Raw genomic sequence first — 54,068 nt, 5'->3', positions numbered from 1 at the left:
GAACTTCGCCTCGTCAACCCGCGCGACGGCTGGCCGAACGAGAAGGCGCGGGCGGCGGCCAGCCGCGCCGACCATGTCATCGACGCCGTCAAGGTTTTCGACGATCTCGCCACGGCGATGGCCGACCTGAATTTCGTTTTCGCGACCACCGCAAGGCAACGCGACGGCTTCAAGCCCGTGCGCGGGCCGGTCGAGGCGGGCAGGGTGCTCCGGGCTCGCCATGGCATGGGTCAGCGAACCGGCATCCTGTTCGGCCGCGAGCGTTTCGGCCTCTATAATGACGAGGTTGGCCTCGCCGACGAGATCGTCACTTTTCCGGTCGATCCCGATTTTTCCTCGCTCAACATCGCCCAGGCCGCGCTTCTCATGTCCTACGAGTGGATGAAATCCGGCCTCGAGGACGAGACCAAGACCAACTTTACGGGTCCGGACATGAAGCCGGCCAGCAAGGAAGAACTGCACGGCCTGTTCGCCTATCTCGAAGGCGCACTCGAAGCGCGCGGCTATTTCCGGCCGGCGCCGAAGAAGCCGAAGATGGTTGACAATCTGCGCGCCGTATTGACCCGGGCGGGATTTGCCGAGCCGGAGCTCAAGGTGCTGCGCGGCATCATCTCGTCGCTGGACAGGTTCTCGCCGGCGATGCCGCGCGGCGACGGCTCTCCGGGAGATGATCCAAGGCGGCTTCCGGCAGCGGCGCGCGCCGGCGGTCCCGGCCGCAAGACCAATGCGGATCGTCAGGTGGCCGATGACGACGACAACGCCGCGCCGCCGCTCGGCGGCAAGGGAACCGACAATGACTGATCAGCCGATCCTGATGTTCGATTCCGGCATTGGCGGGCTGACTGTGCTGCGCGAGGCGCGCGTGCTGATGCCCGACCGCCGCTTCGTCTACATCGCCGACGATGCCGCCTTCCCCTTTGGCGCCTGGGAGGAACCGGCGCTGCGGGTCCATATTCTCGACCTGTTCGGCAAATTGCTCGACCGGTTCGCCCCGGCCATCTCGGTCATCGCCTGCAACACCGCCTCGACGCTGGTGATCGATGCGTTGCGCGAGAGATTTCCCGGCCATCCCTTTGTCGGCACCGTGCCTGCGATCAAGCCGGCGGCGGAGCGTACCCGCTCCGGCCTCGTCTCCGTGCTGGCGACGCCGGGCACGGTGAAACGGCAATACACGCGCGACCTGATCAGCAAATGGGCGCAGAAGTGCCATGTCCGGCTGGTCGGTAGCGACCGCCTGGCGGGGCTGGCCGAAGCCTATATGCGCGAAGGGTTCGTCGACGAGGAAGCCGTGCGCGCCGAGATCTCCCCGTGTTTCATCGAGCGCGATGGCATGCGCACCGACATCGCCGTGCTCGCCTGTACGCACTATCCTTTTCTGGTCAACCGCATGCGCAAGACCGCACCCTGGCCGGTCGACTGGATCGATCCTGCCGAAGCGATCGCCCGGCGGGCGATGTCGCTGCTGTCGCCGGTCAATGGGCCGTTGCCGCATGGTGAGCCGGACATCGCGGTCTTCACGTCCGGCAAGGCGGATTTTGCCACCAGCCGTTTGATGCAGGGCTTTGGACTGGCGGTCGCCTGATTTCCGGAACATTGGCGAGGCCGTTTCGTTTTCTCCCAGGCAATGAAGGGAGAAAAACCATGCCTGCCACCTCGAAAGCCCAGCAGAAGGCCGCCGGCGCCGCATTGTCGGCCAAGCGCGGCGAGACCAAGAAGAGCGAGCTCAAAGGCGCTTCCAAAGGGATGTACGAATCCATGAGCGAAAAGCAGCTCGAGGAATTCGCCGAAACCAAGCGCAAGGATCTGCCGGAGAAAAAGAAGCACTGAGGGAAGCGCTATTTGGCAACGACCTTCTTGAAGGGTTCGTCCAATGGCAAGAAATAGGCCGGCGACGGGGTCGCAGGCCTTGATGTTATTGTCGGGTCAATGGCCGACGTAATCAGCGCCAGTGGCGGCTGTTAGCGCCAGTGGCAGCTGTTAGCGCCAGTGGCAACGTCGCACTTTTTGGCGAATGACATGGCGGTGACCATGGCTCCAGACGACGCGCTTCCTGACCACAATCCGGCATACCTGATGAGGCCGGTGGCCTTGCCAATGCCTTGCCATCGCCGGCTCAGGCGTGATGACGGCCATCGATCCGGCCAACACCGTCGCACCAGTCAGGCTTAGAAAGAACTTCTTCATCCGAATTCAGGCTCCTCTGCTCAAGTCCCTTCCTGGAGCGGTTCAGCTTCGGGGAATCGCCGCCCCGCTCCGGTTTTTTACACAATCCCGGGTAGAAACCGCTAGCGCTTTCCGGGAATTGTTCTAATACCGCGGGCGCGACAACCTCCCGCCGGATGCGACACCGCATTGAACAACAACACTGAAAATCGTAGATGGTCGCGGGGCGGCGCCAGTTGGAACCTTGACAGCGGTTAAATCTCTGTTTAACAGCGCTCCCAACACCGGGCCGCAACGCCCGGTGGTTTGTTTTGCATGCGCAAGACCTCGACGGAAACCAGTCTGTTTTCCAAGGTCTTGTTTGAACTGACGTGTCCCGTGGGTTTTTCGCCGCGTTGCGTGGAAAAACCCTGTCAGGTCTCGAAAACGGAGGCCAGAGGAGGGCGCGTTTCCTTCACCCGGACCATGAGGCTCCGGGTTATGTTGTTTTGAAAGGGAATGCGATGAGCAAGCGCGAATCCGCGAAGTACAAGATCGACCGCCGTCTCGGCGAAAACATCTGGGGCCGCCCGAAGTCCCCGGTCAACAAGCGTGAATACGGCCCCGGCCAGCACGGCCAGCGCCGCAAGGGCAAGCTTTCCGATTTCGGCCTGCAGCTGCGCGCCAAGCAGAAGCTGAAAGGCCACTATGGCGACGTTTCGGAAAAGCAGTTCCGCAAGGTCTATGAAGAGGCCGATCGCCGCAAGGGCGACACCTCGGAGAACCTGATCGGCCTGCTCGAGTCGCGTCTGGACGCGGTCGTCTATCGCGCCAAGTTCGTTCCGACCATTTTCGCCGCCCGCCAGTTCGTCAACCACGGCCATGTCAACGTCAACGGCAAGCGCGTCAACATCGGCTCGTACCGCTGCAAGCCGGGCGACGTCGTCGAAGTGCGTGAAAAGTCGAAGCAGCTGGTGATCGTCCTGGAATCGGTCGGCCTCGCCGAGCGCGACGTGCCGGACTACATCGAAGCCGATCACAACAAGATGACCGCGACCTTCTCGCGCATCCCGGGCCTGGCGGACGTTCCGTTCGCCGTCCAGATGGAACCGAACCTCGTCGTCGAATTCTATTCGCGTTAAGCGAAGGCTTTTTGCCAGACCGGAAGGGGCCGCCCATCGAGGCGGCCTTTTCTTTGTCGGCCATGTCCGCTAATCCGGGCGGCAACGAAGCTCCGAACGTTCGTTGCTCCAGGATTTGGAACCGACGCCATGAACATGCTGCCAGACGCTCAATCGCTTGAGCAGGCCGCCGACATCGAAGGCGGTTTTCACCCGCTGTTCGCCGATGTGCCGTCTTCGGTCGAGTTCAACAAATTGCGCAAGCGGCTGCTGCGGCTGACCCGCCAGGCGATCGAGGATTTTTCGATGGTCAGGCCAGGCGAGCGCTGGCTGGTGGCCCTGTCGGGCGGCAAGGATTCCTACGGCCTGCTTGCCATGCTGCTGGACCTCAAATGGCGCGGCCTGCTGCCGGTGGAGCTGCTGGCCTGCAATCTCGACCAGGGCCAGCCGAACTTTCCCAAGCACATCCTGCCCGATTACCTCAATGCCCACGGCATTGCACACCGCATCGAATACCAGGACACCTACTCCGTCGTCACCGACAAGCTGCCGCAGGGCAGCACCTATTGCTCGCTCTGTTCACGCCTGCGGCGTGGTCATCTCTATCGCGTAGCCCGAGAGGAGGGGTGCTCGGCGCTGGTGCTCGGCCATCATCGCGAGGACATTCTCGAAACCTTCTTCATGAACCTGTTCCACGGCGGCCGTCTCGCCGCCATGCCGCCCAAGCTGCTCAACGACGAGGGCGACGTCATGGTGCTGCGGCCGCTTGCCTACTGCGCCGAAACCGATCTGGAAAAGTTCGCCGCGGCGATGCGGTTCCCGATCATCCCTTGCGATCTCTGCGGCAGCCAGGAAGGTCTCCAGCGCAACGCGATGAAGGCCATGCTTGACGATATCGAAAAGCGCATGCCCGGCCGCAAGGACACGATGCTGCGTGCGTTGTCCAACACCAGGCCGTCGCATCTGCTCGACAGGAAACTATTCGATTTCGCCGCCCTCGATGAAACGCTCTCCAGCAGGCAAGACATTTCCGATGACATTTGACGATACCGCGATCGACTGGCTGGCCAGCACCCTGGCCGAAGCAGCCGAAGCCGAAATCATGCCGCGCTTTCGCCGGTTGGGCGGCGGCGACGTCCGCCAGAAGACGTCGGCCGCCGACTTGGTGACGGAAGCCGACGTCAGTGCCGAGCGGCTGATCACCGCCAAGCTGCGTGAGCGCTACCCAACGGCCATGATCGTCGGCGAGGAAGCCTGTTCCGACAATCCGGCGCTGCTCGACGGTCTTGGCGATGCCGATCTGGCTTTCACCATCGACCCGGTGGACGGCACTTTCAATTTCGCTTCCGGCGTGCCGTTGTTCGGCGTCATGCTGGGTGTCGTGGTCCGGGGTGAGACCGTCGCAGGCATCATCCACGATCCGGTCGGCAAGGACTGGCTGATCGGCGCCAGGGGCGCCGGCAGTCATATCAGGCACGCGCATGGCAACCTGGAAAAAGTGCGTGTCGCGGCGCCCGTGCCGATCTCGGGAATGACCGGCTCCGTCTCCTGGCAGTACATGGCCGAACCAGAGCGGTCGCGGCTGGCGCGCAACCAGACGAAAATCCTGTCGCAATTCGCCTATCGCTGCGCCGCGCATGAATATCGCCTGCTGGCCAGCGGCCATGCCCATTTCGTCGTCTACAACAAGCTGATGCCGTGGGACCATCTGCCCGGTGTCCTGATCCATACCGAGGCCGGCGGCCACGCCGCGCGTTTCGACGCCAGTGCCTACCTACCGTCGCATGTTGGCGGCGGCCTGCTTGTCGCACCCGACCGGGAAAGCTGGCGCGAGTTGCGCAGCGAACTCTGGACGCAATAGCCGGCTGCCAATTCGATTACCAGCCGAGCGCCGCAAAGGCGACAATTCAATGCAGATCGGCAATGTGCCCCGAGACGGGTTGATTCTGCGGCTGGAACATCTTGCCGCGTTCGGCGATGAAGATCATCAGCAGGGCTGCGACCGAGACGCTGCAGAAGCCGGCGGCCAACGGCGTCACCGTGCCGTTGAAAGCCTGGCCGATCAGCGTGCCGAGAATGCCGCCGAGAAACGTCTGCATGAAGCCCAGGATGGACGAGGCCGTGCCGGCCAGTTGGCCGAGCGGCTCCATAGCCAAGGCATTGAAATTCGCGCCGAGCGCACCGAAAGGGAGCATGGCGCAGGCAAAGAAGGTGACGAACAGCCAGAGCGGCATCTTCATTTCCAGCGAAACGACCAGCCAGGCCAGGCTGATGACCAGAAACAACAGCAGCGCGCTCTGCGACAGGCGGCGCATGCCGATGCGGCCGACAAGACGCGAGTTCAGATAGTTGGAGAAGGCGAGCACGCCGGCAACGCCGGCGAAGATGACCGGAAACAATTCGCCGACATTGAATATGTCGACATAAATCTGCTGCGCCGAGGCGATGAAGCCGAACATGGCGCCGAAGATGAACGTACTGGCGAAGGCGTAGCAGATCGCGACGCGGTTGGTCAGCACGATGCGGAACCCGCCGACAATGGCATTGACGGTCAATGGCCGGCGATATTCCGGATGTAGCGTCTCGGGCAGGCGCAGCAGCGACCAGGCCGAGACGACAAGCGCGCCGACGGCCATGGTGACGAAGATCAAATGCCAGGTCGCGAACAGCATGATGAACTGGCCGATGCCGGGAGCAATCACCGGGATCGCCATGAACACCATGAAGATCAGCGACATCACCTCGGCCATGCGCCGGCCATCGAACGTGTCGCGCACGATCGAGACGGCGATGACGCGGGTCGCGGCCGCACCGATGCCTTGCACGGCCCGGCAAAGTAGAAGCGTTTCAAAGCTTGGCGATATGGCGGCCGCGGCGGCCGCCGCCACATAAATGATCAGGCCGGCGACAAGCGGCGCACGGCGCCCGAATCGGTCCGAGAGCGGTCCGAAAAACAGCTGTCCGCCGCCAAAACCCAGAATATAGGCGGTGATGACATATTGCCGGTGGTTTTCGTTCTCGACGCCAAGCGAGGCGCCGATCTGCTGCAGCGCCGGCAGCATGATGTCGATGGCCAACGAATTGAGCGCCATCAGCGCTGCGCACAGCGCGATGAACTCCCAGCGCGGAATGGGCAATTTGCTTGCCGATTGCGGTGCTGACGTCTGCTGGTCCACGGCAAGTCCGATCTCTCAAACGAAAACGCGCCGGTGGCCCGGCGCATTGGCTCGTCCTGGTCCGGGTCCCGGACGCAAAATTGCCGAGGCGGGGCTGCCCCGGTGCTCAGGGCATGTCGACGGCGACATGCTCAACCGAAATCAGGCGGCGCCTTTGACGCTCACGCCCTTCTCGACAAGGAATGTCTGCAACTCGCCCGCCTGGAACATTTCGCGCACGATGTCGCAGCCACCGACGAATTCGCCCTTGACGTAGAGCTGAGGGATCGTCGGCCAGTTGGAGTATTCCTTGATGCCCTGGCGCAGCTCGGCCGAATCCAGCACGTTCACGCCTTTGTAGTCGGCGCCGATATAGTCGAGGATCTGGACAACCTGGCCGGAAAATCCGCATTGCGGGAAACCGGGCGTGCCCTTCATGAAAAGCACGACGTCGTTGCCCTTCACCTCGTTGTCAATGTAGTCGTTGATGCCGCTCATGGAATATCCTTTCCCGCCTATGGGAGTCAGGCTCGAAGCTTTTCCTTCAGATAAACCCATAGGTTGCCCGAAACAAGACTTTAGCCGCGTCGTGGCCTGAATGGCGCAAAAGATGCGGCGTTTTGGGCCAAGCGACTTTGGCGTTGGAAGCCCCTAGTCCGGCACGCTCGTCTGCAGCGCCAGCGCGTGCAGCACGCCGCCCATATTGCCCTTCAGCGCGTCATAGACCATCTGGTGCTGCTGCACGCGGCTTTTTCCGCGAAAGCTCTCGGCCACGACTTCGGCCGCATAGTGATCGCCGTCGCCGGCAAGGTCACGGATGGTCACCCTGGCATCCGGGATGCCCTCCTTGATCAGTTTTTCGATGTCGCGGGCATCCATTGCCATGGCAAGTTCCTGTTTTCGGGCGGGCTGCGGCATGGCTGCCCGTGCGATGAGAGTCGGAGTGAACCTAAAGCCTTTCCGGCCGGGATTGAAGCCGTTCCGTCCAGCCCCAGCGCGATTGTGGCTCACGACGCGTCCTCGCTCTGACCGCCGGCGTCGTCTGCGGGGTCGTCCTCGGGCGTCGAGAAGGTCCGCCCAAGGCTGAAGGTCAGCACATAGAGGGGAAGGTTGATCGCCAGGTTGGCAATCGGCAGGTAGGCGGTCATCCGCCAGACGGGCGAGAAGAACGGCTGGCCGTAGCCATCGCAGGCCAGCGAGGAGCCATACTCCCACAGTGCCCCCAATGCGGCCGCGACGGCGAAAAGTTTTATGCAGGTGAAGATGTGCCTTGTCCGTGCCCGGTCCGGCAGAAGCCGGCTCCAAAGCACCAGGCAGACAAGCGGAACTGCATAGAAAAGGTTTTGCAGGCCAAGCATCGGAAGCGTGTCGTTGGCCGCGGCGAGGAACTCCGCGCGTGTATCCAACCGGGCGCAGACCTCGCTCGATGTCGTCGACAGCAGGAAAAAGACGAACGGGCCGAGAAACCAGAAGAAGAACAGCGATGGCCAGAAGACGACTGCAAGCAGTGCCCGGACGGCCAGTTTCCTGTGGTTGAGCATGATTTTTCCGAAAAAATCGGTTCCCACTTTTCGGGATCACGCTCTGCTCAAATGGCCTGATCCATGAAGCGCGGGAACCAGCCTTCGTGCGCGGCGGTCAATTCGCCGAGCGGGATCGCCCGTGCCTCGCCGAGTTTCAGCGTGTTGCCGCCGGTCGAGCCGATCCAGGGCGCGAAAATACCGAGTTCGCCTTGCTGTTTGCGGATCGCGTCCCAGTCCTCACTGTCTGGATCGATTGACAGCGTCAGGAGATAGCGGCCCTGGTCCTCGCCGAACCAGACCGGAATAGGATCGGTGCCGGCCAGTCCGGGGACCGTCGCGCCGATGCCTGATGCCATCGCCATCTCGGCCAGCGCGACCGCAATGCCGCCGTCGGAAACGTCGTGAGCCGCGGTGACGATGCCGGACGCGATGAGGGCGCGCACATGGTCGCCGACACGCTTTTCATGGTCGAGGTCGACAGGCGGCGGCGGGCCGTCGCTGCGGCCGTGGATGTCGCGCAAGTAAACCGATTGGCCGAGATGCGTACCCCATGAGGCCGGCGCGCCGACCAGCAGGATCATCTGGCCCTGCGCAGCGAAGCCGGCTCGCACCATCTTCGACCAGTCGGCGATGAGCCCAACGCCGCCGATGGTCGGCGTCGGCAGGATGCCCTGGCCATTGGTTTCGTTGTAGAGCGAGACATTGCCGGAAACGATCGGGAAGCCGAGCGCGCGGCAGGCATCGCCAATGCCCTTCACCGCGCCGACCAACTGACCCATGATCTCCGGCCGTTCCGGATTGCCGAAATTGAGATTGTCGGTCGCCGCCAGCGGCAGCGCGCCGGTGGCGGTCAGGTTGCGCCAGCATTCGGCCACCGCCTGCTTGCCGCCCTCATAGGGATCGGCCTCGCAATAGCGCGGCGTCACGTCCGACGAGAAAGCCAGCGCTTTGGTCGGATGGCCTTCGACCCGCACCACGCCGGCATCGCCACCGGGAAGCTGCAGCGAATTGCCCTGGATCAGCGTGTCGTACTGTTCCCACACCCAGCGGCGCGACGACAGGTCAGGGCCGCCGAGCAGCTTCAGCAGTGCTTCGGCGACATCGGCCTGCGGAATGTCATTGGCCGCAAGCGGCGCCGGCTTCTTCGGCTCGACCCACGGACGGTCATATTCCGGTGCCTTGTCGCCGAGATCCTTGATCGGCAGGTCCGCAACCTGATCACCCTGATGCAGGACGCGAAAGCGCAGATCGTCGGTCGTCTTGCCGACAATGGCGAAGTCGAGCCCCCATTTGTGGAAGATCGCCTCGGCCTCCTTTTCCTTTTCGGGGCGCAGCACCATCAGCATGCGCTCCTGGCTTTCCGACAGCATCATCTCGTAGGCGCTCATGCGCTCCTCGCGCACCGGAACCTTGTCGAGCTCGAGCTCGATGCCGAGATCCCCCTTGGCGCCCATCTCGACCGCCGAGCAGGTAAGGCCGGCAGCACCCATGTCCTGGATAGCGATGACCGCACCGGACGCCATCAGTTCGAGACAGGCTTCCAGCAGGCACTTTTCGGTGAAGGGATCGCCGACCTGCACGGTCGGGCGCTTCTCGTCGATCTTGTCGTCGAATTCGGCCGAGGCCATGGTGGCGCCGCCGACGCCGTCGCGACCGGTCTTGGCGCCGAGATAGACGACCGGCAGGCCGACGCCCTTGGCCTCCGACAGGAAAATCGCGTCCGTCTTGGCAAGACCCGCGGCAAAAGCGTTGACCAGGATATTGCCGTTGTAGCGGGCGTCGAAATTGACCTCGCCGCCGACCGTCGGCACGCCGAAGGAATTGCCGTAGCCGCCGACGCCGGAAACCACTCCCGCCACCAGGTGCCTGGTCTTGGGATGATCGGGAGCGCCGAAGCGCAAGGCGTTCATCGCCGCGATCGGCCGCGCGCCCATGGTGAAGACGTCGCGCAATATGCCGCCGACGCCTGTCGCCGCCCCTTGGTAGGGTTCGATAAAGGAGGGGTGGTTGTGGCTCTCCATCTTGAAGACGACGCAGTCGCCGTCGCCGATATCGACCACGCCGGCATTCTCGCCCGGTCCCTGGATGACCCGCGGGCCGGTCGTCGGCAGCGTGCGCAGCCATTTCTTCGAGGATTTATACGAGCAATGCTCGTTCCACATCGCCGAGAAGATGCCAAGTTCGGTGAAGCTCGGCTCGCGCCCGACGAGGTCGAGGATGCGCTGGTATTCGTCTGGCTTCAGCCCGTGCGAGGCAATGAGCTCGGGCGTGATCGGCACGGAATTGGAAATGGTCATGGGCGGCGGTTTTTATCCGTGGGAGCTTGGGATTTTGAGTCTCCTCTTATCGCAAGCTTTGCGGCCGATACACCCATGGACCGACGAAAAGTGGCTGAATCCGGAGAAAGCCGCGGCGCCTTGAACACGCGTCCCACCGGACCGGACTCAACCGATGCGCCTCGGTCTTGCCTGGAGGCATGCCGTCGTCCTGAACCGCCGGCGCTCCAAGGCGATGCGGATCAGGAAAAACTGTCGTAGCCGGCGCGGCCTTCGTCGAGGAGCCTCCGGATCGCCGCAACGCCGTCCGCGATGTCCTTGCGCTGCCTGGGCTGCGAAATGCCGAAGCGCACGGCGTGGAAGACCTGCTCGGAACGGCCCGCCTTGAACTCGTCTTCGTCGTCGATTAGCACGCCGTGCTCGAGGCAGGCGTTCTTGAACGTGCCGGAAAGCCAGGGGTCGGGCAAGGTCAGCCAGACAAAGGGTATATTGTCCCGCGACTTGAATTCGAAGCCGGCCAAAGTCTCGCGCACGATGGCGGTGCGGGCGTTGATTTCGGCGATGGCCCGTTTGCGTATGTCCGCGGCCTGGCCCGACAGCACCAGCCGGGCATTCACCTCGGCCAGCAGGAAAGGCATGCCTCCGGTCATCATCTTATGGGCAACGCGGATGCGATGGCGATAAGCGGGCGGGCAGGAAAGCCAGCCGCCGCGAACGCCGGCCGCTACCGATTTCGACAGGCCGCCTGCGACGATGGTGCGCTCGGGTGCATAGTCGGCCAGCATTGGCGTCGGATCTTCGGTCAGGCCGCCGTAAAGATCGTCCTCGATAATGACGACATTGTATTCACGCGCGATCCGCGCGATTGCCTCACGTCGCGCTGCCGGCAGGATCGCCAGCGTCGGATTCTGCACCGTAGGCATCAGAAAGATCATCTTCGGGTGCTTTTGCGCGCAGACGCGCTCGAAATCGTCGGCGTTGAGACCCTGATGGTCCGATGCCACCAGCGCCGTGCGACGACCGATCAGGCCGGCGCTGCGCGAAATCTGCGAATAGGTCAGGTGCTCGAAGGCGACGTAATCGCCGGGCGTGGTCAGTGCGGCGATCGCCGCCATGACAGCGGCATGGGTACCGAGCGTCGGCACGATCGTATCGGCGCTCGGTCGAAACGAGTTGCGCGACAGCCAACTGGCGCCGGCCTCGAACCAGCGCTCGGGAAAATCCCGCGTGTAGCTCGAAATCTCATGCGCATGATCCGAAGCCGTGCGCGACAGCACTTCGGTGACGATGGCGCCCTGGCCGACATCGGGCGCCGCGGTGCTGTCGAAGCGCAGCTTGCCGCGCGGCGCATCGATGTCGCGCGTGCCTTGCGCGTCCGGCGCTATGAAGTCGGGCTTCGCGTTCTGCCGGCCGAGGACATAGGTGCCGCGCCCGACCTCGCCGCTGACCAGCCCGCGCTCGCGCAGCAATTGATAGGCCCTGCCGACCGTGCCGACGGTTGCGCCGATGTCATAGGCGAGATCCCGCTGCGGTGGCAGCTTTGCCCCGGCGTCGATCACGCCGCGGTCGATATCTGACTCAATGCTGTCAGCAAGGCGCTGATAAAGCGGGCCGGAGCTGGCCGTGAGGTCGGGAAGCCAATTTGTCATGGTGACAATTTTGTATATTGCGTCGAACGATGAGTCAATTCACATGCGTTGTGTGGAATAAAAGAGTGCAATTTGCAGCTTTGGTAGAGCGAAGATGGATACAATCGAGACAATCAGCCAGACAGCCGCAGGATTGTTCGCCGCGCGACCTGTGGACCGCGGCGGCTTTGTCAGCCGCATCGTGCGTATGGTCAAATCGCTGGGGCGCTGGATCGACGGCCTGCTGGAGCGCAGGCGCAGCCGGCTCGCCTTGCTGGACATGACCGATGATCAGTTGAAGGACATCGGCATTTCCCGCTGCGACGCCCATCGCGAAGGGATCAGGCCATTCTGGAAATGAACAGGCGGGATGCTGTGTTCAATCCTGCTTGCGTGGCTGCACAACTGGCGCCCTGATCCGTGACAGGCCGCGGTCCGCAAGCACGGCGCCAACGCATAGCGCCAGGAAAAGGGCGGTGATGGCCAGCGAGGCGATGGCGACGCTGGCGATGCCGTTCCTGGCGACATCGAGGAAGGGGTAGGGCACTTCGCCTGTTATGGACGCCCGCGCCAGCGCATAGGCCAGATAGGCGAGCGGATAGAGCATCCACCAGGAAACGTCTCGCCATCGCGTCTTGCCGTCGGCACCGGCGGCCAGCCACCACAGCACGAACAGTGCAGGCGTCACATAGTGCAGCAGCACGTCGCACAGCAGGAACAGGCCCTGCGGCTGCCAGAGGCGTGCCAGCACGGTGGCGTAGACCATGAAGACCACGGTGATGGCGACGGCGACGCCTGCCCGCATCCGCGCTCCGGCAAAGGCCGGAAACCAGGCATGGCCGGCGGGCGACAGCAGCGACGCATGGACGAGCACCGCACCGATATTGGTCAGGATGGTAAAGAAGCTGAAGTAGAAGACGACCGAACCGATCAGGCCGCGGCCGGCTTCCATCGAGGCCGGAACGGTGATCGAGAACTGCAGGAAAAGACCGGCCAGCCCTGCGACCAGACCCGCGACCTGCAGCAGCCGGCCCATCTTACGCGGCGGCGGCGCAGGCCGGATTGCCGGCCTGCCAGCGGGCGATGTCGGAGCCGATGCGCGCGCCGAGCGGCTCGGCCATCAGCGGACCGAACACGTCTACACGGCTCGAATTGCCTTGCGCCTGCACCACCAGCAGCGGCTTGCCGCCATAATGCTTGGCCGGCACTAGCAGGAAGCGCGGCGTGCCGCTGAACGAATTCAGCTCATTGGCCATCTGGTAGGATTTGAAGGCCGGGTCCTTGCTGGCGATCCAGCATTTATGGGCGGAGATCGCCACCTGTTCCATGGCCAGCAGCGCCGCGCTCTTGTCCGAAGGCGGCGGAGCGCTCTTCGGACCCGACTGGCAGGATGCCAGCGCAAGGCCGGCGGCAGCCAGGAGAGCAAAGCGAGCAATCGTCAGTCTCATCGTCAGGCCGCCCCCAGGTTCTGAAAGAATTTCGGAAGATATCAGGCGGCGATGCCGAGCGCGCCTTCGAACAACGCCCGGCCGTCATTGCCGCCATGTGCCGCTTCGATCAGGTTCTCGGGATGAGGCATCAGGCCCAGCACATTGCCCTGGCTGCTGATGATGCCGGCGATGTCGTTGATCGAGCCGTTGGGGTTGGTGCCGTCCGCATAGCGGAACACCACCTGGCCTTCGCCTTCCAGGCGTGCAAGCGTCTCGGCATCGGCGAAGTAGTTGCCGTCGTGATGCGCCACCGGCGAACGGATGATCTGGCCCGGCTGGTAGCGGCGGGTGAACATAGTGTTGGCGTTGGCGATCTCGAGCTTCACCTGCCGGCAGACGAATTTGAGCGAGGAGTTGCGCATGAGCGCTCCCGGCAGCAGGCCGGCCTCGACCAGGATCTGGAAACCATTGCAGACGCCGATGACCATGACGCCCTTGGCCGCCTTTTCAGCAACCGCCCGCATCACCGGCATGCGCGCCGCGATCGCGCCGCAGCGCAGGTAGTCGCCGAAGGAGAAGCCGCCGGGAATGGCGATCAGGTCGACATCCGGGATTTCGGTGTCGGTCTGCCAGACCGTGGCTGGCGCCTTACCGGAAATCTTGGTCAGCGCCGCGATCATATCGCGGTCGCGGTTAAGGCCAGGCAGGAGGACGACGGCTGATTTCATTTTGGTTCGTAAGGCCTCTGGGTTTCGGCAAGTTGGGGCATCCGTGCCTCCGGCACAACCTCAGGTAAGCGTCACACTATAGTTCTCAATCACCGTGTTCGCCAGCAGTCTGTCGCACATGGCCCTGAGATCGGCCTCGGCCTTGGCCTTGTCGGTCCCGGCGAGCTCGACGTCGAACACCTTGCCTTGCCGCACCGAGCCGATACCGTCAAAACCTAGCCCCGACAGCGCATGCTCGATCGCCTTGCCTTGCGGGTCCAGCACGCCGTTCTTGAGGGTTACGGTAATACGGGCTTTCATCGATGCTCCTGAATGATCGGTATCGGTCTGCGCCGGACCTGCCGTTTCCGGCAAGCCCGTTGCTGGCAATTAGTGCTTCATGCCCTTCGGCGGCTCGCTCGACGCGACGAGCACCGGTCCGGTTGGACGCGGCGGCTCGTTCTCGTTCATGATACCGAGACGGCGGGCGACTTCCTGGTAGGCCTCCACGAGGCCGCCCATGTCGCGGCGGAAACGGTCCTTGTCGAGCTTGTCCTGCGTCGCCACGTCCCACAGCCGGCAGGAATCGGGCGAGATCTCGTCGGCTACGACGATGCGCATCATGTCGCCCTCGAACAGGCGTCCGCATTCGATCTTGAAATCGACGAGCTGGATGCCGACGCCCATGAACAGGCCGGACAGGAAGTCGTTGACGCGAATGGCCAGCGCCATGACGTCGTCGATTTCCTGCGGGCTCGCCCAGCCGAAGGCAGTGATGTGCTCTTCAGAGACCATCGGGTCGTCGAGCGCATCGGCCTTGTAATAGAATTCGATGATCGAGCGGGGCAGGACCGTGCCTTCCTCGATGCCAAGGCGCTTGGACAGCGAACCGGCGGCGACATTGCGCACCACCACTTCGAGCGGGATGATCTCGACCTCCTTGATCAGCTGCTCGCGCATGTTGAGCCGGCGGATGAAGTGGGTCGGAATGCCCATCCGGTTGAGATGATTGAAGATGTGCTCGGAAATGCGATTGTTAAGCACGCCCTTGCCATCGACGACTTCGTGTTTTTTCTTGTTGAACGCGGTTGCGTCATCCTTGAAGAACTGGATCAGCGTCCCGGGCTCAGGGCCTTCATAAAGTATCTTGGCCTTGCCTTCATAAATGCGGCGGCGATTTTTCATTTGATTTTTCTCTGGATTTGCGGGCAGGCGGCAAGCGACCAGTTCCTGTCCGTCTGCCTAAATTAGTGTGGCGACGGTGGCGTTCAATGCCGGTGTCTATCGTAATCGCCTTGTTTGCTCAATCGGCAATCCTTTCAATCAACTGCTTTCGGGACCGAAATGCCGCAGCGCAGCAAGCCACGAAGCGTATTGACCGGCCGCCAGCCTTTTGGTTTGTGCTTCGCCATCACATATTCATCAATGCCAGCGAATCGATTTCCATCGGAGGGACGCCATGAGCAACATGAAGGATCGCGAAGAGGGTTTTGAGCGCAAATTCGTGTTCGACGAGGAGCTTCGGTTCAAGGCGTCGGCGCGCCGCAACAAGGCTCTCGGCCTGTGGGCCGCGGAAAAGCTCGGGAAATCCGGCGCCGAGGCCGATGCCTACGCCAAGGAAGTGGTTGTTTCCGATATCGAGGAAGCCGGCGATCACGACGTCTTCCGCAAGATCCGCAAGGATTTCGACGCTGCCGGCGTCAGCCAGTCGGACCATCAGATCCGCCGCACCATGGACGAATTGATGGCGCAGGCGATCGAGCAGATCAAGAACACCTGATCCAGCCGAAGCAGGTTTCTGCAAAAGTGTCCCATGGTTTTGCGACGAAACCTGCGGCAAATAGGAGAACGACTGGACCAATCGACCGCCCGGCCCAGCCGGGCGGTTTTTCTTTGCGTTTCCCGTCGTTTCCAGCTGAAACTGCGATCCTTAGCGAGGAAAGAGCCGATGTCCCTGAAATCCCGCCTTGCGGCCGATGAAACGCTGGTGACCGCATGGTCAGGCGTGCCGGACGCACTGACCGTCGAAATCCTTGCCAGGCAGGGCTTTGATGCGGTCACGCTCGACATGCAGCATGGCGGCCATCATGAAGACAGCGTGTTGCGCGGCCTGGCGCCCGTGCTTGCCACCGGCAAGCCGGCATTGGTGCGTATTCCCGTCGGCCGTTTCGACATGGCCAGCCGGGCGCTCGATTTCGGCGCCGAGGCGGTGATTGCGCCGATGGTCAACTCGGTGGCGGATGCAAAACTGTTCGCTGCCGCGATGAAATACCCGCCGGTGGGCGAACGCTCCTGGGGCCCGACCTATGCCTTCCCACGCCATGGCAAGGGTGATCATGCCGAATGGCTGCGCGACAGCAACCAGCGCACCATGGCCTTCGCCATGGTCGAGACGCGGGCGGCGCTCGATGCGCTGGACGGCATCCTCGATACACCCGGTATCGACGGTATTTTCCTGGGGCCATCGGACTTCTCGATTGCCTGGTCGAACGGCGCCACCGTCAATTCGACGCTCGAAAGCATGATGGAAACGGTGGGTTCGATCGCCGAGCGTACCCGCAAGGCCGGCAAGCATGCGGCGATCTACGTCATCGAACCGGCCATCGCCGGCCGCGTCGTGGCGATGGGCTACCGCCTGCTGGCCACAGGGTCCGAGCACGCGCTGATTTCGCTAGGGGCGAAGACGCTGTTGAAAGGCATCAAGGATTCGATCGGCGGCTGAGAGCCGCGATCCGGTCGAGGTCGTCAGGCCTTCAGTTCGGTCAGAAATTTGGCGAAGGTCATCGAACCTTCGGGCCATGGGCCGAAGCCTGAATCGGCGTTGAGGTGACCGGCTTCACCGGCATCGATGAACAGAGATCCCCAGGCGCCGGCAATGTCCTCGGCGACGTCGAAGGCGCAGAACGGATCGTTGCGGCTGGCAATCACCATGGACGGGAAGGGCAACGGCTCGCGCGAGTAGGGGCCGAACGTCATCAGGTGCCTTGGCCGTACCTCCGGATTGGCGACATCGGGCGGCGCCACGAAGAATGCGCCGGCGACCGGCTTGCGAAACTGCGGGACGGCTTGCACCGCCGCGGCAACGCCAAGGGAATGCGCGACGAGGACGACGGGCTTCTCGGCTTCATTGACCGCTTTTGCCACGCTCGCCGTCCAGTCATCGCGCACGGGCTTCGACCATTCCGCCTGCTCGACGCGCCGCGCGGTCGACAGCTTCGACTGCCAGCGGGTCTGCCAGTGTTCGGGTCCGGAGTTGGTGTAGCCCGGGATGATGAGAATATCTGCGTCTTTGACTTTCATGGCGCTGAGATAGCGAGCGTGATTGCCTCATGCAACCGCCGATGGGTGCGCTCCTGCTTGCAATGGTGAACACCATGTTCGCTTTTCGCTGTCTTGTGTGAACGATCACGATCGCCGATTTGTCCTCTGGAAAGAAACAGCCGTGAAGGACCGCATTTGGTGCTGACACGATGTACAATGATCGCCGGCGCCGGGCTCCTGACCTCGGGGTTTATGCCAAAGCGTCGCCGCAACGGAGACAATCATGAGCGAACTGCCCTTTGCCGCCACCACGCCGGTGAGCGTTGCCCGGGTCGGGCTGAAGGCGCGCGACGCCGAAAGCCTAGCGGCCTACTATCGCGCTGTTGTCGGCTTGCAGGAATTGAGCCGCGCCGATGGCGCGATCACCCTGGGCGCCGCCAACCGTCCGCTGTTGGTGCTGGAGCCGGACGCCTCGGCCAAGCCTGACGATCCGCGCAGCCCCGGCCTGTTCCACACGGCTTTCCTGCTGCCCAGCCGTGCCGATCTCGGCCGCTGGATCAACCACGCCATATCAGACAAGATCGCCATAGAGGGCGCTTCGGACCATCTGGTCAGCGAAGCGCTGTACCTCACCGATCCCGAGGGCAACGGGATCGAGATCTATGCCGATCGCCGTCCGCAGGACTGGACGTGGAACGGCGACAAGATCGCGATGGCGACCGAACGGCTGAACATTCCTTCGGTCGTCGCCGAAGTGCCGGCGGGCGACGCGGGCTGGCAGGGAGCGCCTGAAAACAGCATTGTCGGCCACGTCCACCTGCGCGTCGGCCGGCCGGAAGAGGCGGAAGCCTGGTGGAACCAGGAATTCGGCTTCGACACGGTGGCGAAGTATGGCGGCCAGGCTGTGTTCCTGTCGTCAGGCCACTACCATCATCATATCGGCGCCAATGCGTGGCAGAGCGCCGGCGCTGGCCGCCGCGATCCGACCCGGTCAGGCCTTGCCTGGGTCGAGATGCGGTCCGACAACGTGGCCAGTGAAACGACCCGCGAAGATCCGTGGGGCACGGTGATCAGGACCGTTCCCGGCAAAGCGTGATCGGCAGTTACGTCCTGCGGTACCTTCTCCTCGTAGCGACGGGGAGAAGGAAAGCCCCTCAGGCCTCTCCGAACACCCGCCGGAAGATCGTGTCGACATGCTTGGTGTGGTAGCCCAGGTCGAATTTCTCGCGGATCTCGGCTTCCGGCAAGGCGGCGGTGACGTCCTTGTCGGCCAGCAGTTCTTCGAGAAAATCAGCGCCTTGCTCCCACACCTTCATGGCATTGCGCTGCACCAGCCGGTACGCATCCTCACGAGAGACACCGGCTTGCGTTAATGCTAGGAGCACGCGCTGTGAATGCACCAGGCCGCGGAACTTGTTCATGTTCTTCAGCATGTTGTCGGGATAGACGAGCAGTTTGTCGATGACGCTGGTCAGCCGCGCCAGCGCGAAATCCAGCGTCACCGTCGCATCCGGCCCGATCATGCGCTCGACGGAGGAATGCGAAATGTCGCGCTCGTGCCAGAGCGCCACATTCTCCATCGCCGGCAGCGCGAAGGAGCGCACCATGCGGGCAAGGCCGGTTAGGTTCTCGGTCAACACCGGGTTGCGCTTGTGCGGCATCGCCGACGAACCTTTCTGGCCAGGCGAAAAATACTCTTCGGCTTCCAGCACCTCGGTGCGCTGCAGATGCCGGATCTCGATCGCCAGCCGCTCCACCGACGATGCGATGACGCCGAGCGTGGCAAAGAACATGGCATGGCGGTCGCGCGGGATCACCTGCGTCGATACCGGCTCCGGCTTCAACCCGAGCTTTGCCGCGACATGCTCTTCGACATAAGGCTCGATATTGGCGAAGGTGCCGACCGCTCCCGAAATGGCGCAGGTGGCTATGTCCTCGCGAGCATGCACGAGCCGCTCGCGGCAGCGCGAAAATTCGGCATAGGCTTGCGCCAGCTTGACGCCGAAGGTGGTCGGCTCGGCATGGATGCCGTGGCTGCGGCCGATGGTGACGGTATCCTTGTGCTCGAAGGCGCGGCGTTTCAGCGCCGCAAGCAGCGCGTCGATGTCGGCCAGCAGCATGTCGCTGGCACGCGTGAGCTGCACCGCGAAACACGTGTCGAGAACGTCCGAGGATGTCATGCCCTGATGGATGAAGCGGGCGTCGGGTCCGACGAATTCGGCGAGATGGGTGAGAAAAGCGATGACGTCGTGCTTGGTGACGCGCTCGATCTCGTCGATCGCATCGACGTCGAACTTCGCGGCATTGCCTTTTTCCCAGATGGTCCTCGCCGCCTGTTTCGGGATGACGCCGAGTTCGGCCAGCGCGTCGCAGGCATGAGCCTCGATCTCGAACCAGATGCGGAACCGGGTTTCGGGCGACCATATGGCCACCATTTCCGGCCGGGAGTAGCGAGGGATCATCGGTCAGTCCTGACGTGTCGAGAAATTTGCCCGCGTCCTAACAGAGGCGGACAAAATGCTCAACGCCGCCGCCGCGCAAACCAGAGGCTGGCGGCAAACAAGGCGAGGAACCCGATCGGGAAATAGAGCCTGATGCCCAGCACCACGAACTGGTAGAGCGCCACCGCCATCGTGAAGACGAACTGAAGCCCCCAGGTGAGGGTGAAGGTAGGTGCATGCCATGCGGCATAGTAGGACCGGTATTGCAGGGCATACAGCCCGGCGGTCAGGCCGATCGTCGCGGCGGCGAGACCCACGAATGCCGCCGCGAAGGCGACTTCCCAGCTCCTTCCGCGCGAGACCAGCCGTGCCGCGAACAGGCCAACAGGAAAGGCCAGAGCGCCGCCGCCTGCAAACAGCAGCGTCACGGTGCGGATCTTATCTGGCGTCACCCAACTTTCCAGCAACAGGTTGAGGAGCGCGCTGGCGCCCATCGTGGCGGCCCAAAGCAGCGCGCCGAGCAGCGCCGTGCCCGGCGTTGGTATGGCGCCGCGGAGGCGGCCCAGGGCGCGATGACGCCTGGCGGGGTGGACGAGCGGTGTCACGGGCGGCCGGTCACCGCGATCCAGCGATAGTCCGGGCCTTCGAAGCCATATTGGCGCACCGCGATCAGCACCGCATAGGCGCTGGGATTGTCCATCGAAAATGTCTGCACGGCTCCGATGCGGTAGCCGTTCGGGCAACCCCGGCTCTTGGGGATCGATTTGTCCTCGTGCAACAGCTTCGTCGTACCGCCGGCTTGCGCCTCGACGCGCAGCAGCCGAAAGCCATTGATCTCACCCTGGCTCTCGCAGCCCTTAGTCTCGTTCATGCCGATCTCGTCCAGCCGGAACTCGAGCGGCTGGTCGACTGGCGAGAAGATCGGACGCGGATTGACCGCCATCCGATGCGGGTCGGCGGACATCTCCGTTACCGGGTTGAAGCCTGCGGTGATGCCCTTGTTCGCGGCCAACTCCGCCTGGCTGACGACCGCTTCGCCCTTCTCGCGGGCCTGAATACGAGCCGCCGTCAACGTGGCGTTCTCGTCGTCGAGCCGGACGCGAATAGGCGTTCCCTGGAGAAAGCTGTCGTTGCTGGTGTCGATATAATAGCGATTGGCGTAGGGAAATCCCGATCCATCCTGCACGCCATATTCTTCGAACGCGAAGATGCCGCCGTCCTTGGTGAAGCCCAGGATTTCAAGCTCGGCGACATCCCCGGCCCGGGCGGCGACGACTGCGCAAAACTGCGCAAGCAGGCAAACGGCAAACAGAAGAAGGTTTTGCATGAGGTTTTCCGCCGGCCAACGATATCGCCATTCCCTATCACGACAAGATACCGGCGTCGCGCTGCCCGATAAAGCAAGCGCCATGCATCCAATCGCGGCCTCGTCTGTTATTGTCGGCAGTCCCAATGGAGAACCACCATGACCGACACCAGCAAAATTCGTGAGCATATGGAAGTGATCGGTGCCGATGGCGTTCATGTCGGCACGGTCGACAAAGTCGAGGGGCAGCGGATCAAGCTGACCAAGTCCGACAGCGGTATGGGCACGCATAAGGGGCACCATCATTTCATTCCCCTGAGCCTTGTCGCGGAGGTCGAGGGAAAGAAGGTCTGGCTGTCGGCGAATTCCGACGTCGCGGTCACTTTCGAGGAAGAAAAGTCCGACCCCACCTGATCGCGTATAAGTCAGCGCGAAGACCAGACCGGAAACAGATCGCCCTCGGCGGGCGTCGCGGCGAAAACGCCGCGCGTGATGGCGCGCGCCATCGTGGCGCCTGCCGCGGCATAAAGGTCGATTGCCGCGTCGGCTTCGAGCCGGATACCGCTCCTGCCGGTCGCCAGCGCGAAGACCAGATCGCCATCGGCCGGCGTGTGCGTCGGCCATATGGCCCGCACGAAACCGTCATGCGCTGACATGGCCAGGCGCTTTGCGGCGGCCTTGGTGAGAACGGCATCGGTGGCGATAACGGCGATGGTGGTGTTGCCGCCGGCATCCGCCTTGCCCGTGAACGTCTTGTCGCGAAACTTCAAGAGGATGCTTTTGGCGTCGTCCGGCATTGGCGAGGGATAGCCAAGCCCGCCGAATTCATCGCCGATCTCGAACGGAGCCGCCCAGAAATGGCGGCTTCGGCTGATGGTCACCGAGCCGATCGGATTGACCGCCGCCAGCGCGCCGATGGTGACGCCATTGTCAAGCAGCGTCGAAGCCGAGCCAAGCCCGCTCTTGAGACCGGAGGTCAGCGCGCCGGTGCCGGCGCCGGTCGTGCCGATCTGGAAATCCGAACCGGCGGCCTGCACCGTCTCGTAGCCGAGGTCGCGGTATGGCGGATAGCGGCCCCAGTCCTTGTCGCCGCCATTGCGCAGGTCGAACAGGATCGCCGCCGGCACGATCGGCACGCGAAAGCCGCCGACCTCGAAGCCGATGCCACGCTCGCGCAGTGCTGCCTGTACGCCGGACGCTGCGTCGAGGCCGAAAGCCGACCCGCCCGACAGCACCACGGCATGGACCGTCTCAACCGAATTGTGGGGTTCGAGCAGGTCCGTCTCGCGCGTGCCCGGCGCACCGCCCAGGATCTGGACGCCGGCTACGGCCGGCTCGTCGCAAAGGACCGTCGTCACGCCGGATTTCAGTCGGGCATCGGAGGCATTGCCGACGCTGAGACCGGCGACATCGGTGATCAGGTTGCGCGGGCCGGTGCGAAACATCAGTTGCTTTCCAACGGTACGAAGCGGGCGCCATCGAACCGGAAGACGCGGTACGGATGCCGGCTGAGGTCGCCCTTCGCATCAAAGCGCACCGGCCCGATCGCCGTGGTGAAATCATGCCCGATGAGCGCTTCCGCAAGCGGCCTGCCGGAGCTTGCGGCTTCCGCCATCGCCGCCTTGGCGGTTTCTACCGCCGCATAGGCCGGCAGCGTGTAGCCGTCCGGCACGATCTTCTGCGAGGCAAACACCTCGAGCACCTTGGGATTGGCGACATCGGCCCATTCCGGGGGAGCGATCATCAGCGTTCCCGTGGCATAGGGCACTGCGCCGGGCGGAGTGCGCAGGTTCTCGCCGCCGGCGAATACGATGCCGGCGTCGAGTTGCGCGGCGTCGCGACCCATGATGGCGATGTCGTCGCCGTCGCCACCGGCAAAGACATGGGTTGCGCCGGCCTTCTTCAGCCGGCCAATCAGACCGATCTGGTTGTCGAGCTGCGGCCGGAACGTATCGACGAACACCGGCTTCAGCGCCGCCTGTTCGGCCGCCGCCCGCAACGTCTCGGCGATCTCACGGCCGTAGATGGTGCCGTCATCGATGACGGCGAACAGTTCGTTCTGCCAAAGCCGGGTAAGGGTGTTGGCGACGGCATTGCGCTCGTCGTCGCCCCTCGGTCCGAGCCGGTAGACCGGCCAGCCGGTCTTGGGACGACGGTCAGTCAGGCTTTCGGTTCGCACGCCAACGGTGATGACGGCGATGCCTGCGTCCTTCAAGATCGGCATCGCCGCCTCGATCGCTTCCGTACAGAGAAATCCCACGACGACATTGACCTTGGCGGTCGCGAATTCCCGGGCTGCCGCGGCACCCCCATCGGCCGTGCAGGCATCGTCGATGGTCTTGAGCTCGATGCCGTTCGCCTGGGCCGCCACTTCGGCGCCGGCTTCGATCTGCCTGCCAAGGATCGCCGAGGATCCGGAGAGCGGCGCGGCAACACCGACGAGCAGCGTCTGGGCGTTGGCGGCGCCGGTCAGCAGCAGCCAGGCCAGCGCGGCAGATATCGTTGCCCCGGGTCGCATCCTGTCGAAGACTTCCTCCAAGCGAGCCCGGATGGTCCCGGCGCCACTCCCGCCAAGACCTAAAGGCTGCCCGGTCTTGGCGCAACACGCGAATTTCGGGATATGGGCCAGGCACTTCGCTTGTGGCTTGTCATATCTAGCCATATATAGCGATAGGGTTCAGGCTATGGAAAATCTCCGGTGTTGAAGAAGAACGACATAGGACCGCAGGCCTATCGCGACGCGATGAGCCATTTTGCCGGTCACGTCCATGTGGTGACCACCGACGGGCCGGCCGGCAAGCGCGGCGCGACGGTCATCGCCGCCTGTTCGGTTTCCGATACGCCGCCGACCATTTTGGTCTGCCTGAACCGTGAAAATCCCAAGAACGAGCCGTTCGTGAAAAACGGCAGGTTTGCCTTGAACACGCTTGCCTCGCACCAGGAGCCGCTGTCGATCGGCTTTTCCGGCATCACCGGCCTGCCGGTCGAGGAACGTTTCGCGCTCGGCGAGTGGGATGTGATCTCCACCGGCGCGCCGACCTTGAAGGGCGCGCTCGCCGTATTCGACTGCGAACTGATCGACACTAAGGACCTGGCCACCCATCGTGTGCTTTTTGGCAAGGTGACAGGCCTGCGCATGGGCGATAATTTGCGGCCGCTGATCTATCACGCCCGCGGCTACCACGTTCTGGAAAGCGGGGCAGAGGCGTCCACGGAGAAGGAATGACCGAGCTAAAACCGCGCCCCGTGCCGCGGACGATCGACGAGACGCTCGATCTCCTGACCGGCGCGGACTATGTGGCGGACCGGTCGTTGGCCACCGTGCTTTTCCTGTCGCTGCGCATGAAGCGGCCGCTGTTCCTCGAGGGCGAGGCCGGCGTCGGCAAAACCGAGATCGCCAAGGTGCTGGCCGAGGCGCTCGGCCGCCGGCTGATCCGTCTGCAATGCTATGAAGGTCTCGACGTCTCGTCCGCCGTCTATGAGTGGAACTATGCCGCGCAGATGATCGAGATCCGCATGGAGGAGGCGGCCGGCAAGGTCGACCGCTCCGACATGGAGCGCAACGTTTTCTCGGAAAAATACCTGATACGCCGTCCGGTGCTCGATGCGCTGACCGGCAAGGCCGGCGCCGCCCCGGTTTTCCTGATTGACGAGCTCGACCGTACCGACGAGGCGTTCGAGGCCTTCCTGCTCGAGATCCTTTCCGATTTCCAGGTGACGGTGCCCGAACTCGGCACGATCAGGGCGGAGGAGCCGCCGATCGTCATAATCACCACCAACCGCACCCGCGAAATCCATGACGCGCTGAAGCGGCGCTGCCTCTATCACTGGGTCGATTATCCCAGCGCCGAGCGGGAGTTGGAGATCGTGCGCCGCAAGGTGCCGCAGGCCAACAGCCGGCTTTCGGCCGAGGTGGTCTCCTTCATCCAGAAGCTGCGCCAGATCGAATTGTTCAAAATGCCGGGCGTTGCCGAGACCATCGACTGGGCCGGCGCGCTGACCGAACTCGACAAGGTCGCGCTCGACCCGGAAACCGTCTCCGACACGATCGGCGTGCTGCTGAAATACCAGGACGACATTGCCCGCATCGGCGAGGGCGAAGGCCGGCGTATCCTCGACGAGGTGAAGGCCGAGCTTTCGGCGGCGGAGTAGGGCTCATGGCCATGCCTCGCGCGGAACCCAGGGAGGCGACTGTCGACGGTCACATCGCCGACAACATCGTCTATTTCGCCCGTGTCTTGCGCAAATCAGGCATGCGCGTCGGTCCGGCCTCGGTCAAGGATGCCATCGAGGCGGTACTTGCCACCGGCATCGGCGCGCGCGACGATTTCTACTGGACGCTGCATGCCGTGCTGGTGTCGCGGCATGAGGACCATGCCATCTTTGACGAGGCCTTCCGGCTATTCTGGAAGTCGCGTGAGCTGATCGAAAAGATGCTGGCGATGCTTTCGCCGGTGGCGCCCGATACCAGGGAGAAGCAGAAGCCACGCGCGGCCGAAAGCCGTGTCAGCCAGGCCATGTTCGCAGGCCACAGCAGGAACCAGCCGGCGCAGGAAATCCCCGAGATCGAGGTCGACGCGCGCTTTACTTTCTCCGGCAACGAGGTGCTGAGGGCCAAGGATTTCGCTCAGATGAATGCCGCCGAGATGGCCGACGCCAGGAAAGCGATCGCCGAACTGCGGTTGCCCTTCGATATGGTGCGGACGCGCCGTTTCAAGGCCGATTCGCACGGTCGCCGCATCGATCCGCGTGCCATGATGCGCTCGGCCGCACGCACTGGGGGCGAACTGATCCTGCCGAAATTCCGCTCGCTCCGCGAAGTGTATCCGCCGTTGGTCGTGCTTGCCGACATTTCCGGTTCGATGAGCCAGTACACGCGCATCTTCCTGCATTTCCTGCATGCTCTGACGGAAAAGCGCCGGCGCGTGCACACTTTCGTTTTCGGCACCAGGCTCACCAATCTGAGCCGACAGATGCGCCATCGCGATCCCGACGCCGCCCTGGCCGACTGTTCCACCGCGGTCAAGGACTGGTCGGGCGGCACGCGCATCGGCGACACGCTGGCCGAGTTCAACCTGATATGGTCGCGGCGCGTGCTAGGACAGGGCGCGGTGGTGCTTTTGATCACCGACGGGCTGGAGCGAGACGAGGTCGACGGCCTGTCGGAGGAAATGGAGCGTCTGCACAAATCCTGCCGGCGGCTGATCTGGCTGAACCCCTTGCTGCGCTTCGACGGTTTCCAGGCGCGCGCCCGCGGCGTCAGGGCGATGCTGCCGCATGTCGATGAATTCCGTGCCGTGCACAATCTCGACGCGCTTGCCGATCTCTGCGCTTCGCTGGACCGGAAGCCTGGATATGCCGTCGATCCGCGGCGGTGGATGGAGGGTGGCGCGAGGCGCGCCGCGTAGCCATATGCTGCTGAAGACACATATTTCCGGGAAAAACAGACCCTGAGAGAAGCAACGATGAGCGACAGCATTTATCTCGACGAGGCCCGTGACCCGCTGATCATCGCGGAAGGCTGGATGAAGGACGGCAAGGATGTCGCCATCGCGACCGTTGTCGAGACCTGGGGTTCCGCGCCACGCCCGGCCGGCAGCCATCTGGTCATCGACGCCGACGGCAATTTCCACGGCTCGGTTTCGGGCGGCTGTGTCGAAGGCGCCGTGGTGACGGATGCCATGGACGTCATCGGCACCGGCAAGCCCAGAATGCTGGAATTCGGCGTCGCCGACGAGACCGCCTGGCAGGTGGGCCTTTCCTGCGGCGGCCGCATCAAAGTGTATGTGGAAAGGCTAGGCTGATCTTCGATGGATCCCTATGCGCTGAAAACACTCAACGCCGAGCGCCGCGCGCGCCGCGCCGCGATCCTGGTCACCGATCTTGGTGACGGCCGCGACCGTGTCGTGCGCGAGGGCGATCCGGTCGCCGGCGATCTCGGTGCCGCGATCAGCAAGGCGTTCCGCACCGGGAATTCCGGCTCGGTCGAAGCGGAAGGGCGGACCTTTTTTCTCAACGCGCATCTGCCGCATCCTCGCCTGGTGGTGATCGGTGCCGTGCATATCAGCCAGGCGCTGGCGCCAATGGCCAGGATCGCCGGCTATCCAGTCGAGATCATCGATCCGCGCACGGCTTTTGCCACGTCGGACCGCTTTCCCGATGTCGCTTTGCACGCCGAATGGCCTGAGGAGGTCCTGCAACGACAGCCACTCGACAGCTACACGGCAGTCGCTGCCATCACCCACGATCCCAAGATCGACGATTTCGCGCTGAAGGCGGCGCTCGACGCCAGGTGCTTCTATGTCGGGGCACTCGGCAGCAGGAAAACCCATGCCAAGCGTGTCGAGCGCCTGTTGGCGCTGGGCGCCAGTTCCGAGCAGATCGGTCGCATCCAGGCGCCGATCGGTCTCGATATCGGCGCGGCCAGCCCCGCCGAGATCGCCGTCGCCGTGCTGGCGCAGGTCATTCACGCGTTTCGCTCGCGCGGCCTTGAAGCCAGGGAAGCCGCAGCGTGAAATTCGGCCCGGTTCCTATCGAACAGGCCGAAGGCGCCGTGCTTGCGCACGCGACGACGGTCGGCGAGCGACGTTTCCGCAAAGCGCATCGGCTGAGTGCAGAGGATGTCGGGGTGCTGAAAGCGGCGGGCATCAGCGAAGTCGTCGCGGCCGTGCTTTCTCCCGGCGATCTGGGCGAAGACGCCGCCGCCGAACGGATCGCGACCGGTATGCGCCACCGCAATGTCGCGGCCAAGCCTGCCGCGACGGGGCGGGTCAACCTCCATGCCGAAGCCGCTGGCGTCTTCACCGTCAACAGCGCGATGATCGACGCCATCAATGCCGTCGATCCAACCATCACCATCGCCACGCTTGGCCAGCATGCGCCGGTCGAAAAGGGCCAGATGGTGGCAACCGTGAAGATCATTCCCTTCGCCGTTGGGTCGGCGCTGGTCGATGCGGTCATGGAAATCTGCGCCGGCGGCGAGATCTTTGCCGTCAATGCCTATCGGCCCATTCGTGTCGGTGTTATCCAGACCGTCTTGCCGGGCGTCAAGCCGAGCGTGCTCGACAAGACGCTGCGCGTCACCGAGGCACGGCTGGCGCGTTCGGGCGGGCGGCTGACGGCCGAGCGCCGCACGCCGCACGAGGTTGCGCCGGTTGCCGAGGCGGCCGCCTCGCTGGCGCGCGATAACGACATGGTCGTGATCTTCGGCGCTTCGGCCATGAGCGATTTCGCCGACGTCGTTCCGGCCGCGATCGAGGAAGCGGGCGGTACTGTCATCCGCGCCGGCATGCCGGTCGACCCCGGCAATCTACTGGTGCTCGGCAGGCTCGCCGGCAAGCAGATCATCGGCGCGCCGGGCTGCGCCCGCAGCCCCAAGGAGAACGGCTTCGACTGGGTGCTCGACCGGCTGATCGCCGGCCTCGACGTAACGGCGACCGACATCGCCGGCATGGGCGTCGGCGGCCTGCTGATGGAAATCCCGACACGCCCGCAGCCGCGCGAACCGCTGCCGGCCGTAAGCCGGCTCAAGGTCGGGATCGTGCTTTTGGCGGCAGGCCGTTCGAGCCGCATGGGCGGGCCGAACAAACTTATGGCGCTTTTCGACGGCCAACCGTTGGTCCGCCGTACAGCAGAGCGTGCGCTCGCCTCGAAAGCTTCGGGCACGATCGTCGTTACCGGCCACCAGCGTGAGCGGGTGCGCGGCGCGTTATCGGGCCTGGACGTGACTTTCGCCGACAATCCCGATTTTGCCGATGGGCTCTCCACCTCCCTGAAAGCCGGTATGGCCTATCTGCCGGGAGATGCCGCCGGTGCGATGATCGTTCTCGGAGACATGCCGGGTGTCTCGACCGGCGATCTCGACCGGCTGATCGATGCGTTTCGCGGGGCGGGAGGCAATTTGGTCGTCCGCGCCTCGCACCTTGGCAAACGCGGCAACCCGGTACTTCTGCCGCGCTCGCTGTTCCCGGCTGTCGCCCATCTCGAAGGTGATACCGGCGCACGCCATCTGGTCGAGGCCGGAGGACTTGACGTCGTCGATGTAGAGATCGGCGAGGGCGCGTCCGTCGATGTCGACACTCGCGAGGCGCTGGAAGGCGCCGGCGGCGTGCTGCAGGATTGACAAACCCGGGCCGAATTACGCAAGCCTGCGGTATGGCTTCCGGTTTCATTTCGTTAATGTCAACGCTTCTACCCCCCTCTGGCCTGCCGGCCATCTCCCCCTCAAGGGGGGAGATTGGACATCATTTCGGCTTTCGCCAATCTCGACGGCCGGCAGAAGGGCGCCCCCGCCGAAACTGCCAATCTCCCCCCTTGAGGGGGAGATGGCCGGCAGGCCAGAGGGGGGTGCTCACGCTCCCTGCCTTTCTGATTTCGATATTCTTCCTGTTTTCTGCTGCCCAGGCCTCTGCTCTCCAACTAAAACCCTTCAAGGACGATCTGTTCGCCTATCCCGCTACGCTCTCGTCAGACACCAACGGTGACTACACGGTGATCGACTACCGCGAGATGCGCGACATCAACCAGCGCGACGAGGTGCCGGAAAAGCGCGTGCATGCGCAGTATACCGATACCGGTGTGCGCAAGGTGCAGCAGGATCTGCTGTTGAAAACCGATGCCGGCGACGTCCGGCACATCGCCGTAGGCAAGACGCAAGGGGCTTCCGTCATCGTGCTCTACCTGCACGGGCAGGGCGGCAGCCGCAAGCAAGGTATCGATGACTTCACCTTCGGCGGCAATTTCAACCGCATCAAAAACCTGATGGCAGGCAATGGCGGCCTTTATCTCAGCCCTGACTTCCCAGATTTCGGCGACAAGGGGGCGGCACAGGTCGCGGCGCTGATCGATCACTATGCGCAACAGTCGCCGGGCGCGAAGATCTTCGTCGCCTGCGGCTCGATGGGCGGCGCATTGTGCTGGAAGCTTGCCGCCCGCACGGACACAGGCAGGCAAATCGACGGGCTTTTGCTGCTTGGCTCGCTGTGGGATGAGAGTTTCTTCTCCAGCCTTGCCTTCAGACGCCACGTGCCGGTTTTCTTCGGTCAAGGCAGCCATGACGTGGTCTTTCCCGTGGCAAACCAGGAATCCTTCTTCCGGTCCATCATCGCCAAGTCGAAAGCCTATCCGACCCGCTTCGTGCGCTTCGAGACCGGCACGCACGGCACCCCCATCCGCATGGTCGACTGGCGCGGCGCGTTGAACTGGATGCTGTCGAAGGCGCCGTGATCGGACCTCGCGGGGCTCAGGGAGCGGTGTTGTAGTCGACAACCGTTTGCGGGTTTTCCTCGCCGTCATAGGAGGCGTCGACGTCGTACTGGACGAGTGAAAAATCGCCGTTGCGGAACAGATAGGTGCCTGCTGACGAGGCATCGCCGGCGCCGCGCCACTTGTTGAAGGTGGTTATCGTGTGGGCGTCCTGGTCGTAGCTGGAATTGGTCGCCCAGCCGGTGGTCCGGAAGCCGACGATGTGCATGGATTCGACCTTGCCTTCGCTGTCGTTGTTCACGTAGCGGATGTCCATCTCCGGTTCGGTGAACTGCAGTTGCCTGACGCCGTTCGCCTCGTCGGTCATGTAGTAGATCGAGCTTTCATTGTAGGCGGCCGCCGAGCAGGAAAAATGGAACAGGCGCGTTTCCTTGTCGGGATCGCCGGCCGCCGCATCCTTGTCCCTGTATTTGATGGAAAAAATCTCCGGCTCCTTGGCCGCGAGATCCTTGTCGCATTGGTCGCTATAGCTGGCCAGGAAAGCCTTCTTGGCCTGCTCCAGCGCTGCATCCCTCTTCGGCGGCGGCGGGCCGTCGCCACAGCTAGCCGGCACAGCCTCCTCGAAGTCCGCGCTCGACGGCTTCAGCGCTCCGCTGTCGATGAAGATCGGCTGGAATGGCGGCGCCTGAATCTGGGCATTGACCTGGCGCAGCGTGTAGCAGCCGGCAAAGACCTTCGCCTCGCCCTTCTTGTCGGTTGCCTGGATGGCGACCGGCACGCTGTAGTAGATGCTGCCTGCCGCGCCCTCGTTGGATACGGCGCCGGTCCTGACATCCACCTTGTCGGTACCGTCATAGCCCTTGACGAAGCTGTCGAAGTCCTTGGCCGGCTTGGTATCGCCATAATAACCCCAGGCACGTGCGAATTCATGCCGGTTGATGGCACTGTAGAGCGAGCGGACAACTGCCTCGGCGCTCGACCTGTCATCGACGTAGGGCGCCTCGTCGGCAGGTGCCGACTGGGCGATCGAGGCAAGGGAGAACAAGGCAGTCGCTGCGAGAAAAGCGTGTCTCATCGGGAATCTCCACGCGGTAACGGAGATTCTACCACGGTGATTGCGGCGACGTGGTGACGCCTTGCGGGTATCGCTTGAAGAATCGCCCGGGAAGGCGCTAGTTCGCGCTCGCGGCGCTTCAACTGCCCCGGGAGATAATTGCGTGACCCTATCCATGTATGAAGTATCGGTGGCTGTGTTTTCGGCCCGGTTGAAAGCGCTGTCCAGCGTGCTGTCCACGGCCGAACAAAACGCCGGCGAGCGCAAGATCGACCCGCAGGTGTTCCTGACGGCGCGGCTGGCGCCCGACATGTTCGCCTTGACCAGGCAGGTGCAGATCGCCACCGACCACGCCAAGGGAGCCCCATCGCGGCTCGCCGGCCGGGAGGTTCCCAAATACGAGGACAATGAGGCGAGCTTTGCCGAATTGCATGCGCGCATCGCCAAGACGCTTGACCATCTGGCGACGTTCTCCGCGGCCGATCTGGAAGGTTCGGACGAGCGGATTGTCGAGGTCAGGCTCGGCGGGCGCGAGGTCTCGATGGCCGGTTTGCAGTATCTCCTGCATCTGGCCATGCCCAACTTCTATTTCCACCTCACCACCGCCTACGACATTCTTCGCCATAATGGCGTGCCGCTGGGCAAGGCAACGTTCCTGGGCTCGCGTTGACGGATCACGTCGTCAAGGCGTTGCCCGTCCGGAGCCGGAATATCCCTGGCTGGCCGAACTAGCGAACGGACATTTCGCGGGCGATGCGCGGGAAATCGGCGGGCTTGATGCCGATGTCGGCGCGGTCCGCATTGCTCATGGAATGCAGCAGCGCGAGCGCGGCACGATAACGCAGATGTTCCTGCGGCCGTGGCCGCGCGAACATTTCAGTGAAGAACCCCATAATCCAGGCCCCTGTTGGACCTCCCAGCGTCCGAGTATAGGGGATTCGTGACGATTGTGCAGTGCAGCATTTGCATGCCTGCCATGCTCTGCAAAATTTTTCTGCCATGATCCTGCATCGCCTGAAACTTTCGCAGATCGCGAATCGTATCCCTCTCGCTGGCAGATGGCCGGTTTTTCCTCGCCGCTTCTGGCGAATTCCGGACTGCACCAACCGCAGTCCGGCTTTTTGTGACTGACCGGCGTGGTCCGGCCCCGTAAACCTTCAATTGTTAAAATCGGCGGCATGCATTTTTAACGAGCCGACCCTAAGGTGGATGTCTCGAACACACCGTGAGACTGGGGAGGCTGACATCGTTACCAGCGCCAAGCGGGATTTCGCTTCGTTGCTCGATGACCTCTTCGTCGCCTCCGACAAGGACGGGGGAGGCGAAGAGGCGGCCACTCGCCCATCCATTCCGTTTGACTATCTTTCCGTCGCCGACGAGCTCCATTCGGGCCGCATCAAGGTTTCTGGCAGCGGATTTGCCACGGAATATCGCGAGGCAGGCGCGGATCTCGCCGCAGAGTTCGCGGCCCTGCTCGATCATGCGAAGCTGGCACTTGCGGGCGAAGAGACAAGGCCCGAAGAAAAACTGCCTCCGATCGATCCCGAATCGATTGCCGTGGAATTGGGATTGGACACGCCTAAGGCTGTCGCCGACTTTGGTCGCATGCGCCGCAGTTTCGCCTTTTCCAACCATCCCGATCGCGTCGCGCCGCACCTGCGCCAGCGCGCCATGATCCGCATGCAGGTGGCCAACATGCTGATCGACGAGGCCAAGCGGCGCGCCCTGGCAGGGGCTCGCCGCTAGCGCAGTCTGGTTCACGCAAAAGTCGGTTTGCCGAGGCTTGGAGAGCGCCTCTGCTTTCTTGTAGGATGAAAATTCCTTCCCCGCGCAGCTGCGCAAGCTTTTCCCGCCGGAGCACACTTCCATGCACAAACGCCGTCTCGGTCGGACCGATCTTCTTGTCACCCAGATCTGCCTCGGTTCGATGACCTGGGGCCAGCAGAACACCGAAGCCGACGGCCACGCCCAGATGGACCTGGCCTTTTCGCGCGGGGTGAATTTCATCGACACTGCCGAGCTCTACCCGATCCCGCCCAAGGCGGAGACGCAAGGGCGGACCGAGAAGATCATCGGCAGCTGGATGAAGGCAAAGGGCAACCGCGACAAGGTGATACTCGCCTCCAAGGTCGTCGGTCGCACCGCAAACAGCTGGTTTCGCGGCGACAGGCCGTCGCAGCTGGTGCGCGCCGATATCTTCGATGCCGTCGACAAGTCCCTGGCCAGGCTCGGCACGGACTATGTCGATCTCTACCAGATCCACTGGCCGGAGCGGGACATACCCTGGGGCGCCAATCCGACGCGCGTCGGGGCCGTGGCGCGCCGCGCTGATTCCGTCGGGGCGCCGACCGGAGAAACGCCGATCGCGGAGACGCTTGCCGTCTTCGATGACCTGGTGAAGGCCGGAAAGATCCGCCATTTCGGCCTGTCCAACGAGAGTTCCTGGGGCGTCATGCGCTTCATTGCAGAGGCTGACAAAGCTATTGGTCCACGGGTCGCCTCGATCCAGAACGCCTATAATCTGGTCAACCGGACCTTCGAGGTGAACCTCGCCGAAGTCTGCGATCGCGAAGAGGTCTCGCTGCTTGCCTATTCGCCGCTCGCGCAGGGCTATCTCTCGGGCAAATACGATCACGGCGCGCGCCCGCAGGGGTCGCGCTCGCAGCTCTTCAACCGCGGCCAGCGTTACGAGACCCCCAATGCCGCCGAGGCGCAGCTTGAATACAACGAGCTGGCGCGCTCCTTCGGCCTGGAGCCGGCGCTGTTCGCCAACGCCTATGTATCGAGCCGGCCCTTTGTCACGTCGAACATCATTGGTGCCACGACCATTTCGCAGCTGGAAATGGCGCTGTCTTCAGTGGAGGTTGTCTGGACCGAAGAGATGCAGAAGGCAGTGGACGCCATTCATCAGCGGGTCGGCAATCCCTGTCCTTGATCGACTCGGAAGTTGAATTGTCTGGGAATAACAGCGGGATGGAGACGATGGTGGATTTTCCGATCGAAACATTGCGTGGAAAATTTCCCGCTCTCGCTCTGACCGATGGAGGTCTCAGGCGCAGCTCGACCTGTCAGCGTGCCTTGGTGCCGAACCCGGTCAGGAAAGCGGTGAGGTTGTCACAGAGTTCGTCGCAGAGATAGCCGCCTTCCTGGACGATTGCCGTCGGCAGGCCGAGCTTGGCGATGGCTTCGCCGATGCGCGAGAAACCTGGCGTCGTCACCGAAAGCCCGCCGAACGGATCACCCTCGAACGCGTCGAGCCCGAGCGCTACGACCAGCGCGTCGGGCGAGAAGGCGCGGATGCGCTGGAACGCCACCTCAAGCGCTTCCAGAAACGCCGCGTCGGCGGATTTGCGTGGCAAGGGCAGGTTGAAATTATAGCCGAGACCGGGGCCTTCGCCGCGCTCGTCGGCATGTCCCCAGAAGAACGGATAGAAGCGCACCGGGTCGGCATGCAGCGACACGGTGAGCACGTCGGGCCGCGCATAGAAGATGCCTTGCGTGCCGTTGCCGTGATGCAGATCGACATCGAGGATCGCAACCCGTGCCGCTTGGCGGCGCAGTACCTGTGCTGCGACGGCCGAATTGTTGATGAAGCAGAAGCCGCCGGCGACGTCGGCGAACGCATGGTGACCGGGGGGGCGGCAAAGCGCATAGGTGGCCGGCGCGCCCGCCATCACCGCTTCCGCCGCCTCGACCGCGCTCCAGGCGCTCCACAGCGCGCTTTGCCAGGTCTCGCCAGAGATCGGGCAGGCCGTGTCGGCCATGTGGTACCCAGCCTGGCCGACCGCGGAGGCCGGATAGGAGCCGTTGCGCGCGATCGGGTGAATGTTGGGGATCACTTCAGCCGAGGCACCCTCGATGCGTTGCCAACGCGTGTAGATATGCTCCAGGAAATCGAGATATTCGGGCGTGTGCACCGCCGCGACCGGACCAAGTCCGTGATTGCGCGGCCGCTCGATCGTGCAGCCGGCCGATTTTGCGCCTGCTAACAATCTCTCGACGCGCTCCGGCTTTTCGGGATTGGGCTGCGGGGCGCCGCTGGAAAGGAAAGCCTTGGGGTCGTGGCGCTTCTGCTCCTGCGCGTAGAAGGCTTTCATTCTTTTTCCTCCGGCGCGTCGGCAAAGGCGAAGAAAGCGTCGCCGATGATCTTCTGCGTCTGCTCGTAGCTCGACCAGGCGATGCCCAGCCTTTCATAAAAGGCCTTTGCGCTCTCATTGTCGGTATCGACGGACAATCTGAGATAAGCGCCGCCTTGCTTGCGGCACTCGGTCGCGACGCGCCGCAGCAGGCGCTCGCCGATCCTGCGACCGCGAAACCGGTCCTCGACATAGAGGTCCTGCACATAGACGCCGGGCCGCCCCATCCAGGTCGAGAAGATCGGGAAATAGAGGCACAGTCCGGCGAATTCGCCATCGACTTCGGCGATCAGGGTCGAGAAGGCAGGTCTTTCGCCAAAGCCCCAGGTCCTGAGATCGTCTGGCGTTGAGACGATTTCTTCGGGCGCGCCGATATGGGTGCCGAGCTTCAGAATTGCGGCATGGATGGTTTCGACGTCTTCGATTCGTCCGGGGCGGAGGAGGATTTTTTCCGGACTTGTCATGGCAAGCAGGGAGCCAAGGTGTGACGGAGCACTATCATCTCAGCCAGTCGCATTAAAACGCTACCCTGTCGCCACCCTTCAGCGCCAGCATGTCGCGTGCTTCGGCCGGGGTGGCAACCTCCAGCGACAGTCCATCGAGAATGCCACGGATACGGCCCACCTGATCGGCATTGGATTTCGCCAGTTGGCGGCCGTCGTAGAGACTGTCTTCGAGCCCGACACGGACATTGCCGCCCATGGCCGCGGCGATAGAGATCAGCGGCATCTGGTGGCGGCCCGCGGCCAGCACCGAGAACTGGTAGCTGTCGCCGAACAGCTTGTCGGCGATGCGCTTCATGTGGATGAGATTGTCCGGATCGGCGCCAATGCCGCCAAGAATACCCAGCACGAACTGGATGAACAGCGGCCCCGACACCAGCCCCCGGTCGCGGAAATGCGCCAGCGAATAGAGATGGCCGACATCGTAGCACTCGAATTCGAAACGCGTGCCGCAGCCCTTGCCCAGTCTCTCGAGAACGCCCTCCATATCGGCGAAGGTATTCTTGAAGATCGTGTCGCGTGTGGCTTCCAGCAGCTTCGGTTCCCATTCGTGTTGCCATTCCCTTGGCTTGTCGAGCATCGGGAACAGCGCGAAATTCATCGAGCCCATGTTGAGCGAACACATTTCGGGCTCGGCCCGCAAAGGTGCCGCCAGCCGCTGGTCCAGCGTCATCAGGGAGGAGCCGCCGGTTGTGATGTTGATCACCGCCGACGTCGCCTGCTTGATGCGCGGCAGGAACTGCATGAACACGTCCGGATCGGCCGTAGGCCGTCCGTCTTTTGGGTCGCGGGCATGCAAGTGCAGGATCGAGGCGCCGGCCTCGGCCGCGGCGATGGCATCCGCCGCGATCTGGTCCGGCGTTACCGGCAGATAAGGCGACATGGACGGTGTATGCACCGAGCCGGTGACGGCGCAGGTGATGATGACCTTTCTCGGCGCCATTGTTTTATCCCCGGCCTTCGACCGGAAGGTCGAGTTCGGCAGCCAGGACTTCGAGCGAGTCGCCGATGATGGAGATGATCTCGCCGACCTGCTCGCTGGTGACGATCATCGGTGGTGCGACCATGAAATTGTCGCCGTCGACACCGCCCTTGACCTTGCGGCCGTAGATGATCAGCCCGCGCTCATAGGCGAGGTCGAGCAGGCGCTGCGTCGCCTTCCTGCTCTGGTCGATCGGCCGCAGCGTTTCGGGATCGGCAAGCATCTCGGCGCCGGTGAGCAGGCCCTTGCCGCGCACGTCGGCGATGAACGGGAAGCGCTTGGCGAGCTCTCGCAATCCGTCCATCAGCACATCGCCCATGGCGGCGGCATTGGCGATCAGGTCGAGGCGGTCCATTTCGCCGAGCACGGCCAGCCCTGCGGCGCAGGCGAGCGGATTGCCGGCATAGGTATGGCCGTGCTGGAAGCCGCCGGAGGCGAGCAGCGGCTGCACCAGCTGCATCGGCGCCGCCAGCGCGCCGAGCGGCGCGTAACCCGATCCCAGGCCTTTTGATAGCGCGACGATGTCCGGCTTGCAGTTCCAATGGTCGCCGCCGAGGAATTTTCCCGTGCGGCCGGCGCCGCTCATCACTTCGTCATAGATGAGCAGGATGCCGTAGCGGTCGCAGATTTCGCGGATGCGCCCATAATAACTGTCCGGCGCGACAAGCGCCGCTGTCGCCGCGCCGCCGATCGGTTCCATGATGAAGGCGACCACGCTCTCCGGCCCCTCGGCCAGGATCTTCTCCTCCAGCATGTCGGCATAGCGGAGACCGCGCTGTTCCATCGAGAGATTGTCGCGGTCGCGCCAGGCCGCCGGTGCCGGCACGGTCGGCATCACCCGCATCATTGGCGTGAAGGTCTCGGCCAGCGCGTAGTCGCCGGTGATCGACAGTGAACCCAGCGTGCCGCCGTGATAGGAGGGGAAGCGCGTGATCACCTTCCAGCGGCTGGCTTGGCCGGTGGCCACCGCCCACTGCCGCGCCAGCTTAATGCACGATTCGGTCGCTTCCGAGCCGCCTGAGACGAAGAAGATGCGGTCCATGCCTTCGGGCAGCTTGCCGGCCAGCTCACGCGCCAGCTCTTCTGCCGGTTCGTTCTCGAAATGCAGCCGGTAGGCGAAGGTGGCGCGGTCCATCTGCCGCTTCATGGCGTCGAGCACATTGCGGTTGGAATGACCGATATTGGCGACCATCGGGCCGCTCGATCCGTCGATGAAACGGCGGCCGTCCTGCGTCCACATATAGATGCCCTCGGCACGGTCGATCAGCGGCCGCCGCAGGCTGGAGAGGTAGAACAGATGCGATTGGCGCCGGGCGTCAATGTCCGGGGCGGCGGTCTGGGCTTTCGACATGTCAGGACTTTCCGAGATAACGATCGAGGACATTTTGGGTAACGCGTTCGACCATCGGGTCCTGCCTCAGCAGGCCGGCGACCCATTCGCAGCTTCCGGCGTGGAAGATCTCGCCCTTGCCGCGCGGGAAATTGACGATCATGCCGTTGCCGCGTTTGATCTTTTCCAGATTGGCGTCGCTCCGATCGCCGAACAGCGTCTCGGCGCTGAAGCGACCATCCTCGTCGGTGAGAAACTGATCCTCGATCGGGATATCGCCGCTTTCCTCGACCTGGCTGGCCATGCCGACGGCGAGAACCTGCAAGCCGTCCGGCGCGCCGCTGGTCGCGGTCGGGTAGGGCAGGCCGCCGCGGATTTCGAAATCCAGCCCGTCGACCTCATAGCCATAGACATGGCTGTCGGCGCCAAGCAGGTCGCCATAGTAGATGCCGGTTCCGGCAAAGGCCCAGTGCTCGGGCCGATACACGGGAAAGCCGCGCACGCCGCGTGGCGCGCAACCGCCCCATCCGGCATAGAGGCCGCGTGTGGCATTGAGCCCGAAGGTCGCCGAACCCGGCCGGCCGATCTCGGGCGCCTCCCAGGAATTGGTGGCGCGGGTGACGTCGCCGCCGCGATAGGCGGGGTCCTCGGCTCGGGCGCGGTATTTGTAGCAGACCTGCCGCCGGCCTTCATCCTCCAGCCGCGTCTGCCACATGAAGTTGCCGGCGAAGCGCGCCGCATGGCCGCCACGTTCGACGTAGCTGTCGACCGCATCGCGCATTTCCCAGGTCCAGTACTCGTCATGGCCGACAAAGACGGCGCAGTCGTAGCCATCGAGAATGTCGGGCGAGAAATGCAGATCGTGCTGGCTGGCGAGATCGACGGCGTAGCCCGCCCGTTCGGCGAAGCGGAAGAAGTGGCTGTCATAGCTCGCCCAGCCCGACGATGCGTATTTCTTCGAATGGCCGGTGGCGAGCGCCCATTCCATGTGTGGATAGCGCGGCACTGTCTTCGGCGGCACCGCGACTTCCAACGGCACACGCGGCGCCTCCTTGGGCAGCACGACGAAGCCGCGGCACCAGGGGCGCTGCGTCGAGACGATCGGAGAATATTCGTTACGGTCCGGCCCGGTGATGCCCTGGTAGTGATTGGAGCCGCCCCAGGTGTTGTAGGCGAGCCAGGTGCCTGTCGCCGCCACCTGCAGCACACGGCCTGGCTTCTTGCCGGGCAGGGGCGCGACGATGAAAAGATGATGGGATTGGATCGGCTTGCCGTCGCGGCCTTCAGCAGTCAGCGTCACCCGGTAAGCGCCGGACGGCCAGTCGCTGCCGACGCTGAATTCGAACGAGGCTTCCCAGCCGCAGCCTTCGGCCGAGCACTGGTCTGGACTTTCCTGCCAACGCGCCGCAATGCCGGACTTCTCGAACACCTTTGTCTCGGTGCCGCCGTCGCGGACGATCGTCATGCTGAAGGACGGAGCCGTCGAACTGACATGCAGCGTCACTGTCTCGCCTGCGCGGTAGGAAAAGCGGTCGCTGTAGCACCAGATTTCGCCGCGCTCGCCATCCATGCCCGGCCACTCATAATAGTGGCCGCGCACTGCGTGCCGGCGCTGCTCCGGCGTCAGTCCGAAATCGGGGAATTCAGTGGTCAATCTGGTCATCGTCGTACTCAGGCGGAAAGGTATTTCTTGAGGAAGGTGCGGGTGCGTTCTTTTTGCGGGGCGCGGAAGATGTCGCCCGGCGGGCCTTCTTCCACCACCACGCCGCCATCCATGAACAGCACCCTGTCGGCCACTTCGCCGGCAAAGCGCATTTCGTGCGTTACGATGAGCATGGTCATGTGCTCGGCGGCAAGCTGCTTCATCACCGCGTTGACCTCGTCGACCAGCTCCGGATCGAGCGCCGAGGTGGCCTCGTCGAACAGCATCACCTTGGGCTGCATGGCCAGCGCGCGGGCAATCGCGACGCGCTGCTTCTGCCCGCCCGAAAGACGCGAGGGATAGGCGTCGATCTTGTCGGAGAGCCCGACCTTGGACAAAAGACCAAGCGCCAGCGCACGAGCTTCGGCTTTCGGCATGCTTTTCAGGATCACCGGCCCCATCGTGATGTTCTCGATCACGGTCAAATGCGGGAACAGGTTAAAGTGCTGGAACACCATGCCCATCTGCTGGCGCACCTTGTTGATGTGCCTTTCGAACGCCTGGCCATGCAGCTTCTGGTTGACCTGCATGCCGTCCAGCCAGACCTCACCGCTGTTCAAACTCTCGAGATGGTTGATGGAACGCAGCAGCGTGCTCTTGCCGGAGCCGCTCGGGCCGATGATGGCGACGATCTGCCCACGTTCGACCGACAGGTCGATACCTCTGAGGACCTCGACGGCGCCAAACGATTTGCGTGCGCCGCGGACCTCGACCATCGGCCGCTGCGTGCTCATCGGGAAACCTCCACATGTCTTTCGAACCGATGCAGGGCCGCTTCGAGCACGAGGTTGAGAATGTAGTAGAGCGCGGCGGCAGTGATGTAGAATTCGAAAGGGCGAAACGTTTCGCTGATCGCCAGTTGCGCCGAGTGAACCAGTTCGGCAATGCCGATGACCGAGACGATGGAGGATTCCTTCAACAGCGCGATCAAATTGCTGCCGATCGGCGGCGCCGTGTTGCGGATGGCCTGCGGTATCACGACATGGCGCAGCGTCTGCCACTTGCCGAAGCCGATGCTGCGTGCACCTTCCGTCTGGCCGACATCGACGGCCACGATGCCCGCGCGGATGACATCGGCATTGTAGACGGCAAAATGCAGTCCAAGGCCGACAATGCCGGCCACGAGGGCAGGGATGTCGATGCCGACCTGCACCAGGCCAAAATAGATCAGGAAGAGCTGCAACAGCAGCGGCGTGCCCATGAACACCCACATGAAGGCGCGCACGGGGTAGGCCAGGATTGCCGGCGCATAGAGTACGACAACCGCAAAGAAGATGCCGCCGGCGAAGCTAAGCGCTCCAGCCGAGACCGTCAGCACTGATGTCCACCAGGCGCCGGTCAGCAGAAGATCCCAGTAGGGCGCGACGACGGTGAAATCCAGGCCTTGCATTGTTTTCCGCCCCTCAGATGATTGCGAAGCGCTTGTCGAGCATGTCGACGATACGGGCGACGGCATAGACCATGACCATGTAGAGCAGGGCCGCGACGCCGAAGATCTCGAACGGCTTGTAGGTGGAGCCGATGAAGCGCTGGGCGGTGTAGGTCAATTCCACGACCGAGATGGTGGACACCAGGGCCGAGCCTTTCAACAGCGCGACCGTGTTGACGCCAAGCGGGCGGATCATCAGCCGGGCGGCTTGCGGCAGCACGACCTTGCGCAAGGTCTGGAACCGGCCGAATCCGATTGTGCGGGCCGCCTCCGTCTGGCCCCGGTCGACCGCCACCACCGCGCCTCGGATTGACTCCGCCATATAGGCGCCGATGTTGAGGCCGAGGCCGATCACGCCGGCCGCGAACGGATCCAGATTGATGCCGATCTGCGGACCGCCGAAATAGAGCACGAAGAGCTGGATCAGGCACGGTGTGCCACGGAACAGGCTCACATAGAGCGTGCCGATGGCCCGCAGGACCGCCGATCTCGACATTCTTGCGGTCGCGGCCAGTGCTGCCACGGCCAGCCCCAGAACCAGGGCCAGCGCTGTCAGTTCCAGCGTCACCAAGGCGGCTTCCACGAAGAACGGGAAGACGCGCTGCATCAAGGAGAAATCCATGGAATGGCCCGGCGCAGTGGCTTTCGGCTTCAGGCGGCCTGGACCGCCGAAGCCTGGCGAAGTTAGCGGATGTCGCTGCCGACCCAGTGCATCGATATCTTCTCGTAGGTACCATCGGCCATCATGCCGTCCAGCGCCTTCTGCATGGCGGCCTTGAGCTCGGGATTGTCCTTGCGGATGGCGATGCCGATGGCGACGCTGCCGCCTTCGATACCCGGCGTGTCGAGCTTGCGTACCTTCTCGCCGGTCTCCTTGACGGCGACCATGACCGGAATGTTGTCGACGACGATGGCGTCGACGCGGCCCGCCTTCAGCTCAAGCAGCAATTCCGGCAGCCCCTTATAGGTGCGGATGTCCCAGCCGCCCTGTTGGCGCGCCCATTTCTCATGTGTTTCGCCGAGCGTCACGCCAAGGGTCTTGCCCTTGAGTTCGTCGAGGCTCTGCACCTTGGAATCCTGGTTGACGAAAACCGCACGGCCGGCGTGATAGTAGGGGCCGACGAAATCGACCACCTTCTCACGCTCCGGCGTGATCGTCATCGAGCCGACCACGGTGTCGTATTTGTTGGCGAGCAGGCCGGCGATGATGCCGTCCCAGGCGGTCGTGATGATGGTGCCCTTGACGCCGATACGCTCGGCGATGGCCTTGCCGATATCGGCGTCGAAGCCGACGACCTCGTTCTGGTCGTTGACGAAGTTGAAGGGGGGATACTGCCCGCTCATGGAAATCTTCAATTCGCCCGCCGCCTTGACCTTCTCGAGGTCATCGGCCCTGGCCGAGACGTTAGCGAAGGAAGACGCAAACAGCAGCGCCGCGACGGCAATGCCGGAAAATACCTTGTTCATTTGAAACCTGTCCTCTGGATGGAGCGCGAAGGCTTGGGAGGCGTTGGGGCGCACTCCTGACGGCAATGATTGCCTTTGCGGTAGCATTGCGCAAATAGATAATGGAAATAGGGAGCATAGATATCAGGAATGGCATTGCCGCGCCCCGAACGGCTGGTCTGGGATCTGGACTGGAACCTTTTGCGGACATTCGTCGTCATCGCGGAGGTGAAGAGCATCACGCGTGCCGCCGAGAGGCTGAACCTCAAGCAGCCAAGCGTCAGCAATGCGCTGCGGCGGCTGGAAGACCGGGTCGGCCGGCGGCTGGTCGAACGCGATGCGACGCGCTTCGAGCTCACCGAGGTTGGACGGCTTCTCTACGAGCAGAGCATCGAGGTGTTCGGCACCATATCGCAGCTGCCGCTCTTGATGCGCGGCATCAGCGACGATGTCACCGGCCACGTCATGATCGCGACCGCCAGCCATGTGGTCTCGCCGCTGTTCGATCGGGCGCTGTCGGAATTCCACCGCAACTATCCGCGCGCCAGCATCACCATTTCGGTCGCGGCAAGCACCGAAGTGGCCAAGCAGGTGAGGGAGCGCCGTGCTTCGTTTGGCGTCTGCCTGGTCAGCCAGCGCGATCCGGCGCTGCAATACGACATGGTCTATCGCGAGTTCTTCGGCTTCTTTTGCGGGCCGCGGCACAGGCTCTATGGGCAAACCGGACTGACGCTCGCCGATCTCCGCGACGAGCCGTCAGTATCGTTCCAGACCGACCATATTTCGGATGCGCTGCGGCCGGTCGCACTGTTGCGTAGCGAAGCACGGCTGAACGCCGATGTCGTGGGCGTTTCGTCGAGCCTGGAGGAGGTGCGGCGCATGATCGTCGCCGGGCTCGGCATCGGCCCGCTGCCGCTGCATGTGGCGCGGCGCGATGTGGCCGACGGCGCGCTGTGGCGGCTGCCGCCCTATGATGCGCCGCCGGCCATCGATATCTTCCTGCTGGTCAATCCGGACAAGGCGATGAACCGCGCCGAGAAGGCGTTGCTATCAGGGCTGCAGGCGCTGATTGCCGAGACGCCGCTCGAGGACCGTATCTACAAAGGCTGATACGCAATATCGACTGCGCGGCGGCAGACAAACCCGGTTGCCTCCGCCCTATTCGTCGCCACGCCCTTGGCCCTCGTCAACAAAGCGACTATCTCAGGACAAGGCGGCGTTCCGCCCGGGGGGTCGACATGCTCAGAGTGCAGAAGGTCAAGGTCGACGACATCTACGTGCCGACGGCGCGTAAGAAGACGCTGCATCCCGAGACGGTCCGTCATCTCGCCGAGGACATTCTGGAAAATGGCATGAAGATGCCGATCCAGGTCCGTCACGACGGCAAGCGTCATATCCTGGTAGAAGGCCTGCATCGGCTGGAAGCGGCCAAGTGGCTCGGCGAGACCGAGATCGATGCCTATCTGGTGCAAGCCAAGCGCCACTGACGCGTCCTCGATTTCGCCGTTGGTCCTCATCCACGGGAAAGCCCCAGAATTTCTCCTTGATGATGTCGGTTTGCATTTCGCTGGTTCGTCCTTGGGACGGAAGCCGGTCAGACCAATATTCTCGATCGGTTTTCGCGCGGGTTGGGGCCGATGCACCAGCCAGCTCAAGAACGCACCGACACACGGACAGACTGGAGGAGATTGATATGTCCAAAGCCCTGCTTTTCGCCATTCTTGCTTCGGCCGCGGCGCTTCTCGCCTGTCCGGGCATCACCAACGCAAAAGAGGTAAAATCTGCCATGATGACCGAAGCGAAGACACCGCCGAAGTCTGAAAAATCCGGCCTGCTGCCGATCAACGGCCTGAATTACTATTATGCCGTCCACGGCAAAGGCGAGCCGCTGCTTCTGCTGCATGGCGGTCTCGGCACAGCGGACATGTTCGCCCCCATTCTGCCGAAGCTTGCCGAACATCGCACTGTCATCACCGTCGACCTGCAAGGCCATGGCCGCACCGCGCTTGGCGACCGGCCGTTCACGCTGGAGGCGATGGGCGACGACATGGCTGATATCGTCAAACGGCTTGGCTACGGCGAGGTCGACGTCATGGGTTATTCTCTGGGCGGCGGTGTCGCCTTCCGGATGGCCGTCCAGCACCCCGAAACGGTGCGCCGGCTTGTGCTGGTCTCGACCGGCTATGCCGCCGACGGTTTCTATGACGAGATGCGCCCGCAGCAGGCGCAAGTGAGCGCGGCAGCGGCCGATTTCATGAAGGACACGCCGATGTACAAATCCTACGTCGCCGTGGCGCCGCATCCCGAGGAGTTCCCGAAGCTGCTCGATACGCTCGGCAACTTCATGCGCCAGAACTACGACTACTCGGCCGATGTTCCCAAGCTGAAGATGCCGGTCATGCTGGCCTACGGCGACAGCGACATGTACAAGCCCGAGCACGAGATCAAGTTCTACCAGATGCTCGGCGGTGGTTTGAAGGACGCGGGCTGGATGCGTGAAAACCTGTCGCGGAACCGCCTGGCGATCCTGCCCAATCGCACCCACTACGACGTCTTCTTCGCTCCAGAGCTGACGGCCGCCGCGCTGCCGTTCCTCAACGGCGAGACCAAGGTGAAGAGCTGGGACGAGGTGGTCGGCGAAACCGAATAGCTTGCCGGCATTGGCTGCCGGCAGTCTCCCTCGAGGCGGCCGGCAGTTTTATCGCTGCAGTCGATGGGATCGTATCAATGCTTTTGAATTGACCCGATATCCGGCCTCGATAGTCTCGCATCAAATCTTCTCGGGAATGGATACGGCAATGGCTAACTATCAGGGCGGATGCCTGTGCGGGGCGGTGCGTTATCGCGCCGACGTCGAGCCCATCAACGAACGCATCTGCCATTGTCGGCTTTGTCAAAAGGCGATCGGCGCCGCCTTCAATGCGCGTGTGCTGTTTCGCATCGACGATGTGACGGTCGAAGGGCCGTTGGCGACCGCGAACAGCTCGCCGGATATTAAACGCGGGTTTTGCCCAAGCTGCGGTACGACGATGTTTTCGCGGCGCGATGCCGCCGGCATTATAGGCGTCACCACCGGGTCACTCGACGATCCGTCCGTCTTCAAGCCGCAGACGCACATCTGGACCGCCTCCAAGCAGCCCTGGGTGGTGCTCGATGACGGCTTGCCGCAGCACGAAGGCGCGCCGCCTGCCTGAGGCCGGCCTCCCTTCCCGCCTTATGAAAGAAGGTGGATCGGCGCTTGAGCGCCGAAACCGATGAGCTGTGCCGGATGAAGCGGGCCAACAGAAGGGTGAAATTACGTGACCGTGACAAAAATTAATCGAAACAGTCACGAAATAACCGAAACAGTCACGCGAAAGCCGGCAAAGCGTCATTGGCGAGCCATCATTGTCTCCCTATTTAACCGGTGCGGGCCGGCATTCGAGGAGACGACGGATGAACGACAGCATCAGTACCCTGGACGAGCTTTTGAGCGATCCGATGGTCCTGCTTGTGATGGAGCGCGATCGTGTGCGCCCGGAACAGGTGCGCATGCTGCTCGAACGGGCGCGTCGGCCTTCCGTCGAGGAGCCGGTTGTGCCGCCGGCGCACGTGATCGCCAGGGCGTGCCAGAAACTCTGGCTGTGCCCCTGATCGCATCGTGATTTCCTCCAGTTTTTGCAGGCCGACCCGCCGGGCCGGTCTGGCCACTGCCTGGTGCTGCCAACGCGCCGAGGCGGCGCGGTGTTGATATTCGAACGCGCCTTCCGCACTCGCTGACGCCCATTCCCGGGTGCCAGTTCACAAATCCGTAAATTGATTTTCCGTCCCATGGCGGTATGGCTTGCCCAGGGGCCGATCACCCCAGTCGTTCCCCGCGCAACTCCGATCTCTCTGACATGGAATTCGACATGGCCGACAGCTGCATGCAAGGCATGGACATGGGCTTTGTCGGCCTGGGCTACGCCAAGGTCGCATTTCTCGGCTTGGTGCAAGGCATCACCGAACTGCTGCCGATTTCCTCGACCGCCCACATGCGCGTCGTCCCGGCGATGCTGGGCTGGCAGGATCCCGGCTCCGCTTTCTCCGCCGCCATGCAGCTTGCGGCCCTCGCCGCGGTGATCAGCTACTTCTGGAACGATGTCAGGGACATCCTGTCCGGTTCGGTCAGTGCCTTGAAACGGCGCGATTTCGCCGACCGACATTTCCGGCTGGCGCTCTGGATCGTGCTGGCGACGATCCCGATCGCCATCGCCGGCGTGGCTCTGTCTGGCCTTCTCAACGCCTGCAATTCGCCGCTGCGCGGCCTCGGGGTCATCGGCTGGGCCTGCATCGTCATGGCACTCCTGCTGGCGCTGGCCGAACTCCGTGCCCGCCATGCGCGCACCATGGGCCAGGCATCCATGGCCGATGCGCTGCTCGTCGGCATCGCCCAAATCGGCGCATTGATCCCGGGCGTCTCGCGGTCCGGTTCGACCTTGACGGCAGCACTGGGGCTCGGCTTTAAGCGGGAAGAAGCGGCGCGCTTTTCATTCCTGCTGGGGCTGCCGGCCATCGCACTCGCCGGTCTCAAGGAGCTCTGGGAACTGCACAAGGCCCATCTCGATGCCCATGGCTGGTCGATCCTCGCAGTCGGCCTGGTCGTCGCCTCGCTATCCGCCTTCTTCGCCATATGGGGCCTGATGCGCGTGCTGGAACGCTTCTCAGCCTGGCCTTTCGTCATTTATCGCGGAGGGCTCGGCATCGCCTTGCTGCTAGGCCTGGCGATGGGATGGCTTGCCTGAAGCAATCCCGGAAAGCGCGCAGCGGTTTTCCGCCGGCGTCAAACAAGGGACTAAAAGGCAACTCCAGGAATGTGCGAGCCGGTGTTGCTTCGGCGCAACCCCGGTCGGGCATGCGTCGATCGCCAAAGATGTGATCGGCCGCCTTCATTGACTCCAGGCAAAATCCATCTTTAACGTTCTGTTAACAAAAATAGATGGGTGGGGCCGTATGGCATCCTCGGTGGGTTGGCGCCGCAAGGCGAGGGGTTTGGGGTTTGCGTTGGCGCTGACGGCTTTTTGTTCGGCCGCGGGTTTGGCGAATGCGGGACCGCTTTCCATGACCATCGGCGGGCAAACCTCCCAGCCGATCGGGCACTATGATTTTTGCAAGGTCCATTCTGCCGAATGCTCCATCCGCTCGCCCGCCAACGCTCCGGAGAGCATGACCGGCCAGCTGTTGCGGGAAATTTCCGCCGTAAATCTCTCGGTCAACACCCGCGTCAAGCCGATGAGCGACATGGACAACTACGGCAAGGATGAGTGGTGGGCCTACCCCGATAACGGGTTTGGCGACTGCGAAGACTACGCGCTTGAAAAGCAGCGCGAACTCCAGGCCGCCGGCATTGCCATTGCCAATCTGCTGATGACGGTGGTGCGCAAGCCCGACGGCGAAGGCCACGCAGTGCTTACGGTGCGCACCGACAAGGGCGATTTCATCCTCGACAATCTCAGCGACAAGGTTCGCCTCTGGAACCAGACAGGCTATCGCTACCTGAAGAGACAGGCGAGCGACAACAGCGGTCGCTGGGTTTCCATCCTTGGCGGCGACGAGCGGCTCGTCAGCTCTGTTCAATGATGTCGCCGATGTCTTGCGTCGGCAGCCGCATGTCGACCTTGGCCGTTTGATCCATTCCCGCTTGGGACCGTTCTTGCGTCGTGCCGGCGAATGCTGGCGGCGGCTCGTTGGAACTGGAAATCCGGTGCGCGCATGGATCTTTTGACTGTCCTCCAATCCGCGCCATTACTGCTCGCGCTGATCAAGACCGCGCTGCCGTCGGCGGCGGCGATCGGCATGGGGGTCGGCCAATGGTTCGCCTCGTTGCCGCCGTGCCGCGACCTCGTCTTCGAGGCCACCAGCTACCTGGTCTGCGAGGTCGATCCCAGGCAATATCGGATCGAATTGTTCTGGAAGGATCCGGCCGGCAAGCCCTATCAATCGCTGCACAATCTCGACGATGCCCAGCGGCGGGCCGGGCGCACGATGCTGTTCGCCATCAATGCCGGAATGTACCATCCAAACCTCGCGCCGGTCGGCCTGTATGTCGAGCGCGGGCAGGAACTGGCCTCGGCGAAGGTCGGGTCGGGAAGAGGCAATTTTTCGCTCCAGCCCAATGGTATTTTCTACATCAGCGACGGCAAGGCCGCGGTCCGCGCGACAAGGGATTTCCTAAAGAAGCGTCCGCCCACCGATTATGCCACGCAGTCCGGGCCGATGCTGGTGATCAACGGCAAATTGCACCAGAAATTCCGGGCCGACAGCACCTCTCGCAAAACGCGCGACGGTGTCGGGGTGCGAAAGGACGGTGTCGCCGTGTTCGCCATTTCGAATGGCACGGTGACATTCCATACATTCGCACGCCTGTTTCGCGACGGGCTCGGCTGCGACAATGCGCTGTTCCTCGACGGGTCTATATCGAGCCTGCTCGCGCCGGCCATCGGCCGCAATGACGACTACTGGAACCTGGGGCCGATGATCGGCGTCTTCAGGCGATAGGATGGGCAGGCGTAGATTGCGCTTGTCGTCGCGCACGGCCCACACCCGCAACCGTGCCGAACATGCTTAAAAACTTGATTCAATCTTTATTGGTAATTTCTCGTTCATAACTAGACCTGGTTTGTCCGTCGGCCGTCGCCTTCGGTCTGTTGTGTTTGAGTACAGGTCCAGATGCGGTTACCAGGCGCCATCAGTTTCGTGATCGCAACGCTGTGCCTTGCCGGCTGCTCATCGACATCCGGCATGGACGCGCTGGACATCCAGAAGCCGTCGAACGAGATCACCAACTCGGTGGTGCGACCAAGCGCGCCGATCGCATCCGCCCCAGTGACCAAGGCCGAACGGAGAATGGCAGCCGAACGGAGGGTGGCGGAAGCCACGCCGGTGGACGAGAATGTCCGGCCCTATGGCCTGGCGGAGGAAGAGACGGTGGCGTTTCCGGCGCCCGACCTGCCGGACAGCGTCGAGCCGCCGGTCGTCGAGCCGGCGGCGCTTGTATCGCCGCCGAAGCTCTTGTCACGGGCGGCACCTCCGATGCTGGCCGGGCCTGTCACGCGCTACGGCTTTCGCGATGCCAAGCCGATCAATTTCGGCCGCTCTTCGCCGCGACACCTTGCCGTGCATGGCGTCGACGTGTCGCGCTGGCAAGGCAACGTCAACTGGGAGAAGCTGCGCGCCCAGGGCGCCAATTTCGCCTATATCAAAGCGACCGACGGCGGCGACCATCTCGATCCGATGTTCACCAGGAATTGGCGCAACGCCGACGCCGCAGGGCTGAAGCGCGGCGCCTATCACTTCTTCTACTGGTGCCGCACCGCCGGCGAGCAGGCCGACTGGTTCATCCGCAACGTGCCCAGGGTCGAGGGCGCCTTGCCGCCGGTGATTGACGTCGAATGGAACGGCGAATCCAGCTGCAAGCGGCGCCCGTCGCGCGAAAAGGTGCTGGAGAAGATGCGGGTGTTCATGGACAAGCTTGAGCGCCATTACGGCCAGCGACCCATCATCTACACGGCGCCCGATTTCTACCGCGACAATCTTCGGGGCGAATTCCTCGATTATTCATTCTGGCTGCGCGCCGTGGCGCAGCACCCCTCAAAGGTCTATCCCGGCCGCAAATGGCTGTTCTGGCAATATTCCGGCTCCGGCCTATCGCATGGCGTCACCGGCCGCATCGACCTCAACGTCTTCCACGGCGACGAGCGCCAATGGTGCGCCTGGGCCGGCGGCCGGCAGACGGTGGCCGACGCGGATTGAAACGCGCGCCGATCGTTCACCCCTTCCTGGTGCCTTTTTAATCTACTTGCTCCGGCCAGTTGCTCCTCGCTCGCAAGAAGGTCTTTAAGCGCCGTGTTGAGCAGTGCCTGGATATCGACTATGCCTCTACATATTCCGCAAAGCTGACGCCTTCGGCACGTCCAGCCCGTCGGCTTGCAAACCCTCGATGTGGAAGGGTATTGCGGTGTGAATCTCGTTTTTCACCTCAGATACGCTCGTACCCGTCGCGATGCAGCCGGGCAAATCCGGCACATAAGCTGAGAAATTATCGCCTGCTTTTTCAATCGCTACGGCGTAGCGCATACAGTCCTCGTTCAAAGCTGCCTAAAAGTTTCATGCTGTTCCTGGCGCTGCTCACCCTTTGCCACATCAAGGGGCGAAGGCGAGCAGCACCAAGAACTACTGCAGCACCAAGGCTATTAATGGCGTTTCCGGCTAGCTTCTTCGTCAGTAATTAGTCTCGCCCGAATTGACTGCCACCTGTCCGCGATCTCTTGGCAGGAAGCTGCCAGCAGCTTCCTGCGTTGGTTGAAGCTACCGGGTGCAGCGAAAGTCTTTTGGGCAAACACATCAACCACAAAACAAAGTTCGGCGCGTGGTTCTCCGGCATCCCCGAAACATTTCTCCGCGTACCAATGGAGAAGCGCTCCATGCAGCGCCGAAGTTTCTGTCGACAATGGTAGTGTTTTGGAGAGATAAGGTTTGATCAAGCCGAAGCCAAATTCCCTCCTTCCTGCCTGTGGTATCTTGACCGAGTTTGTCGGTCGAACGCTAATAGAGACACCGGCAAGAAGGAATTTTGGCTGGCTATCGGAAACGCCGGTTAATTTGGCAGCAGTAGGTAGCTTGGCCAAGCTCATAGTACGGCAAAGTTCGATAGCATCGTGAGCTGTGAGAAGCCTTTGTTCATCGTGCGAGGTGGCAGGTTGGCGCGACAACAAGGCCCTGTCGAGCTGGAACAGTCGGCTGTCATCCTGCCCGTGAGTTTCAATGAAATGCATCATTGCACGTTCAATCTCGTTGTAGCGGGTGTCGAGGAGGAAGTTCTTAGGTCTGATGATGTCTTCAATGATCGCAGTTCGCCGAGTGGAGCGAGCGAAACAATACTCAACCAATTTACTAGCGCTAATTCTGGGTTCAATTTTCATAACGAAAAAGCCCTTTCCGGGAGCCGTTAAAGTCACACTAGCTGCCGATGCCTTCTCGACTCTTAGATCAGAATCTCCATATAGTAACCTTGTCATAGGAGATGGGATTCTGATCTCGTCGCCCCGCGTGGGCTTCGGCTTATTCGCGGCACCAAAGGCCGATCCGGAAGGATTGGCCTTTGGTGTTTCGGGGATGTCACATAAAGACTTCCTTATACGATGTACCCTTTTTGTTCCCTTTGCCATTTCGGCCCGATCGTACGATCGGGCCAAAATGCTGCGTTTTACTAGCGCTTCAGATTCTCAGCTGCACCCGCTCGTGCTTCCACACGTATCGCACTTCTCGCAGGTGCCGTTCCGCACCATGGTGAAGTTGTGGCATTCCGAGCATTCGTTGCCGGTGTAGCCCTGCATCAGCGATTGCTGGCGCCGGGTGGCGGCGAGTGCCTTGGCCTCGGCGGCCTCGTGCGCGGCGGCGTCGGAGAATAGCCCCTCGGCACCCGAAGCCTCGGTTTCCTCCTCGGCGATGTCCTCGACCAGTTCCCTGGCGCGTTCCTCATAGTCGCGCTTGTAGGCGATGGCCTCGTCGCTCGCCGGCTTCAGCGCCAGTACGTTGGAGCCGGAGAAGGCCGTCGGCGCCACGCGGGCAGGGGCCGTGGCCGGGGCGGAACCGCCGAATCCCTTGGGTTCGGCGCCCGACACCAGCTTGACCGGCGAGGCACCGCGGTAGAGGCCCTTGGAGAAGGGCGTGGCCTTGCCTTCGGTGATGCCGCGCCCAAGTGCCGTCTTGTCGAAATCCGACTGGTCGACATGGGCGAGATCGTGGCGGTTGAGATAGGACACGGCAAGTTCGCGGAACACGTAATCGAGGATCGACGTCGCGTTCTTGATCGCGTCATTGCCCTGCACCATGCCGGCCGGCTCGAACTTGGTGAAGGTGAAGGCTTCGACAAATTCCTCGAGTGGCACGCCATATTGCAGGCCGAGCGAGATGGCGATGGCAAAATTGTTCATCATCGCCCGGAAGGCAGCGCCTTCCTTGTGCATGTCGATGAAGATCTCGCCGAGACGACCGTCGTCGAACTCGCCGGTACGCAGGTAGACCTTGTGGCCGCCGACGACCGCCTTCTGCGTATACCCCTTGCGGCGGTTCGGGAGTTTTTCGCGGTCGCGGTAGAGACGCTCGACGACGCGCTCGACGATCTTTTCGGTGACCTGCACCGCACGCTGCGCGGCGGGCGCGGCGACCAGTTGTTCGATTGCCTCGTCCTCGTCCTCCTCGCCATCGGCGAGCAGCGAGGCATTGAGCGGCTGCGACAGCTTCGAGCCGTCGCGGTAGAGCGCGTTGGCCTTCAGCGCCAGCTTCCACGACAGCATGTAGGCGCTCTTGGCGTCCTCCACCGTGGCGTCGTTCGGCATGTTGATGGTCTTGGAAATGGCGCCGGAAATGAAGGGCTGTGCCGCCGCCATCATCTGGATGTGGCTGTTGATCGACAGCGAGCGCTTGCCGATCTTGCCGCAGGGGCTGGCGCAGTCGAACACGGGAAGGTGTTCGGCTTTGAGGAAGGGCGCTCCCTCAAGCGTCATCGCACCGCAGACATGGATGTTGGCGGCTTCGATGTCCTTCCTGGAGAAGCCGAGCGCCGGCAGCATCTCGAACGAGAAGTCGTTGAGCTGCTCGTCGGTGAAGCCAAAGGTCTCCTTCACCCAGTCGGCGCCCAGCGTCCACTGGTTGAAGACGAACTTGATGTCGAAGGCCGACTTCAGCGCGGCATTCAGCGCCGCGATCTTGTCGTCGGTGAAGCCCTTGGCCTTGAGCGAGCCGGGGTTGATGCCGGGAGCCTGGTTGAGATTGCCGTGGCCGACGGCGTAGGCCTCGATCTCAGCGATCTGGCTTTCCGAATAGCCCAGCGTGCGTAGCGCTTCCGGCACGGCGCGGTTGATGATCTTGAAATAGCCGCCGCCGGCAAGCTTCTTGAACTTCACCAGCGCGAAGTCGGGTTCGATGCCTGTTGTGTCGCAATCCATGACCAGTCCGATCGTGCCGGTCGGCGCAATCACGGTCGCCTGCGCGTTGCGATAGCCATGCTCCTCGCCGAGTTCGATGGCACGGTCCCAGGCAGCCTTGGCGTGCGTCGCCAGCTCCTGCTGCTTGAGGTCGGAAGCGACCAGCGGCACCGGGTTGACGGCCAGCTTCTCGTAGCCGTCCTTGTCGCCATAGGCGGCGCGGCGATGATTGCGCATGACGCGCAGCATGTTCTGCGCATTGCGGTCGTAATCGGGGAAGGCGCCGAGCTCGGACGCCATCTCGGCCGAGGTGGCGTAGGCGGTGCCGGTCATGACGGCGGTGAGC

62 protein-coding genes (2 of these 62 running past the window's edge) are annotated in these 54,068 nt (G+C 62.8%); 30 read left to right on the top strand and 32 right to left on the bottom strand.

What is annotated here, in order from left to right; all coding sequences use genetic code 11:
* The 3 genes in view from FJ953_RS28660 to FJ953_RS28650 are tightly spaced (at most 59 nt apart) and all read left to right on the top strand, a layout consistent with a single transcriptional unit that may run on beyond the window.
* A protein-coding gene (locus FJ953_RS28660; protein WP_140493855.1) for an RNA methyltransferase crosses the window boundary here: on the top strand, positions 1-801 show its 3' portion. It extends 123 nt beyond the left edge of the window; 801 of the gene's 924 nt are visible here — the last part of the coding sequence; its start codon lies off the left edge, out of view; it ends in the stop codon at positions 799-801.
* Entirely contained in the window at positions 794-1,582 is a 789-nt protein-coding gene (gene murI / locus FJ953_RS28655) for a glutamate racemase (protein ID WP_140493853.1), read from the top strand. Before FJ953_RS28660 ends, murI begins: the two co-directional genes overlap by 8 nt.
* 59 nt (positions 1,583-1,641) lie before the next feature.
* Positions 1,642-1,827, top strand: a complete 186-nt coding sequence (locus FJ953_RS28650) for a DUF3008 family protein (RefSeq protein ID WP_140493851.1) — start codon at positions 1,642-1,644, stop codon at positions 1,825-1,827.
* A 150-nt stretch (positions 1,828-1,977) separates the two neighbouring features.
* Here the strand turns inward: FJ953_RS28650 and FJ953_RS28645 are convergent, their stop codons facing one another.
* The gene (locus FJ953_RS28645) at positions 1,978-2,184 is read right to left on the bottom strand and encodes a hypothetical protein (protein WP_140522046.1); all 207 of its coding nucleotides are present in this window, start codon (positions 2,182-2,184) and stop codon (positions 1,978-1,980) included.
* Positions 2,185-2,666: 482 nt separating this feature from the next.
* Between FJ953_RS28645 and rpsD the strand changes: the two genes are divergently transcribed.
* The 3 genes from rpsD (at position 2,667) to FJ953_RS28630 (ending at position 5,124) form a co-directional block, all read left to right on the top strand.
* Positions 2,667-3,284 (top strand): 30S ribosomal protein S4, encoded by a 618-nt coding sequence (rpsD, locus tag FJ953_RS28640; RefSeq protein ID WP_140493847.1) that lies wholly within the window; start codon positions 2,667-2,669, stop codon positions 3,282-3,284.
* A 129-nt stretch (positions 3,285-3,413) separates the two neighbouring features.
* A complete protein-coding gene (ttcA, locus tag FJ953_RS28635; RefSeq protein WP_140625564.1) occupies positions 3,414-4,307 on the top strand; it encodes a tRNA 2-thiocytidine(32) synthetase TtcA in 894 nt (297 codons plus the stop codon).
* A complete protein-coding gene (locus FJ953_RS28630) occupies positions 4,297-5,124 on the top strand; it encodes an inositol monophosphatase family protein (RefSeq protein WP_140625563.1) in 828 nt (275 codons plus the stop codon). Before ttcA ends, FJ953_RS28630 begins: the two co-directional genes overlap by 11 nt.
* A 46-nt stretch (positions 5,125-5,170) precedes the next feature.
* Here FJ953_RS28630 and FJ953_RS28625 read toward each other — a convergent pair whose 3' ends face one another.
* The 6 genes from FJ953_RS28625 to FJ953_RS28600 form a co-directional block, all read right to left on the bottom strand.
* Entirely contained in the window at positions 5,171-6,439 is a 1,269-nt protein-coding gene (locus FJ953_RS28625; protein ID WP_140493841.1) for a multidrug effflux MFS transporter, read from the bottom strand.
* A gap of 141 nt (positions 6,440-6,580) precedes the next feature.
* On the bottom strand, positions 6,581-6,916 hold the full coding sequence (grxD, locus tag FJ953_RS28620; RefSeq protein ID WP_013532137.1) for a Grx4 family monothiol glutaredoxin: 336 nt from the start codon (positions 6,914-6,916) through the stop codon (positions 6,581-6,583).
* A 153-nt stretch (positions 6,917-7,069) separates the two neighbouring features.
* Positions 7,070-7,303 (bottom strand): BolA family transcriptional regulator, encoded by a 234-nt coding sequence (locus FJ953_RS28615; RefSeq protein WP_140493839.1) that lies wholly within the window; start codon positions 7,301-7,303, stop codon positions 7,070-7,072.
* Positions 7,304-7,425: 122 nt separating this feature from the next.
* Positions 7,426-7,959 carry a hypothetical protein gene (locus FJ953_RS28610; protein ID WP_140558548.1) on the bottom strand — a complete coding sequence of 178 codons (534 nt, stop codon included), beginning with the start codon at positions 7,957-7,959 and terminating at the stop codon, positions 7,426-7,428.
* A gap of 47 nt (positions 7,960-8,006) precedes the next feature.
* Entirely contained in the window at positions 8,007-10,238 is a 2,232-nt protein-coding gene (gene purL / locus FJ953_RS28605) for a phosphoribosylformylglycinamidine synthase subunit PurL (protein WP_140625562.1), read from the bottom strand.
* Between the two features lie 221 nt (positions 10,239-10,459).
* Complete coding sequence (locus tag FJ953_RS28600) at positions 10,460-11,866, bottom strand: PLP-dependent aminotransferase family protein (RefSeq protein WP_140493832.1); 1,407 nt, start codon at positions 11,864-11,866, stop codon at positions 10,460-10,462.
* 94 nt (positions 11,867-11,960) lie between these two features.
* Here FJ953_RS28600 and FJ953_RS28595 point away from each other — a divergent pair, with 94 nt between their 5' ends.
* Complete coding sequence (locus FJ953_RS28595; protein ID WP_140560984.1) at positions 11,961-12,206, top strand: DUF1127 domain-containing protein; 246 nt, start codon at positions 11,961-11,963, stop codon at positions 12,204-12,206.
* 18 nt (positions 12,207-12,224) lie between these two features.
* On the opposite strand, the gene FJ953_RS28590 is transcribed toward FJ953_RS28595, so the two are convergent.
* From FJ953_RS28590 to purC, 5 genes are all read right to left on the bottom strand, one after another.
* Positions 12,225-12,881, bottom strand: a complete 657-nt coding sequence (locus FJ953_RS28590; protein ID WP_140625561.1) for a Pr6Pr family membrane protein — start codon at positions 12,879-12,881, stop codon at positions 12,225-12,227.
* Position 12,882: 1 nt separating this feature from the next.
* A complete protein-coding gene (locus tag FJ953_RS28585) occupies positions 12,883-13,293 on the bottom strand; it encodes a hypothetical protein (RefSeq protein ID WP_140625560.1) in 411 nt (136 codons plus the stop codon).
* Between the two features lie 41 nt (positions 13,294-13,334).
* The gene (gene purQ, locus FJ953_RS28580) at positions 13,335-14,003 is read right to left on the bottom strand and encodes a phosphoribosylformylglycinamidine synthase subunit PurQ (RefSeq protein ID WP_140493824.1); all 669 of its coding nucleotides are present in this window, start codon (positions 14,001-14,003) and stop codon (positions 13,335-13,337) included.
* 60 nt (positions 14,004-14,063) lie between these two features.
* Positions 14,064-14,303, bottom strand: a complete 240-nt coding sequence (gene purS / locus FJ953_RS28575) for a phosphoribosylformylglycinamidine synthase subunit PurS (RefSeq protein WP_140625559.1) — start codon at positions 14,301-14,303, stop codon at positions 14,064-14,066.
* 69 nt (positions 14,304-14,372) lie between these two features.
* The gene (gene purC, locus FJ953_RS28570; RefSeq protein WP_127282327.1) at positions 14,373-15,167 is read right to left on the bottom strand and encodes a phosphoribosylaminoimidazolesuccinocarboxamide synthase; all 795 of its coding nucleotides are present in this window, start codon (positions 15,165-15,167) and stop codon (positions 14,373-14,375) included.
* Positions 15,168-15,441: 274 nt separating this feature from the next.
* Here purC and FJ953_RS28565 point away from each other — a divergent pair, with 274 nt between their 5' ends.
* The gene (locus FJ953_RS28565; protein WP_140493820.1) at positions 15,442-15,762 is read left to right on the top strand and encodes a DUF1476 domain-containing protein; all 321 of its coding nucleotides are present in this window, start codon (positions 15,442-15,444) and stop codon (positions 15,760-15,762) included.
* A 168-nt stretch (positions 15,763-15,930) separates the two neighbouring features.
* Positions 15,931-16,704 (top strand): HpcH/HpaI aldolase/citrate lyase family protein, encoded by a 774-nt coding sequence (locus FJ953_RS28560; protein WP_140625558.1) that lies wholly within the window; start codon positions 15,931-15,933, stop codon positions 16,702-16,704.
* A gap of 23 nt (positions 16,705-16,727) precedes the next feature.
* Here the strand turns inward: FJ953_RS28560 and FJ953_RS28555 are convergent, their stop codons facing one another.
* A complete protein-coding gene (locus FJ953_RS28555; RefSeq protein ID WP_140625557.1) occupies positions 16,728-17,282 on the bottom strand; it encodes an alpha/beta hydrolase in 555 nt (184 codons plus the stop codon).
* 244 nt (positions 17,283-17,526) lie between these two features.
* On the opposite strand from FJ953_RS28555, the gene FJ953_RS28550 reads away from it, so the two are divergent.
* Entirely contained in the window at positions 17,527-18,339 is an 813-nt protein-coding gene (locus FJ953_RS28550; RefSeq protein WP_140625556.1) for a VOC family protein, read from the top strand.
* Between the two features lie 58 nt (positions 18,340-18,397).
* Here the strand turns inward: FJ953_RS28550 and purB are convergent, their stop codons facing one another.
* Genes purB through FJ953_RS28535 form a run of 3 tightly spaced genes read right to left on the bottom strand, consistent with a single transcriptional unit; the run spans position 18,398 to position 21,011 of the window.
* Positions 18,398-19,705, bottom strand: a complete 1,308-nt coding sequence (gene purB, locus FJ953_RS28545) for an adenylosuccinate lyase (RefSeq protein WP_140625555.1) — start codon at positions 19,703-19,705, stop codon at positions 18,398-18,400.
* Between the two features lie 59 nt (positions 19,706-19,764).
* Entirely contained in the window at positions 19,765-20,289 is a 525-nt protein-coding gene (locus FJ953_RS28540) for a hypothetical protein (RefSeq protein ID WP_224519150.1), read from the bottom strand.
* Positions 20,286-21,011 (bottom strand): DUF2259 domain-containing protein, encoded by a 726-nt coding sequence (locus FJ953_RS28535; protein WP_140625554.1) that lies wholly within the window; start codon positions 21,009-21,011, stop codon positions 20,286-20,288. Before FJ953_RS28535 ends, FJ953_RS28540 begins: the two co-directional genes overlap by 4 nt.
* A gap of 138 nt (positions 21,012-21,149) precedes the next feature.
* On the opposite strand from FJ953_RS28535, the gene FJ953_RS28530 reads away from it, so the two are divergent.
* Positions 21,150-21,404, top strand: coding sequence for a DUF2171 domain-containing protein (locus FJ953_RS28530; RefSeq protein WP_140493808.1), 255 nt, complete (start codon positions 21,150-21,152; stop codon positions 21,402-21,404).
* Between the two features lie 11 nt (positions 21,405-21,415).
* Here the strand turns inward: FJ953_RS28530 and FJ953_RS28525 are convergent, their stop codons facing one another.
* Together FJ953_RS28525 and FJ953_RS28520 are read right to left on the bottom strand one after the other, a co-directional pair.
* Positions 21,416-22,435, bottom strand: coding sequence for a P1 family peptidase (locus tag FJ953_RS28525; protein WP_140493806.1), 1,020 nt, complete (start codon positions 22,433-22,435; stop codon positions 21,416-21,418).
* Positions 22,435-23,508, bottom strand: coding sequence for a branched-chain amino acid ABC transporter substrate-binding protein (locus FJ953_RS28520; protein WP_140625553.1), 1,074 nt, complete (start codon positions 23,506-23,508; stop codon positions 22,435-22,437). Before FJ953_RS28520 ends, FJ953_RS28525 begins: the two co-directional genes overlap by 1 nt.
* A 180-nt stretch (positions 23,509-23,688) precedes the next feature.
* On the opposite strand from FJ953_RS28520, the gene FJ953_RS28515 reads away from it, so the two are divergent.
* The 7 genes from FJ953_RS28515 to FJ953_RS28480 all read left to right on the top strand — a co-directional run bounded on the left by FJ953_RS28515 (position 23,689) and on the right by FJ953_RS28480 (position 30,215).
* A complete protein-coding gene (locus FJ953_RS28515) occupies positions 23,689-24,216 on the top strand; it encodes a flavin reductase (protein ID WP_140493802.1) in 528 nt (175 codons plus the stop codon).
* The gene (locus tag FJ953_RS28510; protein WP_140493800.1) at positions 24,213-25,142 is read left to right on the top strand and encodes a MoxR family ATPase; all 930 of its coding nucleotides are present in this window, start codon (positions 24,213-24,215) and stop codon (positions 25,140-25,142) included. The genes FJ953_RS28515 and FJ953_RS28510 overlap by 4 nt, the downstream gene beginning before the upstream one ends.
* Before the next feature lie 5 nt (positions 25,143-25,147).
* Positions 25,148-26,398 carry a VWA domain-containing protein gene (locus tag FJ953_RS28505; RefSeq protein ID WP_181165115.1) on the top strand — a complete coding sequence of 417 codons (1,251 nt, stop codon included), beginning with the start codon at positions 25,148-25,150 and terminating at the stop codon, positions 26,396-26,398.
* Positions 26,399-26,455: 57 nt separating this feature from the next.
* A complete protein-coding gene (locus FJ953_RS28500) occupies positions 26,456-26,794 on the top strand; it encodes an XdhC family protein (protein WP_140493798.1) in 339 nt (112 codons plus the stop codon).
* Between the two features lie 6 nt (positions 26,795-26,800).
* Positions 26,801-27,505: an XdhC family protein gene (locus FJ953_RS28495; RefSeq protein WP_140517689.1), complete on the top strand. Its 705-nt coding sequence runs from the start codon at positions 26,801-26,803 to the stop codon at positions 27,503-27,505.
* A complete protein-coding gene (locus tag FJ953_RS28490; protein ID WP_140493794.1) occupies positions 27,502-29,112 on the top strand; it encodes a molybdopterin-binding/glycosyltransferase family 2 protein in 1,611 nt (536 codons plus the stop codon). Before FJ953_RS28495 ends, FJ953_RS28490 begins: the two co-directional genes overlap by 4 nt.
* Positions 29,113-29,366: 254 nt before the next feature.
* Positions 29,367-30,215, top strand: coding sequence for an alpha/beta hydrolase (locus FJ953_RS28480; RefSeq protein WP_140558562.1), 849 nt, complete (start codon positions 29,367-29,369; stop codon positions 30,213-30,215).
* A 16-nt stretch (positions 30,216-30,231) separates the two neighbouring features.
* On the opposite strand, the gene FJ953_RS28475 is transcribed toward FJ953_RS28480, so the two are convergent.
* The gene (locus FJ953_RS28475; RefSeq protein WP_140493792.1) at positions 30,232-31,269 is read right to left on the bottom strand and encodes a DUF1176 domain-containing protein; all 1,038 of its coding nucleotides are present in this window, start codon (positions 31,267-31,269) and stop codon (positions 30,232-30,234) included.
* 142 nt (positions 31,270-31,411) lie between these two features.
* Between FJ953_RS28475 and FJ953_RS28470 the strand changes: the two genes are divergently transcribed.
* Complete coding sequence (locus FJ953_RS28470; RefSeq protein WP_140517685.1) at positions 31,412-31,918, top strand: DUF1993 family protein; 507 nt, start codon at positions 31,412-31,414, stop codon at positions 31,916-31,918.
* Positions 31,919-31,976: 58 nt separating this feature from the next.
* Here FJ953_RS28470 and FJ953_RS30650 read toward each other — a convergent pair whose 3' ends face one another.
* Positions 31,977-32,249, bottom strand: a complete 273-nt coding sequence (locus FJ953_RS30650) for a hypothetical protein (RefSeq protein ID WP_181172778.1) — start codon at positions 32,247-32,249, stop codon at positions 31,977-31,979.
* Positions 32,250-32,526: 277 nt separating this feature from the next.
* Between FJ953_RS30650 and FJ953_RS28460 the strand changes: the two genes are divergently transcribed.
* Complete coding sequence (locus FJ953_RS28460) at positions 32,527-32,994, top strand: hypothetical protein (RefSeq protein WP_140494990.1); 468 nt, start codon at positions 32,527-32,529, stop codon at positions 32,992-32,994.
* 121 nt (positions 32,995-33,115) lie between these two features.
* Positions 33,116-34,183, top strand: coding sequence for an aldo/keto reductase (locus FJ953_RS28455; protein ID WP_140517684.1), 1,068 nt, complete (start codon positions 33,116-33,118; stop codon positions 34,181-34,183).
* A gap of 133 nt (positions 34,184-34,316) precedes the next feature.
* Here the strand turns inward: FJ953_RS28455 and FJ953_RS28445 are convergent, their stop codons facing one another.
* The 9 genes from FJ953_RS28445 to FJ953_RS28405 form a co-directional block, all read right to left on the bottom strand.
* Entirely contained in the window at positions 34,317-35,345 is a 1,029-nt protein-coding gene (locus tag FJ953_RS28445; RefSeq protein WP_140625552.1) for a histone deacetylase family protein, read from the bottom strand.
* Entirely contained in the window at positions 35,342-35,848 is a 507-nt protein-coding gene (locus tag FJ953_RS28440; RefSeq protein WP_140517682.1) for a GNAT family N-acetyltransferase, read from the bottom strand. The genes FJ953_RS28445 and FJ953_RS28440 overlap by 4 nt, the downstream gene beginning before the upstream one ends.
* A gap of 52 nt (positions 35,849-35,900) precedes the next feature.
* A complete protein-coding gene (locus tag FJ953_RS28435) occupies positions 35,901-36,830 on the bottom strand; it encodes a 3-keto-5-aminohexanoate cleavage protein (protein ID WP_140517681.1) in 930 nt (309 codons plus the stop codon).
* 4 nt (positions 36,831-36,834) lie between these two features.
* Entirely contained in the window at positions 36,835-38,220 is a 1,386-nt protein-coding gene (locus FJ953_RS28430; RefSeq protein WP_140625551.1) for an aspartate aminotransferase family protein, read from the bottom strand.
* A 1-nt stretch (position 38,221) separates the two neighbouring features.
* On the bottom strand, positions 38,222-39,862 hold the full coding sequence (locus FJ953_RS28425) for a N,N-dimethylformamidase beta subunit family domain-containing protein (protein ID WP_140625550.1): 1,641 nt from the start codon (positions 39,860-39,862) through the stop codon (positions 38,222-38,224).
* Between the two features lie 8 nt (positions 39,863-39,870).
* Entirely contained in the window at positions 39,871-40,635 is a 765-nt protein-coding gene (locus FJ953_RS28420) for an amino acid ABC transporter ATP-binding protein (protein WP_140625549.1), read from the bottom strand.
* A complete protein-coding gene (locus FJ953_RS28415; protein WP_140558526.1) occupies positions 40,632-41,291 on the bottom strand; it encodes an amino acid ABC transporter permease in 660 nt (219 codons plus the stop codon). Before FJ953_RS28415 ends, FJ953_RS28420 begins: the two co-directional genes overlap by 4 nt.
* Positions 41,292-41,304: 13 nt before the next feature.
* Entirely contained in the window at positions 41,305-41,952 is a 648-nt protein-coding gene (locus FJ953_RS28410; RefSeq protein WP_140517677.1) for an amino acid ABC transporter permease, read from the bottom strand.
* Positions 41,953-42,014: 62 nt separating this feature from the next.
* Positions 42,015-42,797: an ABC transporter substrate-binding protein gene (locus FJ953_RS28405; protein WP_140493765.1), complete on the bottom strand. Its 783-nt coding sequence runs from the start codon at positions 42,795-42,797 to the stop codon at positions 42,015-42,017.
* A 129-nt stretch (positions 42,798-42,926) separates the two neighbouring features.
* Between FJ953_RS28405 and FJ953_RS28400 the strand changes: the two genes are divergently transcribed.
* From FJ953_RS28400 to FJ953_RS28360, 9 genes are all read left to right on the top strand, one after another.
* On the top strand, positions 42,927-43,886 hold the full coding sequence (locus FJ953_RS28400; protein ID WP_140493763.1) for a LysR family transcriptional regulator: 960 nt from the start codon (positions 42,927-42,929) through the stop codon (positions 43,884-43,886).
* A 128-nt stretch (positions 43,887-44,014) separates the two neighbouring features.
* Positions 44,015-44,263 carry a ParB N-terminal domain-containing protein gene (locus tag FJ953_RS28395; RefSeq protein WP_006206067.1) on the top strand — a complete coding sequence of 83 codons (249 nt, stop codon included), beginning with the start codon at positions 44,015-44,017 and terminating at the stop codon, positions 44,261-44,263.
* A 206-nt stretch (positions 44,264-44,469) separates the two neighbouring features.
* A complete protein-coding gene (locus FJ953_RS28390; protein ID WP_140625548.1) occupies positions 44,470-45,426 on the top strand; it encodes an alpha/beta hydrolase in 957 nt (318 codons plus the stop codon).
* Positions 45,427-45,574: 148 nt separating this feature from the next.
* Positions 45,575-45,970: a GFA family protein gene (locus tag FJ953_RS28385; RefSeq protein WP_140625567.1), complete on the top strand. Its 396-nt coding sequence runs from the start codon at positions 45,575-45,577 to the stop codon at positions 45,968-45,970.
* A 241-nt stretch (positions 45,971-46,211) separates the two neighbouring features.
* Positions 46,212-46,409, top strand: a complete 198-nt coding sequence (locus tag FJ953_RS28380) for a hypothetical protein (RefSeq protein ID WP_140493757.1) — start codon at positions 46,212-46,214, stop codon at positions 46,407-46,409.
* 257 nt (positions 46,410-46,666) lie between these two features.
* Positions 46,667-47,539: an undecaprenyl-diphosphate phosphatase gene (locus FJ953_RS28375; RefSeq protein WP_140564657.1), complete on the top strand. Its 873-nt coding sequence runs from the start codon at positions 46,667-46,669 to the stop codon at positions 47,537-47,539.
* A gap of 208 nt (positions 47,540-47,747) precedes the next feature.
* A complete protein-coding gene (locus FJ953_RS28370; protein ID WP_140547555.1) occupies positions 47,748-48,374 on the top strand; it encodes a transglutaminase-like cysteine peptidase in 627 nt (208 codons plus the stop codon).
* Positions 48,375-48,506: 132 nt separating this feature from the next.
* Positions 48,507-49,292, top strand: coding sequence for a phosphodiester glycosidase family protein (locus FJ953_RS28365; RefSeq protein WP_140564655.1), 786 nt, complete (start codon positions 48,507-48,509; stop codon positions 49,290-49,292).
* A 171-nt stretch (positions 49,293-49,463) separates the two neighbouring features.
* Entirely contained in the window at positions 49,464-50,546 is a 1,083-nt protein-coding gene (locus tag FJ953_RS28360) for a GH25 family lysozyme (RefSeq protein ID WP_140625547.1), read from the top strand.
* Between the two features lie 126 nt (positions 50,547-50,672).
* Here the strand turns inward: FJ953_RS28360 and FJ953_RS28355 are convergent, their stop codons facing one another.
* From FJ953_RS28355 to FJ953_RS28345, 3 genes are all read right to left on the bottom strand, one after another.
* Positions 50,673-50,870: a type II toxin-antitoxin system HicB family antitoxin gene (locus tag FJ953_RS28355; RefSeq protein WP_140561005.1), complete on the bottom strand. Its 198-nt coding sequence runs from the start codon at positions 50,868-50,870 to the stop codon at positions 50,673-50,675.
* Positions 50,871-50,986: 116 nt separating this feature from the next.
* On the bottom strand, positions 50,987-51,715 hold the full coding sequence (locus tag FJ953_RS28350) for a hypothetical protein (protein ID WP_140561006.1): 729 nt from the start codon (positions 51,713-51,715) through the stop codon (positions 50,987-50,989).
* 303 nt (positions 51,716-52,018) lie between these two features.
* Positions 52,019-54,068: the 3' portion of a vitamin B12-dependent ribonucleotide reductase gene (locus FJ953_RS28345; protein ID WP_140625546.1), read on the bottom strand. It continues 1,718 nt past the right edge of the window; 2,050 of the gene's 3,768 nt are visible here — the last part of the coding sequence; the start codon falls outside the window, past its right edge; it ends in the stop codon at positions 52,019-52,021.

This window comes from Mesorhizobium sp. B2-3-6 (assembly GCF_006442305.1).
In the GTDB taxonomy this organism is placed as follows: domain Bacteria; phylum Pseudomonadota; class Alphaproteobacteria; order Rhizobiales; family Rhizobiaceae; genus Mesorhizobium.
This window is presented reverse-complemented; position numbering and strand designations above follow the sequence as displayed.

Bases quoted from the DNA above. Each gene is read 5' to 3' on its own strand.
- murI (WP_140493853.1), top strand. From the start codon at position 794: ATGACTGATCAGCCGATCCTGATGTTCGATTCCGGCATTGGCGGGCTG.
- FJ953_RS28650 (WP_140493851.1), top strand. From the start codon at position 1,642: ATGCCTGCCACCTCGAAAGCCCAGCAGAAGGCCGCCGGCGCCGCATTG.
- FJ953_RS28645 (WP_140522046.1), bottom strand. From the start codon at position 2,184: ATGAAGAAGTTCTTTCTAAGCCTGACTGGTGCGACGGTGTTGGCCGGA.
- rpsD (WP_140493847.1), top strand. From the start codon at position 2,667: ATGAGCAAGCGCGAATCCGCGAAGTACAAGATCGACCGCCGTCTCGGC.
- ttcA (WP_140625564.1), top strand. From the start codon at position 3,414: ATGAACATGCTGCCAGACGCTCAATCGCTTGAGCAGGCCGCCGACATC.
- FJ953_RS28630 (WP_140625563.1), top strand. From the start codon at position 4,297: ATGACATTTGACGATACCGCGATCGACTGGCTGGCCAGCACCCTGGCC.
- grxD (WP_013532137.1), bottom strand. From the start codon at position 6,916: ATGAGCGGCATCAACGACTACATTGACAACGAGGTGAAGGGCAACGAC.
- FJ953_RS28615 (WP_140493839.1), bottom strand. From the start codon at position 7,303: ATGGCAATGGATGCCCGCGACATCGAAAAACTGATCAAGGAGGGCATC.
- FJ953_RS28610 (WP_140558548.1), bottom strand. From the start codon at position 7,959: ATGCTCAACCACAGGAAACTGGCCGTCCGGGCACTGCTTGCAGTCGTC.
- purL (WP_140625562.1), bottom strand. From the start codon at position 10,238: ATGACCATTTCCAATTCCGTGCCGATCACGCCCGAGCTCATTGCCTCG.
- FJ953_RS28600 (WP_140493832.1), bottom strand. From the start codon at position 11,866: ATGACAAATTGGCTTCCCGACCTCACGGCCAGCTCCGGCCCGCTTTAT.
- FJ953_RS28595 (WP_140560984.1), top strand. From the start codon at position 11,961: ATGGATACAATCGAGACAATCAGCCAGACAGCCGCAGGATTGTTCGCC.
- FJ953_RS28590 (WP_140625561.1), bottom strand. From the start codon at position 12,881: ATGGGCCGGCTGCTGCAGGTCGCGGGTCTGGTCGCAGGGCTGGCCGGT.
- FJ953_RS28585 (WP_140625560.1), bottom strand. From the start codon at position 13,293: ATGAGACTGACGATTGCTCGCTTTGCTCTCCTGGCTGCCGCCGGCCTT.
- purQ (WP_140493824.1), bottom strand. From the start codon at position 14,003: ATGAAATCAGCCGTCGTCCTCCTGCCTGGCCTTAACCGCGACCGCGAT.
- purS (WP_140625559.1), bottom strand. From the start codon at position 14,303: ATGAAAGCCCGTATTACCGTAACCCTCAAGAACGGCGTGCTGGACCCG.
- purC (WP_127282327.1), bottom strand. From the start codon at position 15,167: ATGAAAAATCGCCGCCGCATTTATGAAGGCAAGGCCAAGATACTTTAT.
- FJ953_RS28565 (WP_140493820.1), top strand. From the start codon at position 15,442: ATGAGCAACATGAAGGATCGCGAAGAGGGTTTTGAGCGCAAATTCGTG.
- FJ953_RS28560 (WP_140625558.1), top strand. From the start codon at position 15,931: ATGTCCCTGAAATCCCGCCTTGCGGCCGATGAAACGCTGGTGACCGCA.
- FJ953_RS28555 (WP_140625557.1), bottom strand. From the start codon at position 17,282: ATGAAAGTCAAAGACGCAGATATTCTCATCATCCCGGGCTACACCAAC.
- FJ953_RS28550 (WP_140625556.1), top strand. From the start codon at position 17,527: ATGAGCGAACTGCCCTTTGCCGCCACCACGCCGGTGAGCGTTGCCCGG.
- purB (WP_140625555.1), bottom strand. From the start codon at position 19,705: ATGATCCCTCGCTACTCCCGGCCGGAAATGGTGGCCATATGGTCGCCC.
- FJ953_RS28535 (WP_140625554.1), bottom strand. From the start codon at position 21,011: ATGCAAAACCTTCTTCTGTTTGCCGTTTGCCTGCTTGCGCAGTTTTGC.
- FJ953_RS28530 (WP_140493808.1), top strand. From the start codon at position 21,150: ATGACCGACACCAGCAAAATTCGTGAGCATATGGAAGTGATCGGTGCC.
- FJ953_RS28525 (WP_140493806.1), bottom strand. From the start codon at position 22,435: ATGTTTCGCACCGGCCCGCGCAACCTGATCACCGATGTCGCCGGTCTC.
- FJ953_RS28520 (WP_140625553.1), bottom strand. From the start codon at position 23,508: ATGCGACCCGGGGCAACGATATCTGCCGCGCTGGCCTGGCTGCTGCTG.
- FJ953_RS28510 (WP_140493800.1), top strand. From the start codon at position 24,213: ATGACCGAGCTAAAACCGCGCCCCGTGCCGCGGACGATCGACGAGACG.
- FJ953_RS28505 (WP_181165115.1), top strand. From the start codon at position 25,148: ATGGCCATGCCTCGCGCGGAACCCAGGGAGGCGACTGTCGACGGTCAC.
- FJ953_RS28500 (WP_140493798.1), top strand. From the start codon at position 26,456: ATGAGCGACAGCATTTATCTCGACGAGGCCCGTGACCCGCTGATCATC.
- FJ953_RS28495 (WP_140517689.1), top strand. From the start codon at position 26,801: ATGGATCCCTATGCGCTGAAAACACTCAACGCCGAGCGCCGCGCGCGC.
- FJ953_RS28475 (WP_140493792.1), bottom strand. From the start codon at position 31,269: ATGAGACACGCTTTTCTCGCAGCGACTGCCTTGTTCTCCCTTGCCTCG.
- FJ953_RS30650 (WP_181172778.1), bottom strand. From the start codon at position 32,249: ATGGCAGAAAAATTTTGCAGAGCATGGCAGGCATGCAAATGCTGCACT.
- FJ953_RS28455 (WP_140517684.1), top strand. From the start codon at position 33,116: ATGCACAAACGCCGTCTCGGTCGGACCGATCTTCTTGTCACCCAGATC.
- FJ953_RS28445 (WP_140625552.1), bottom strand. From the start codon at position 35,345: ATGAAAGCCTTCTACGCGCAGGAGCAGAAGCGCCACGACCCCAAGGCT.
- FJ953_RS28440 (WP_140517682.1), bottom strand. From the start codon at position 35,848: ATGACAAGTCCGGAAAAAATCCTCCTCCGCCCCGGACGAATCGAAGAC.
- FJ953_RS28435 (WP_140517681.1), bottom strand. From the start codon at position 36,830: ATGGCGCCGAGAAAGGTCATCATCACCTGCGCCGTCACCGGCTCGGTG.
- FJ953_RS28430 (WP_140625551.1), bottom strand. From the start codon at position 38,220: ATGTCGAAAGCCCAGACCGCCGCCCCGGACATTGACGCCCGGCGCCAA.
- FJ953_RS28425 (WP_140625550.1), bottom strand. From the start codon at position 39,862: ATGACCAGATTGACCACTGAATTCCCCGATTTCGGACTGACGCCGGAG.
- FJ953_RS28420 (WP_140625549.1), bottom strand. From the start codon at position 40,635: ATGAGCACGCAGCGGCCGATGGTCGAGGTCCGCGGCGCACGCAAATCG.
- FJ953_RS28415 (WP_140558526.1), bottom strand. From the start codon at position 41,291: ATGCAAGGCCTGGATTTCACCGTCGTCGCGCCCTACTGGGATCTTCTG.
- FJ953_RS28410 (WP_140517677.1), bottom strand. From the start codon at position 41,952: ATGGATTTCTCCTTGATGCAGCGCGTCTTCCCGTTCTTCGTGGAAGCC.
- FJ953_RS28405 (WP_140493765.1), bottom strand. From the start codon at position 42,797: ATGAACAAGGTATTTTCCGGCATTGCCGTCGCGGCGCTGCTGTTTGCG.
- FJ953_RS28400 (WP_140493763.1), top strand. From the start codon at position 42,927: ATGGCATTGCCGCGCCCCGAACGGCTGGTCTGGGATCTGGACTGGAAC.
- FJ953_RS28395 (WP_006206067.1), top strand. From the start codon at position 44,015: ATGCTCAGAGTGCAGAAGGTCAAGGTCGACGACATCTACGTGCCGACG.
- FJ953_RS28390 (WP_140625548.1), top strand. From the start codon at position 44,470: ATGTCCAAAGCCCTGCTTTTCGCCATTCTTGCTTCGGCCGCGGCGCTT.
- FJ953_RS28385 (WP_140625567.1), top strand. From the start codon at position 45,575: ATGGCTAACTATCAGGGCGGATGCCTGTGCGGGGCGGTGCGTTATCGC.
- FJ953_RS28380 (WP_140493757.1), top strand. From the start codon at position 46,212: ATGAACGACAGCATCAGTACCCTGGACGAGCTTTTGAGCGATCCGATG.
- FJ953_RS28375 (WP_140564657.1), top strand. From the start codon at position 46,667: ATGGCCGACAGCTGCATGCAAGGCATGGACATGGGCTTTGTCGGCCTG.
- FJ953_RS28370 (WP_140547555.1), top strand. From the start codon at position 47,748: ATGGCATCCTCGGTGGGTTGGCGCCGCAAGGCGAGGGGTTTGGGGTTT.
- FJ953_RS28365 (WP_140564655.1), top strand. From the start codon at position 48,507: ATGGATCTTTTGACTGTCCTCCAATCCGCGCCATTACTGCTCGCGCTG.
- FJ953_RS28360 (WP_140625547.1), top strand. From the start codon at position 49,464: ATGCGGTTACCAGGCGCCATCAGTTTCGTGATCGCAACGCTGTGCCTT.
- FJ953_RS28355 (WP_140561005.1), bottom strand. From the start codon at position 50,870: ATGCGCTACGCCGTAGCGATTGAAAAAGCAGGCGATAATTTCTCAGCT.
- FJ953_RS28350 (WP_140561006.1), bottom strand. From the start codon at position 51,715: ATGAAAATTGAACCCAGAATTAGCGCTAGTAAATTGGTTGAGTATTGT.